General features: G+C 68.4%; 39 protein-coding genes and 1 tRNA gene (2 of these 40 running past the window's edge). 21 read left to right on the plus strand and 19 right to left on the minus strand.

All coding sequences use genetic code 11. The annotated features are described in order from the left end of the window. From IP91_RS20630 to IP91_RS20655, 6 genes are all read left to right on the plus strand, one after another. Nucleotides 1-8: the 3' portion of a sigma-54 dependent transcriptional regulator gene (locus IP91_RS20630; protein ID WP_145651469.1), read on the plus strand. 1,327 nt of this gene lie to the left of the window's left edge; 8 of the gene's 1,335 nt are visible here — the last part of the coding sequence; its start codon lies beyond the left edge, outside the window; its stop codon occupies nt 6-8. 402 nt (nt 9-410) lie between these two features. Next, nucleotides 411-2,438, plus strand: a complete 2,028-nt coding sequence (locus IP91_RS20635; RefSeq protein ID WP_229474752.1) for a hypothetical protein — start codon at nt 411-413, stop codon at nt 2,436-2,438. Between the two features lie 85 nt (nt 2,439-2,523). Continuing rightward, a complete protein-coding gene (locus tag IP91_RS26280) occupies nt 2,524-2,985 on the plus strand; it encodes a hypothetical protein (RefSeq protein WP_199754675.1) in 462 nt (153 codons plus the stop codon). Nucleotides 2,986-3,008: 23 nt separating this feature from the next. Further along, complete coding sequence (locus IP91_RS20645) at nt 3,009-3,680, plus strand: C39 family peptidase (protein ID WP_145651473.1); 672 nt, start codon at nt 3,009-3,011, stop codon at nt 3,678-3,680. Nucleotides 3,681-3,696: 16 nt separating this feature from the next. Further along, nucleotides 3,697-4,164, plus strand: a complete 468-nt coding sequence (locus IP91_RS20650; RefSeq protein ID WP_145651475.1) for a hypothetical protein — start codon at nt 3,697-3,699, stop codon at nt 4,162-4,164. Nucleotides 4,165-4,187: 23 nt separating this feature from the next. Further along, complete coding sequence (locus IP91_RS20655; RefSeq protein ID WP_229474753.1) at nt 4,188-5,651, plus strand: acetate kinase; 1,464 nt, start codon at nt 4,188-4,190, stop codon at nt 5,649-5,651. Between the two features lie 54 nt (nt 5,652-5,705). Here IP91_RS20655 and budC read toward each other — a convergent pair whose 3' ends face one another. Next, entirely contained in the window at nt 5,706-6,467 is a 762-nt protein-coding gene (budC, locus tag IP91_RS20660) for a meso-2,3-butanediol dehydrogenase (RefSeq protein WP_145651476.1), read from the minus strand. Nucleotides 6,468-6,800: 333 nt separating this feature from the next. Between budC and IP91_RS20665 the strand changes: the two genes are divergently transcribed. Then, nucleotides 6,801-8,654, plus strand: coding sequence for an ABC transporter ATP-binding protein/permease (locus tag IP91_RS20665; RefSeq protein WP_145651478.1), 1,854 nt, complete (start codon nt 6,801-6,803; stop codon nt 8,652-8,654). Between the two features lie 115 nt (nt 8,655-8,769). After that, nucleotides 8,770-8,845: transfer RNA gene (locus tag IP91_RS20670), tRNA-Gly, on the plus strand. A gap of 115 nt (nt 8,846-8,960) precedes the next feature. Here the strand turns inward: IP91_RS20670 and IP91_RS20675 are convergent. Together IP91_RS20675 and IP91_RS20680 are read right to left on the minus strand one after the other, a co-directional pair. Continuing rightward, on the minus strand, nt 8,961-9,989 hold the full coding sequence (locus tag IP91_RS20675) for a glycoside hydrolase family 53 protein (protein ID WP_145651481.1): 1,029 nt from the start codon (nt 9,987-9,989) through the stop codon (nt 8,961-8,963). 101 nt (nt 9,990-10,090) lie between these two features. Beyond that, complete coding sequence (locus tag IP91_RS20680; protein ID WP_145651483.1) at nt 10,091-10,921, minus strand: SDR family oxidoreductase; 831 nt, start codon at nt 10,919-10,921, stop codon at nt 10,091-10,093. An 85-nt stretch (nt 10,922-11,006) separates the two neighbouring features. Here IP91_RS20680 and IP91_RS20685 point away from each other — a divergent pair, with 85 nt between their 5' ends. The 4 genes from IP91_RS20685 to IP91_RS20700 all read left to right on the plus strand — a co-directional run bounded on the left by IP91_RS20685 (nt 11,007) and on the right by IP91_RS20700 (nt 18,077). Next, nucleotides 11,007-11,951, plus strand: a complete 945-nt coding sequence (locus IP91_RS20685) for a LysR family transcriptional regulator (protein ID WP_145651485.1) — start codon at nt 11,007-11,009, stop codon at nt 11,949-11,951. A gap of 82 nt (nt 11,952-12,033) precedes the next feature. Continuing rightward, entirely contained in the window at nt 12,034-13,965 is a 1,932-nt protein-coding gene (locus tag IP91_RS20690; protein WP_145651590.1) for a cytochrome c/FTR1 family iron permease, read from the plus strand. A 162-nt stretch (nt 13,966-14,127) separates the two neighbouring features. Beyond that, a complete protein-coding gene (locus IP91_RS20695; protein WP_145651487.1) occupies nt 14,128-16,209 on the plus strand; it encodes a glycoside hydrolase family 36 protein in 2,082 nt (693 codons plus the stop codon). Nucleotides 16,210-16,235: 26 nt separating this feature from the next. Next, nucleotides 16,236-18,077, plus strand: a complete 1,842-nt coding sequence (locus tag IP91_RS20700; RefSeq protein WP_158643180.1) for an NPCBM/NEW2 domain-containing protein — start codon at nt 16,236-16,238, stop codon at nt 18,075-18,077. 31 nt (nt 18,078-18,108) lie between these two features. Here the strand turns inward: IP91_RS20700 and IP91_RS20705 are convergent, their stop codons facing one another. Further along, a complete protein-coding gene (locus tag IP91_RS20705) occupies nt 18,109-18,765 on the minus strand; it encodes a response regulator (protein WP_199754677.1) in 657 nt (218 codons plus the stop codon). Beyond that, on the minus strand, nt 18,762-20,063 hold the full coding sequence (locus IP91_RS20710; RefSeq protein ID WP_229474755.1) for a sensor histidine kinase: 1,302 nt from the start codon (nt 20,061-20,063) through the stop codon (nt 18,762-18,764). The genes IP91_RS20705 and IP91_RS20710 overlap by 4 nt, the downstream gene beginning before the upstream one ends. Nucleotides 20,064-20,208: 145 nt before the next feature. Between IP91_RS20710 and IP91_RS20715 the strand changes: the two genes are divergently transcribed. Then, nucleotides 20,209-22,689, plus strand: a complete 2,481-nt coding sequence (locus IP91_RS20715; protein ID WP_145651491.1) for a TonB-dependent receptor — start codon at nt 20,209-20,211, stop codon at nt 22,687-22,689. Here IP91_RS20715 and IP91_RS20720 read toward each other — a convergent pair. Beyond that, nucleotides 22,686-25,571 carry a hybrid sensor histidine kinase/response regulator gene (locus tag IP91_RS20720; RefSeq protein ID WP_145651493.1) on the minus strand — a complete coding sequence of 962 codons (2,886 nt, stop codon included), beginning with the start codon at nt 25,569-25,571 and terminating at the stop codon, nt 22,686-22,688. The genes IP91_RS20715 and IP91_RS20720 overlap by 4 nt on opposite strands. Before the next feature lie 172 nt (nt 25,572-25,743). Between IP91_RS20720 and IP91_RS20725 the strand changes: the two genes are divergently transcribed. Beyond that, nucleotides 25,744-26,895 (plus strand): branched-chain amino acid ABC transporter substrate-binding protein, encoded by a 1,152-nt coding sequence (locus IP91_RS20725; protein ID WP_145651495.1) that lies wholly within the window; start codon nt 25,744-25,746, stop codon nt 26,893-26,895. 1 nt (nt 26,896) lies between these two features. On the opposite strand, the gene IP91_RS20730 is transcribed toward IP91_RS20725, so the two are convergent. Beyond that, nucleotides 26,897-27,553: a GDSL-type esterase/lipase family protein gene (locus IP91_RS20730; protein ID WP_145651497.1), complete on the minus strand. Its 657-nt coding sequence runs from the start codon at nt 27,551-27,553 to the stop codon at nt 26,897-26,899. A gap of 180 nt (nt 27,554-27,733) precedes the next feature. On the opposite strand from IP91_RS20730, the gene IP91_RS20735 reads away from it, so the two are divergent. After that, a complete protein-coding gene (locus IP91_RS20735) occupies nt 27,734-29,023 on the plus strand; it encodes a DUF1593 domain-containing protein (protein ID WP_199754679.1) in 1,290 nt (429 codons plus the stop codon). Here IP91_RS20735 and mnhG read toward each other — a convergent pair. From mnhG to IP91_RS20770, 7 genes are all read right to left on the minus strand, one after another. After that, entirely contained in the window at nt 29,020-29,421 is a 402-nt protein-coding gene (gene mnhG, locus IP91_RS20740) for a monovalent cation/H(+) antiporter subunit G (RefSeq protein ID WP_145651499.1), read from the minus strand. The genes IP91_RS20735 and mnhG overlap by 4 nt on opposite strands. Nucleotides 29,422-29,431: 10 nt before the next feature. Further along, nucleotides 29,432-29,710 carry a K+/H+ antiporter subunit F gene (locus tag IP91_RS20745; protein WP_145651501.1) on the minus strand — a complete coding sequence of 93 codons (279 nt, stop codon included), beginning with the start codon at nt 29,708-29,710 and terminating at the stop codon, nt 29,432-29,434. Beyond that, nucleotides 29,694-30,233 carry a Na+/H+ antiporter subunit E gene (locus IP91_RS20750; RefSeq protein WP_229474757.1) on the minus strand — a complete coding sequence of 180 codons (540 nt, stop codon included), beginning with the start codon at nt 30,231-30,233 and terminating at the stop codon, nt 29,694-29,696. Before IP91_RS20750 ends, IP91_RS20745 begins: the two co-directional genes overlap by 17 nt. Further along, on the minus strand, nt 30,233-31,867 hold the full coding sequence (locus IP91_RS20755; RefSeq protein ID WP_229474759.1) for a monovalent cation/H+ antiporter subunit D: 1,635 nt from the start codon (nt 31,865-31,867) through the stop codon (nt 30,233-30,235). Before IP91_RS20755 ends, IP91_RS20750 begins: the two co-directional genes overlap by 1 nt. Continuing rightward, nucleotides 31,864-32,205, minus strand: coding sequence for a Na+/H+ antiporter subunit C (locus IP91_RS20760; protein ID WP_145651505.1), 342 nt, complete (start codon nt 32,203-32,205; stop codon nt 31,864-31,866). The genes IP91_RS20755 and IP91_RS20760 overlap by 4 nt, the downstream gene beginning before the upstream one ends. After that, the gene (locus IP91_RS20765) at nt 32,205-35,120 is read right to left on the minus strand and encodes a monovalent cation/H+ antiporter subunit A (RefSeq protein ID WP_145651507.1); all 2,916 of its coding nucleotides are present in this window, start codon (nt 35,118-35,120) and stop codon (nt 32,205-32,207) included. The genes IP91_RS20760 and IP91_RS20765 overlap by 1 nt, the downstream gene beginning before the upstream one ends. A 219-nt stretch (nt 35,121-35,339) precedes the next feature. Next, nucleotides 35,340-36,887, minus strand: coding sequence for a GGDEF domain-containing protein (locus IP91_RS20770; RefSeq protein WP_145651509.1), 1,548 nt, complete (start codon nt 36,885-36,887; stop codon nt 35,340-35,342). A gap of 348 nt (nt 36,888-37,235) precedes the next feature. On the opposite strand from IP91_RS20770, the gene IP91_RS20775 reads away from it, so the two are divergent. Both IP91_RS20775 and IP91_RS20780 read left to right on the plus strand, forming a co-directional pair. Next, a complete protein-coding gene (locus IP91_RS20775) occupies nt 37,236-39,563 on the plus strand; it encodes a TonB-dependent receptor (RefSeq protein ID WP_145651510.1) in 2,328 nt (775 codons plus the stop codon). 143 nt (nt 39,564-39,706) lie between these two features. Continuing rightward, entirely contained in the window at nt 39,707-40,693 is a 987-nt protein-coding gene (locus IP91_RS20780; RefSeq protein ID WP_145651512.1) for an MBL fold metallo-hydrolase, read from the plus strand. Between the two features lie 455 nt (nt 40,694-41,148). Here IP91_RS20780 and IP91_RS20785 read toward each other — a convergent pair whose 3' ends face one another. Beyond that, entirely contained in the window at nt 41,149-41,574 is a 426-nt protein-coding gene (locus tag IP91_RS20785; RefSeq protein ID WP_229474761.1) for an ester cyclase, read from the minus strand. Nucleotides 41,575-41,737: 163 nt separating this feature from the next. Here IP91_RS20785 and IP91_RS20790 point away from each other — a divergent pair, with 163 nt between their 5' ends. Further along, the gene (locus IP91_RS20790) at nt 41,738-42,646 is read left to right on the plus strand and encodes a LysR family transcriptional regulator (RefSeq protein WP_145651600.1); all 909 of its coding nucleotides are present in this window, start codon (nt 41,738-41,740) and stop codon (nt 42,644-42,646) included. Between the two features lie 21 nt (nt 42,647-42,667). Here the strand turns inward: IP91_RS20790 and IP91_RS20795 are convergent, their stop codons facing one another. The 4 genes from IP91_RS20795 to IP91_RS20810 are packed head-to-tail and all read right to left on the minus strand — an operon-like array spanning nt 42,668 to nt 51,616. Beyond that, the gene (locus IP91_RS20795; RefSeq protein WP_145651516.1) at nt 42,668-44,479 is read right to left on the minus strand and encodes a glycoside hydrolase family 28 protein; all 1,812 of its coding nucleotides are present in this window, start codon (nt 44,477-44,479) and stop codon (nt 42,668-42,670) included. Then, complete coding sequence (locus IP91_RS20800; protein ID WP_199754681.1) at nt 44,476-46,608, minus strand: glycoside hydrolase family 65 protein; 2,133 nt, start codon at nt 46,606-46,608, stop codon at nt 44,476-44,478. The genes IP91_RS20795 and IP91_RS20800 overlap by 4 nt, the downstream gene beginning before the upstream one ends. 23 nt (nt 46,609-46,631) lie before the next feature. Next, nucleotides 46,632-48,017 carry a glycoside hydrolase family 28 protein gene (locus tag IP91_RS20805; protein ID WP_145651518.1) on the minus strand — a complete coding sequence of 462 codons (1,386 nt, stop codon included), beginning with the start codon at nt 48,015-48,017 and terminating at the stop codon, nt 46,632-46,634. Between the two features lie 11 nt (nt 48,018-48,028). Next, complete coding sequence (locus tag IP91_RS20810; RefSeq protein WP_229474763.1) at nt 48,029-51,616, minus strand: TonB-dependent receptor plug domain-containing protein; 3,588 nt, start codon at nt 51,614-51,616, stop codon at nt 48,029-48,031. Nucleotides 51,617-52,171: 555 nt separating this feature from the next. Here IP91_RS20810 and IP91_RS20815 point away from each other — a divergent pair. The 3 genes from IP91_RS20815 to IP91_RS20825 all read left to right on the plus strand — a co-directional run. Further along, a complete protein-coding gene (locus IP91_RS20815; RefSeq protein ID WP_145651520.1) occupies nt 52,172-53,086 on the plus strand; it encodes a GntR family transcriptional regulator in 915 nt (304 codons plus the stop codon). A gap of 43 nt (nt 53,087-53,129) precedes the next feature. Then, nucleotides 53,130-56,489, plus strand: a complete 3,360-nt coding sequence (locus IP91_RS20820; RefSeq protein ID WP_145651522.1) for a DUF4450 domain-containing protein — start codon at nt 53,130-53,132, stop codon at nt 56,487-56,489. A gap of 223 nt (nt 56,490-56,712) precedes the next feature. Next, on the plus strand, nt 56,713-57,671 hold the 5' portion of the coding sequence (locus IP91_RS20825) for a TonB-dependent receptor (protein ID WP_158643181.1). 1,987 nt of this gene lie beyond the right edge of the window; the window shows 959 of its 2,946 coding nt (coding positions 1-959); its start codon is at nt 56,713-56,715; its stop codon lies off the right edge, out of view.

Here is a 57,671-nt window from a genome sequence, read left to right on the forward strand (position 1 = left end):
ATTGCTGAAGCATGTGTTCGCTCAGCGATACCGGCCCGGCTGCGCGGTCCGGTGGCGCCGTCATGGGGGCGAACCGGCATTTTCGTGGCCGCCGCCCACGCCTGTCGCGTCACATGTGTTCGGTGGCGCGGAAACTGTCACCCTGGCGTGACAGCCCTCCAACTACCCGTTTCCCTATGACGAGCTGAGCCGTTAGCAGTTCGGGCACCGCAGGCTCGTATCGTGCAAGTGACAAACGGGACCCGGTCGGGGCCGCCGCACAATCTTGCGACGCAAAATACTCCGCATTTTCAAGATGTTACGAGTGCAAATATCGATGGCATCAAGCTTGCACTGATGTGGTTGCTGGGAACGACGTTTTCCGGAGATGCCTTGGCCAACCAATCAGTGAGGATCAGATGAAACAAACCATGCTTGCCGCAGCAATCGCACTCGCCTTCAATCTTGGCGCCCATGCCCAAACCACCCCGACGCAAAGCGGCGCGGGAGCACACGCCAGCGACAGCGCCTCGGCCGTGCAAGACAGCAGCAGCAACCGGAACAACGACAGCAGCCAGGCCAACAACAATGACAACGACAGCAGTTCCAATCGCGACAACGACCAGCGCCAGGCCAATGCCAACAACAACAGCAGCGGTGCCGCGCACGCGGCGGCGGCCGGTGCCGCTGCGGCCAACAATGGCGCCAGCGCCACGTCCAGCGTCGCCAATGCATTCAACACCTCCACCGCCACCGCCATCAGCACGCTGACGGGCACCGTGACGGGCAACAACGTCCAGCACATCGGCAACATGGCCACCAACAGCGGCAGTGCCAGTGGCGGCAATGCCAGCGGCGGCACGGGCGGCGCGGCCGGTGGCGGTAACGCCTCGGCCACCGGTGGCACGGGCGCGAGCGGGCACGGCGGCAGCGGTGCCGCCGGCGCAACGGGCGGTGTCGCCAGCAACGGCAACGTGGCCGGCGGCGCCTCGCATGGCGGCGCGGCCGACGGCGGGTCGGCGACCAGCGGCGCCACGTATGCCGGCACCGGCGGCAGTGGCGGCGCGGCCCATGGCGGCATGTCCGGCAGCGGTGGCGCGGGCGGCAGCGGCGGCACCGGTGGCACGGGCGGCAGCAGCTCGGATGGCTATGGCGGCGCCGGCGGCAGCGGCGCGGCCGGTGGCCAGGGCACGGGCGGTTCGGGCGGACTGGCCGGCACCGCCACGGGCGGCAGCGGCGGCAACAGCGGTGGTGCGACCGGCGGTCAGGGCGGCAGCGGCGGCTACACGGGCGCCGCCACCGGTGGCATGGGTGGCACGGGCGGCAGCGGCGCGTCGGGCGGCAGTGGTGGCACGGGCGGCGCCGGCGGTGCCGGCGGCGGTTCGGGCACGGGCGACACGGGCGCCACCAGCACGGCGCACGCGGGAAGCGGCACCGGGGGCAGCGGTCCTGGCGGCATGGCCACGGGCGGTGCCGGCAGCGGCGGGACAGGCACCGGTGCGGGGGCAACGAGCGGCACCACGACGGCAGGCAATACAAGTGGCACGCCGGGTGGCACGCCGGGCGGCACGCCGGGCGACACGGGCGGCGGCACGCCGGGCAACCAGAGTGGCACCGGTACCAGCGGCCTGGCGACGGGCGGCAGCGGCACCGGCGCGTCCGGCAGCGGTGGCACGGCCACCGCCGGCACGGGAACGGGCGGCGCCGGCAGCGGTGGCGCCGGCACGACGGGGGCGAATACGGCCACGGCCGGTGCCAGCACGGCGGGCGCGGGTGGCGCGGGTGCGGCCGGCGGCGCGGGTGCCGCGGGTGGTTCCGGTGCGGCCGGCGGCTCGGGTGCTGCCGGTACCAACACGGCAGGTGCGGGTGCGGCAGGCGGCGACAACACCTCGGGTGCCGGCGGCGCCGGCGCCACGGCCAGCACGGCGGGTGGTGCCGGCGCGACCGGCACCGGTGGTGCGGGCGGCAGCGGTGCCACGGGCGGCGCGGGCTCGAGTACCGCCGGCAACGGTGCGGCGGGTGCGGCAGGCGGCACGGGCGGGACCAGCGGCACGGCCTCCAACACGGCCGGTACCGGTGCCGCGGGCGGTGCGGCAACGGGCGGTTCGGCAACGGCCGGCACGACCACGGGTGGTGCCGGTACGGGCGGCGCCGCGACCAATGGCAATGCCACGGCCGGCAATGGCGGCACGGGCGGCAGCGGCGGCAGCGGCATGGGTGGCGCCGGCGGTGCGACGGGGGCCACGACAGCGGCGGCCACCGGTGGCGCGGGTGCCAGCGGGACCGGCGGCATGGGCGGCACGAACAGCGTCAGCGCGGGCGTGTTCAATATGTCGAACACGATGAGCGGTGTCGCGCAGTCGGCGGCCGGCATCTCCATGATCAGCCAGAGCAGCGGTATCAGCTCGCTGGTCCAGCAGAGCATCAACGTGCAGGCCAACCTCGGCGTCGGCAAGTAAGTCCCTCCCTGGCCGGCCTTCGTGCCGGCCAGGCGACAGCCACGGTCCGTGCTGCGGGCCGTGGTGTTCACTCAAAGGAGGGCATATGCATGCAGAACGAGATACGCCACGGGCCATCGGCCCGCTGCGGCGACTGGTATGTGTGGCCGGCGTCGTGGTGCTGGCGGCCCATTGCCTGGCCGCGCAGGGACAGCCAAGCGGCGCACCCGCGACCCCGCGCACCGACTTGCCCGCTCCGTCGACCGGCGTGACGGTGCCGCCCGAACCGGCAGCATTGCCGGCAGCTTCGAGCCCGCAGCGCCAGGCCGCACCGGCCATCGCGGACGAACGGCTGGCCGAACTGCGCGGCGGCACGGACACGCCGTGGAGCGACATGAAACTCAATGGCACGGTGGGCGGCAACGCGGCGACCAATGTCGTCACCGGCGCCAATATCATTACCGATGGGGCGTTCAGCAACGCATCCGGCCTGCCGATGGTGATCCAGAATTCCGGCGCCAATGTGCTGATCCAGAACGCCACCATCGTCAACGTGCAATTCAAATGACGGCGCACTGGCGGGTGGTCTGCATGACGGCCTCCCTCATGGCCTCCATCATGGCCTGCATTGCGCCGGCCTGTGCGGCCGACCTGCCGCTGGCAGGGGGCGGGCCGGTACGCGTGCAGGTGAAAAGCATGAAGGAGGCGCGCTTTGCCTCGACGGTACGGCAGCAGTTCGATTTCAGCTGCGGCTCGGCCGCGCTGGCCACGCTGCTCACCTACCACTACGGTTACCAGGTCACCGAACAGCAGACCTTTGCCGAGATGTTCCAGCGCGGCGACCAGGCACGCATCCGCCGCGAAGGTTTTTCGCTGCTGGACATGAAGAATTACCTGGCCGCCCACGGCTTCCGGGCCGACGGCTTCCAGCAGCCGCTCGACGACCTGGCCAGGGCGGGTTTTCCGGCCATCGTGCTGGTCGCCGAGCGGGGCTACCACCACTTCGTCGTCGTCAAGGGCGTGCAGGACGGCCGGGTGCTGCTGGGCGATCCGGCCGGCGGCACCCGCGCCATGCCCCGCGCGACGTTCGAGGGTATCTGGCTCAACCAGCTGCTGTTCGTCATCCACGACCGGCCGGGCCAGGCCCGTTTCAACACGCGCGAGGACTGGTCCGCGGCACCCCGCCTGCAGCCCGCGCTGGCACTGGACCGCGACAGCCTGCAGCGCATCACGCTGCCCAAGTTCGACGCGGGCGATTACTGATGAAAGCGAGCCAACGATGAAAATCCTTCTGCCGATCCTGTGCGCGATGTGGTGCACGCCGCCCGCGCTCGCCCAGCAGGCGCCCGACGCCTGGCGCCAGGTCGATGACATCATCCTGGGCGCGGCGCGCGGCGGTTTCGATGCCGGCGACGGCCTGCTGGTGTCGTTGTCCGTGGGTCGCCTGCTGAGCCTGAACGGGAGCACGGTCGCCAGCAGCCAGCTGGTCGTCCCCGATGTCGCCCGGGCGGCCGCCAGCGGTGCCGGACTGGCCTCCTTCCAGGCCTTCCAGGCCGGCGCCGGCGATGCGCTGCAGAGGGCCGGCACGCCGATGGCCGGGCTGGTGCTGCAGAACGGCGCCAGCGACCAGCTGATCCGCGCCCAGACGACGATCGACGCCACGGTCAACAGCCTGGCCGTGCTGAAGAACCTCAACTTCGGCGACAGCCTGCGCCAGGCACTGGCGGTCCCGATCGTCCCGCGCTGACCGCATCCACCTGGAGGAAACGCATGCCCCTTGTCCCGACCCTGCGCGCCGGCACCGCCGGCCTGACCCTGTTGATGTCCCATGCGTTCGCGCAGGAGGTGGCGGCAGCGCCGGACCAGCCGCCTGCGGCGGCGGCGGCGACGCAACTGACGCCGCCACCGAGCACGCAACCGAGCACGCAACCGAGCACGCAACTGACGACGCAACTGACGACGCAGCTGAAAACCGAGCTGCGCGAGCTGCAGCGGGAACTGGCCGAACAGCGCGCGCTGCTGCAGCAGTTGCGCGGCGAACTCGGGGCGATTGCCGAGCAGCGGCAGGCGTCACCCGCAGTACCGGCGGACGGTGCCGGACCGGTCCGGCGTCCGCTGGCCAGCGCGGTCCTCGAATCGCTGCGCGGCGCCGGTGGCGCACCACAGGCGCAACCCCTGCCGCCGCTGCAGGCACCGGGGCAGGGACCGGCCGCACCCGCACCTGCCGCCCAGGCCAGCGCACCTGCGGTTGGCCAGGCGCCATCGGGCGACAGCCGGCCGCCCGCCGTGGCACCGCTGTTCGAGGCGCCCGGCGTGCTGACCGCGCGCGGCAGCTACGTGCTGGAGCCGTCGTTCCAGTTCGGCTACTCGTCCAGCAACCGCGTGGCGCTGGTGGGTTACACCATCATCCCGGCGCTGCTGGTCGGCCTGGTGGATGTCCGCGAGGTCAAGCGCAACAGCTTCACCGGCGCGCTGACGGGCCGCTACGGCCTGACCAACCGCACCGAACTCGAATTGCGCGTGCCGTATGTGTACCGCTCCGACTCCACCGTGAGCCGCGAGCTGTTTACCGGCACCGCCGTCGAACGGGTGTTCGCGACCAGCGGCCGCGCGCTGGGCGACGTGGAGCTGTCGCTGCGCCACCAGCTCAATGACGGCGGCATCGACCAGGCGTACTACATCGCCGGCCTGCGGGTCAAGACCCGCACGGGGCGCGATCCGTTCGAGGTCGTCACCGATTGCACGCAGCGCTGCGTGGGCCAGAACGCCACGGGCACGGGGCTGCCGCTCGACCTGCCGACCGGTTCCGGCTTCTATGGCGTGCAGCCCAGCCTGACCTGGCTGTTTCCGTCCGACCCGGCGATTTTCTTCGGCAGCGTCAGCTACCTGCACACCATCAAGCGCAAGGACGTGTCGCGCGAAGTGCTCAATGGCGAGATGGAGTGGCTGGGCGAGATCAAGCCGGGCGGCGTGTTCGGTTTCAACTTCGGCATGGGCCTGGCGCTGAACGAGAAGGCCTCGCTCAGCCTCGGCTACGACCACAGCTCGATGGCGCGCACCAGGCAGGATGGCGTGCCGGTGCCCGGTTCCGTGCGCACCCAGCTGGGGACCTTGCTGATGGGGTTTTCCTACCGGCTGACCAGCCAGCGCACGCTCAATGTCACGGTCGGGGCGGGGCTCACGCAGGACACGCCGGACGTGTCGCTGTCGGTGCGCCTGCCCGTCAACTTCTAGGCGCTTGCCGGGCGGCGCTGGCTCGTTGCGCAGCGCCGCCCGCACCGGACCTTCTTACTGCGGTGGCTGGCCGTTGGAAGCGCGCAGCCCCGCATCCACCGGCAGGTTCACGCCGGTGATCAGGCGCGCATCGTCGCTGGCCAGGAACGCCATCGCGGCGGCAATCCCCTCCGGATCCTCCGGCGCACCGAGCGGCATGCGTTCGTTGAACTTGGCGATCAGCTCGGGCTTCTTCATCATGTCCTCGGTCATGCCGGTCTTCGTGAAGCTCGGATTGACGGCATTCACGCGCACGCCATCCTTGGCCGCATCCATCGCCATGGCGCGCACCATGTTGCTGACGGCGCCTTTCGACGTGTTGTAGGCGAACATGTCCCAGTCGCCGCCCAGCCCGGACACGGAGGAGGTCATCACGATCGAGCCGCGTGTCTTCACCAGTTCCGGCATCGCCGCCTTCGCCATGTGGAAGTAGCCGCCCACGTTGACGGCCATGACGCGTTCGAAATCTTCCTCGCTCGTTTGCGTGATGTCGCCTTCGACGGCCATGCCGGCGTTGTTGATCAGGATGTGCAGCGCGCCGAAGCGGTCGACCGCGGCCCGGATGGCGGCGGTGGCGGTGGCCTTGTCGGCGACGTCGCCGACCTGCAGCAGCACGCGGTCCTGCGGCAGTGCGGCGACGGCCTTCTGCAGGCTCTCGCCGTCGATATCGAGCATCACCACGCGGGCGCCTTCAGCGAGGAACCGGCGGGCGGTGGCCAGGCCGATGCCCGATGCGGCGCCGGTGACGAGGACGGTCTTGTCGTTGAAACGGTTCATGTTTTCCTTTCGTGTGGGCCAGGGGCCGCCGGAGCAGCGGGCCACCGGGCCTGAAATCGTTGACGGGAATGTGGACAAAACCTTATCACGCGGATGCCGATGCGACCTTTTCAATGCTACTAGGCAATATTTTGTCTGATACTGTCGCATTGCAAGCCACATTCCGGCCTCCTCTGTCTGTTTCCGCACTGAACGAGTATGGATGAGCGCTTATGCTGGGCACGTGACTCGGCGGATTACGGCTTGCCGGGTCGGGAACCGCCGGCATGGGAAGGGCAGCAGACTGCCGAACCGGCGGATCCGCTCACAGCCGGCTCAACACAGAAGAACGCCATGCCCACATCAGCCCCCGACAGCACCTTGACGGATGAACCGCCAATCCCGTCCCGGAAAAAACGCCGCAAGGCGCTCCTGTCCGTCGGCGCGTGGAAGCAGTTCCTCAAAGTCGCGAAACCCTACTGGCAGGAAGAAGAAAAAAAGCGCGCATGGCTGTTGCTGACGCTGCTGATCGTGCTGATGCTGGTCGAGACCCAGCTGGCCGTCATGCTGAACAACCAGGCCGGCGAAATGACCTCGGCGCTGGCGGCCCGCAACGGCGACCGGTTCTGGACCTCGGTGCGCACCTGCCTGATCATCCTGGCGTTCGCGGTGCCCAGCTACGCCTTCTACTACTACATGCGCGACCTGTTCGCCAACCAGTGGCGGCAGTGGCTGACGGGCCGCTTCCTGGACGGCTACCTGAAAGGCCGCAAATATTACGAGCTCGACGCCAATGCCGAAATCGACAACCCGGACCAGCGCATCAGCGAGGACATCAACACGTTCACGGGCCGCTCGATCAATTTCCTGCTGATCTTCCTCGGTTCGGCGATGCAGCTGGTGGCCTTCAGCGCCGTGCTGTGGTCGATCTCCCACCTGCTGGTGGCCGTGCTGGCGGTCTACGCGCTGGCCGGCACGGCGATCGCGCTGTACCTGTTCGGCAAGCCGCTGATCCACCTGAACTTCTGGCAGCTGCGCCGCGAGGCGGACTTCCGCTACAGCCTGATGCGGGTGCGCGAGAACGCCGAATCGATTGCCTTCTACCGCGGCGAAACGCAGGAACGTGCGCACATCGACACGAAGTTCGGCAAGGTCATCCACAACTGGTCCCGCCTGATCAAGAAGCAGCGCACGCTGAACCTGTTCCAGCGCACCTTCAGCCAGCTCACGCTCGTGCTGCCGGCCATGCTGCTGGCCAGCAGCGTGCTGTCGGGCGAGCTGGAAGTGGGCCGCGCGATCCAGGCGGCCGGCGCGTTCACCGCCGTGCTGGGCGCCGTGGGTGTCATCGTCGACAACTTCGAAAGCCTGAGCCGCTTCGTGGCCGGCATCGACCGCCTGCAGGCGCTGTCGAACCTGGTGCTGCCGAAGACGGAACCGGCGGCCCCGGCCGAGGACCCGCATCCCCGCATCGCCACGCGTACCGGCGCCGACGTGCGGCTCGAAGCGGTCACGCTGCACACGCCGCAGGCCGAGCGGATGCTGGTCAAGGAACTGTCCCTGGCCCTGCAGCCGGGCGACGCCCTGCTCATCACCGGCGAGAGCGGCTGCGGCAAGAGCTCGCTGCTGCGCGCCATCGCCGGCCTGTGGAACACGGGCAGCGGCGTCATCCAGCGGCCCGCGCTGGACGATTTCTTCTTCCTGCCGCAGCAGCCCTACCTGCAGTCCGGCACGCTGCGCAGCCAGCTGATCTACCCGAGCACGCATTCCGACCTGAGCGACGAGGAGATGCTGGCCATCCTGAAAGAGGTCCACCTGCCGCAGCTGGCCGAACGGGCCGGTGGCCTGGATGGCGTGCGCGACTGGGGCAAGGTGCTGTCGGTCGGCGAGCAGCAGCGCCTGGCCTTCGGCCGCGTGCTCGTGCACCGGCCCGGCATCGTGATCCTGGACGAGGCCACCAGCGCGCTCGACAGCGCCAACGAGGCCTCGCTGTACGAACGCCTGCGCGAAAGCGGCACGACGCTGATCAGCATCGCCCACCGCGATGCGGTGCTGCGGCACCACACCCACGTGCTGCGCCTGAAGGGCGAGGGCGAGTGGGAAGTGCACGACGCCGCCGGCTACCGGTTCGACCAGCCGGCTGTGGCATCGCGCAAGGGGGCCACCACGGCGCAGGTGATGCCGCTGGCGCCGAAGGTGGCGGCGGGGTGACAGGCCCACGGCGAGAAAACATTGGCACACCTGCCGTCGAGCTGTTATACTTTTGCCTCTTCGCGACGAGGCAGCTTCATCACCCTGTCGGCGAACGGCGCAGTACACACTCCAAGCGGGAGTAGCTCAGTTGGTAGAGCGCAACCTTGCCAAGGTTGAGGTCGAGAGTTCGAGACTCTTCTCCCGCTCCAGAATTTCAAAGGGCAGCCCGGGTGGCTGCCCTTTTTGCATCCGGCGTGTGCGCTGTGCGAAACGCCGCGTGGAGCGGCGCGCCGCCAGTCGGGCGCGCCGCTCCACGCGGATGGCTCACTCCACCAGGAACGCTTCCAGCGCCTTCGACGGCTTGCCGTCCTCGCCCCACGCGCTCAGCTTGTACTTGCTCCAGCTGCGCGCGCCCTGCGGTTCCCAGTAGATCACGCCGAGGCCCTTGTGGTCGGGCACGGCCTTCACCTTGCGCTGCACGGCCACCAGCATGTCGTGGGTGTTCTGCACCTTGTCGTCCTCGCCGCCCACCTCGACCACCATCACTTCCTTGCCGTAGCGCGCCACCATGTCGTTCAGGTTGCGGCCCAGGTCGTCGATGGAGGCCGTGTAGTCCGGGCTGCCGTCCAGCCAGTAGGGGTAGTAGGACAGGCCGATCACGTCGTACTTCGCGCCGTGCCGCTGCGCGTTGTCGAACCAGGTGCGGAAGCGCATGTTGTCGTTGCCGCGGTCGACGTGCAGGATCACCTTCGAGGTCGGGCTGACGGCCTTGATGGCGTCGTAACCCTTGTTGATCAGCTGCGCCAGCTGCGGCCAGTTGTCCGTATGGCCCTCCGGGTAGATCATGCCGGTCGCCGTCTCGTTGCCGACCTGGACCCACTCGGGCGTGACGCCGGCCCTCTTCAGTGCGCTCATCACGTCATGCGTATAGCCGTAGACGTCGTCGAGCAGCTGCGGGAACGGATGGCCCTCCCAGGCCGCGGGTTTTTTCTGCTGCTGCGGATCGGCCCAGCTGTCGCTGTAGTGGAAGTCGATCATGATGCGCATGCCGGCCTGCTGCGCGCGCACGGCCATCGCCACCGTTTCGTCGCGGCTGTTGTGGCCACTGGCGCGGTCGTCGGACGGATTGACCCAGGTGCGCAGGCGGATCGTGTCGATGCCATGGTCCTTCAGGATCGCGATGGCATCCTGCTCCTGGCCCTGCCGGTTGTAGAACTTGTAGCCGGTGGCTTCCATCTGCGGCAGCCAGCCGACATCGGCGCCTTTGGCAAAGCCTCCCTTGACCGGGACGGGCGCTTGTGCGGCGCAGGCGGACAGCGCGACGGCCGCCAGCATCACGAACAGCTTCTTCATTTTTTTCTCTCTCCTGTGGGTTGTGGGCGCCGTATTCTAAGCGCCGGCACGACAAAATGGCAGCTCGCCGGCTGCCATCGTTGCATCCCGCGCGCGCCCGTTCAGCCGTCGACATCCGCCGACAGGGTGACCGCCTTGTGCCGCTCCAGCGTGTCGAGCCGTCCGGCCAGCGCGTGGCGGATGCTCTCGTAGGCCGTGCTGCCCAGTGCCAGGCGCAATGGCGGCGCCGCACTGTCGGCCATCGCGATCATCGCATCCACCGACTTCGCCGCGTCCCCCCTGATCTCGAACGCGCCCGAGGCGATGGCCCGGCGCACCTCGCCGGCCGGCGTGTTCTCGTAGGCGGCCAGCGGCGCCGCGTGATCGAGGCCGTCGGCAAAACCGGTGCCGGTCGGTCCCGGTTCGACGAGCAGGAAGTCGATGCCGAACGGCGCCACTTCCTGGGCCACGGATTCGACGAAGCCCTCGATGCCCCATTTCGTGGCGTGGTACAGGCTGAAGTTCGGATAGGCGATCTGGCCGCCTTCGGAAGACACCTGCACGATGCGCCCGCCACCCTGCGCGCGCAGGTGGGGCAGCACGGCGCGGATCAGGTGGATCGAGCCCAGCAGGTTCGTGGCGACCTGCCGTTCGATCTGCGCATCCGTCACTTCCTCCGTTGCGCCGAACAGGCCGTAGCCGGCGTTGCTGACGACGACGTCGATCCGGCCTGCCTGCGCGAAGGCCCGCGCCACTGCCGCGCGGATGGCCTCGGGCTGCGTGACGTCCAGCGTCAGCACGATCAGCCGGGGCCCATGCTGCGCCGCCAGGTCGTCCAGGGCGGCGGCATTGCGCGCCGTGGCCACCACCGTGTCGCCACGGGCCAGCAGGCGTTCCGTCAGGCCGCGACCGAGGCCGCTCGAGGTGCCGGTAACCAGCCAGGTCTTGTTCATTGCGCTCTCCTTGAAAGATGATGGAGCCATGCTAGCGCGGTATCATTGATGCGGGAATAACCGATAAATAGCCTGGGTCAGTGAAATGTTTTCAGCAATCTTCTCGTCCTCGAAAAAGCCGGCGCTTGCGGACCTGCATGCCTTCGCGCTGATCGCCGAGCTGCGCAGTTTCCGCCAGGCCGCCGACCGGCTGGGCGTCACGCCGTCCTCGCTCAGCCATGCGATGCGGGGCCTGGAGCAGGCCCTCGACATCCGGCTGCTGCACCGCACGACCCGCAGTGTCGCCCTGACGGAGGCGGGCCAGCGCCTGCTGGCCGATCTGCTGCCCGTGCTGCAGCGGCTCGACACGGTGCTGGGCGACGCGGCCGGTCTCCATGGCCAGGCGATCGGCACGCTGCGGATCAACGGCAGCGAAGGGGCGATCCGCCTGCTGCTGCAACGCGTCGTCCCGGCCTTTAGCGCGCAGTATCCGCAGGTGGAGCTCGACCTGGTGGCGGACGGCAGATTCGTCGACATCGTGGCCGGTGGCTTCGATGCCGGCATCCGCTTCGGCGAGGCGATCCCGCAGGACATGGTCGCCGTGCGCCTCAGTCCGGATTTCCGGTTCCTGGCCGTCGCCGCGCCTGCCTATCTGCAGGCACGCACGGCCCCGGACACGCCTGACCAGCTGACCCAGCACCAGTGCATCCGCCAGCGCCTGCCCAGCGGCAAGCGCTATCGCTGGGAGTTCAGCAAGCATGGCCAGGACATGGCGATCGACGTCCCCGGCACGCTCACGCTCGACAACGTGCAGCTGATGCTGGAAGCGGCACTGGCCGGCCTGGGCATCGCCTACCTGCCGGAACTGTATGCGGCGGCACCGCTGCGGGAAGGGCGCCTGCGCGCCGTGCTGGAAGACTGGTGCCCCGCGATCGCGGGCCTGCACCTGTACTTCCCGCAAGGCCGGCACCAGTCCGCCACGCTGCGCGCGTTCATCGAGGTCATGCGCAGGACGGTGCCGGCCGACCTGGCTCCGCACGGCCAGCGGTAACGCGCATTGCGTGAAGGCGCCGGCACACGGTTACAATCGAGAATTATTCTCATTGGGGAAACGTGTGAACACATCGTGGCGCATGCTGGTGCTGGTCTGGACGCTGTTGCTCAATGCTGCGCTGGCCATGGCCGCCGAACCGGCGCAGTCACCGGCCGATGCGCGCCAGGTGTGGCAGCTGCTCGATTACTTGGCGGTCGATTACGGCGGCGCGGTGGCCGATGGTGCGGTCGTCAGCGCGTCCGAGTATGCCGAGATGCTGGACTTCGCGGACAGCGCCGCGGCGCAGGTGAAACGGCTGCCGCCCCATGCCGGCAAGGCGGCGATCGAGGTCGCGGTGGCACAACTGCGCAGCGCCATCGAACGCAAGACCGACAGCGCCGAAGTGGGGCGCCTCGCCCACGCCGCGAACGCGCTGCTGGTCGCTGCGTATCCGATACCCGTGGCGCCCCGCAAGGTGCCGGACCTGGCGCGCGGCGCGGCCGTGTACGCGGCGCAGTGCGCCAGCTGCCACGGTGCCGGCGGCGCGGGCGACGGTCCCCTGGCGGCGCGCCTGGAACCGAGGCCCATCGCCTTCACGGATGCCGCCCGCGCCGCCTCGCGCAGCCTGATGGCACTGCACCAGGTCATCACGCAGGGCGTGCCCGGCACGTCGATGCCGGCGTTTGCGGCGCTGTCCGACGACGACCGCTGGGCCGCCGCGTTCTATATCGGCACCTTGTCCCATGATGCGGCCGCGCGCGCCCGCGGCGAGAAGGCCTGGCAGCAGGATGCATCGCTCAAGGCGCGTTTCCCCGACCTGGCCGCGCTCACCACGATGACGGAACGGGCCGCGTCGCAGACGGTGCCGGCAGCGACGGCGCGCGACGTGATCGCCTATCTGCGCAGCCATCCCGCCGCCGTCGAAGGGGGCAAGCCCGCCGGCCTGGCGCTGGCGCGGCAGCGGTTGCAGGACAGCCTGGCTGCCCTGCACGCCGGCCGGCGCGCCGAGGCCACCCGGCTTGCGCTGTCGTCCTACCTGGATGGCTTCGAGCCCATCGAGCCGGTGGTCGGCGCGCGCGATCCGGCGCTGCTGGCGGCGGTGGAAAGCGCCATGCTGGCCTACCGCTCGGCCCTGTCCACCGGCACGCCCGCGCAGGCGGAGGCTGCCGCTGCACACATCGACACGCTGTTCGCCCGGGTCGATGCGGCGCTGGGCGATGCCAACGCCGATCCGGCCACCACCTATATCGGCGCGCTCACGATCCTGCTGCGCGAGGGCCTGGAAGCACTGCTGATCGTCATCGGCATGATCGCCGTGCTGCGCAAGGGCGGCAGGCAGGACGTGCTCCGTTACGTGCACGCCGGCTGGGCAAGCGCGCTCGCCGCCGGCGCCGTCACCTGGGCCGCCGCGACCTGGCTGGTGGCCATCAGTGGCGCCAGCCGCGAGGTCACGGAAGGCGTCGGCGCCGTGTTTGCCGCGCTCGTGCTGCTCAGTGTCGGCATGTGGATGCACCAGAAGAGCAGTGCCGGCCGGTGGCAGTCCTATCTCGAAGAAAAGCTGTCCGCCGCCATGACGCGCCGTTCGGCGTGGGCCCTGTTCGCGCTGGCGTTCATCGCCGTCTACCGCGAGGTATTCGAGACCGTGCTGTTCTACTCGGCGCTGGCGGCGGACGGCAACGGCGGCGCGCTGCTGGGCGGCTTTGCCACGGCTGTCGTGCTGCTGGCCATCGTCGCCTGGGTCATGCTGCGCACCAGCGCCCGCATGCCGATCGGGAAGTTCTTCTCGGCCACGTCGGTGTTCGTCGCCGTACTGGCCGTGATCCTGATCGGCAAGGGCACGGCTGCGCTGCAGGAGGCGGGCTGGATCGGCGTCACGCCCATTCCGGCACCGCGCATCGACCTGCTGGGCATGTATCCCACGGTGCAGACCTTGACCGCACAGGCGGTGGTGCTGGCCATTGCGCTGTCCGGGTATGGCCTGAACCTCTTCAACGCCAGGTCGCGCGCCGGCACCAGCCGCAGGCCGACCTGACTGCGCCGATCCTGACAGCGTAAAAACGAAAGAAAAGGAAAATAAATACGCAAGAAAGAAAGAAATCGAAAGTCGTTTGCCTTTTCGTTTTCATTTCATTACTATTTCGTGACCGCGCCGGCCCGACACGATCAGGCGCCCACAGGACACGACAGGAGACGTATGAACCAGCACGACGAACGCCGCCGCACCCTGCTGCAATGGCTGGCCGGCACGGCCGTGGCAACGAGCACCGGCCTCGCCGCTGGCGCACCGGCCGGCAAGGGGAAGGACGTGGCGCGCATCGGCGATGCCGCCATGGCGCTGGAGTTCGACGGCGAGCTGCAATGCCGCGTGATCTCGAAGCGCGGCCCGCGCGCCGGTGCGGTGACGGCGTTCGCACCGAGCGAGCGCCTGCGCCTGCCGAACGGGCGCTGGATCGGCCGCTTCGCGCTGGCGTCCCAGGCGGCCGACCGCGTCGAAGGACCGCATGGCCCCGGCGTGCGGCACCGCTTCACGGGCATGGCGAAAGAGGGCATCGAAAAGACCGTCGCCATCACGTTCTACGAGCGGCATGCCGGCTTCGCGGTGCTGCGCGTTACCTACCGCAATGCCGGCAGCAAGCCGCTGCTGGTCTCGGCCTGGGCGAACAGCGCGCACACGCTGCGCCCCGCCGCCGGCCGCAAGCCGGAATTCCGGACCTATTCCGGCGCCACGCATCCGGACCGCCGCGACTGGGTGCAGTCCGTCGAACACGGCTTCGACCAGCGCAACTTCATGGGCATGAACGGCTCCGACTACGGCGGCGGCACGCCGGTGGCGGACGTGTGGCAGCGCGACTGCGGCCTGGCCGTCGGCCACCTCGACACGGTGCCGCGCCTCGTGGCACTGCCCGTCAAGGCGGTGGATGCCGGCACGTCGCTGGCCGTCGAATTCGAGAAGGACGTCACGCTCGAACCGGGCGCAACCCTCGACACGCTGGACACCTTCCTGGCGCTGCACACGGGCGACTACTTCGCTGCGCTCGACAGCTTCCGCCAGGTGATGGCCGAGAAGGGCCTGCGCGCACCGGACTGCCCGGAAGACTGCTACGAGCCCATCTGGTGCGCGTGGGGCTACGAGCGCGACTTCACCATCCCGCTGATGGTGGGCACGCTGCAGAAGGCTAGGGAACTGGGCCTGGAATGGGCCGTGCTGGACGACGGCTGGCAGAACAACGAGGGCGACTGGCACCTCGACAGGAAGAAGTTCCCGAACGGCGACGCGGACATGAAGGGCCTCGTCACCACCATCAAGGATGCCGGCCTGAAGGCGCGCCTGTGGATCACGCCGCTGGCGGTGGACCCCGGTTCGGACCTGCTGCACGACCACGCGGACATGCTGCTTCTGGACGCCGCCGGCGCGCCGCAGCTGATCAGCTGGTGGAACAGTTTTTATCTGTGCCCCGCCTACGAACCGACGATCGAGATGACGCGCACGTGGATCCGCAAGATCTTCGGCGAATGGGGCTACCAGGGCATCAAGATCGACGGCCAGCACCTGAACGGCGTGGCGCCCTGCCACAACCCGGCGCACAAGCACGCCCGCCCGGAAGAGTCGTTCGAGAAGCTGCAGGACTTCTGGAAGATGGTGTACGACACGGCGCGTGAAGTGAACCCGAACGCCGTCGTGGAACTGTGCCCCTGCGGCACCTCGTACGCCTTCCACAACTTCCCGTACATGAACCAGGCGCCGGCCTCGGACCCGCTGTCGTCCTGGCAGGTGCGCCACAAGGGCAAGACGATCAAGGCCCTGATGGGACCCTCGGCACCGTACGCCGGAGATCACGTGGAACTGAGCGACGGCGGCCAGGATTTCGCCTCCACCGTCGGCATCGGCGCCGTGCTGTCGACCAAGTTCACCTGGCCGGTCGACCCGAAGCCGAAGGACAGCTTCCTGCTCACGCCCGAGCGCGAAGTCAAGTGGCGCAAGTGGATCGGCGCCTACCGCGCCAAGATGCTGCCGAAAGGCGTGTACCGCGGCGAGCTGTACGACATCGGCTTCGACAAGCCGGAGGGGCATGCGATCGAGAAGGATGGCCGCATGTACTTCGCCTTCTATGCGCCCCGCTGGGACGGGCCGGTGGAACTGCGCGGCCTGGGCAAGGGCCGCTGGCGCCTGCGCGACTACGTGGAGGGCCGCGACCTGGGCGAGCTCGATGTGGCGAGCCCGACATTGACCCTGCAGTTCGACCACGCCCTGCTGATCGAGGCGGTGCCGGCATGAAACCAGAGGCAATGGAAATGCATGCCATGAAGACGCGTTCGGCAGCGACGCAGTCTCCAACGAAGTCCGGACCGATGAAGAAGCCGATGAAGAAGCCGATGAAGAAACCAACGATGAAGCAAGTAATGAAAGCGGCCGTGCTGGCTGCGCTGGCCGGCGCGTACGGCATGGCCGCCGCGCAGGCCCTCACGCCGCCGATGGGCTGGAACCCGTGGAACGCCTTCCACACGGAAGTGGACGAGGCGAAGATCATGGCCAACGCGGCGGCGCTGAAGAACACCGGCCTGGCCGATGCCGGCTACCGCTATGTGAACATGGACGACGGCTGGTGGCGCACGCGCCGCGCCGACGGCCGCATCGAAGTGCGCACCAGCATGTTCCCCAGCGGTGCGCTGCCCGATGGCAGCACCAGCATGCGCCCGTTCGTGGACAACCTGCACGCGCTGGGCTTCAAGGCCGGCATCTATTCGGAGATCGGCCGCAACGCCTGCTCGCAGGCCTGGGACCGCCATTCGCCCAACCTGCCCGAAGGCAGCCAGGTCGAGCGCGAGATCGGCACCTTCGGCCACCAGGCGCAGGACATCAAGCTGCTGGTTGGCGAATACGGTTTCGATTATGTGAAAGTGGATGCCTGCGGCCTGGCCGACTACACGCCGGACAAGGCCTGGGTGCGCGACGGCACGCACCGCGCCTTCGGGCCGTGGATCGTGCGCGGCAAGCCCGATGCGGCCAGCTCGGCGCGCGTGGAAGAGCTGTATGCGGACCTGCGCAAGGAGATCGACACGGTGCGCCCGAACGGCGACGTGGTGCTGTCCATCTGCGCGTGGGGCGAGGCGCGCGTGAACAACTGGGGCGGCAAATATGGCCAGTCGTGGCGCACCAGCCCGGACATCACGCCGGACTGGAAATCGATGCTGCTCAATTTCGACAGCGCCATCGGGCGCCCGCTGTTCGCCGGTCCCGGTCGCTGGAACGATCCGGACATGCTGGAGCTGGGCCACGGCGAATTCGACGAGCGGCACCTGGTCGAGGCGCGCGCCCACCTGTCGCTGTGGGCCATCGCCGCGGCACCGCTGATGATCGGCGCGGACCTGACGAAGATGCCGCAGTCGCTGATCGACATCGCCGGCAACCGCGCCGTGATCGCCATCGACCAGGATCCGGCCGGCCACCAGGGCGTGACGATTGCGCGCACCGGCGACACGCAGGTGGTCGTGCGCACGTTGGCAGCGTCGGGCCAGAAGGCCGTGGCGCTGATCAACCGCGGCGGCCAGAAGCGCCGCGTGTCGGTGCCGCTGGCGACGCTGCAGCTGGCGACGAATGCCACCACGCGCGACGCCTGGACCGGCAAGGAAAGCACGGTCGACAGGATGATCACGGTCGACCTGGCACCGCGCGAAACGGCGCTGCTGACGGTGCGTGGCGCGGCCTTGCGGCCGGGCCGCGTGTACGTGAGCGAAGTGCCGGCCCGCGTGCGGGTGCTGGAAGACGGCAGCGCCGTGCTGACCACGGCGCAGGCGGCCAAGTGGGTGCCGGTGCAGGCCAATGCGGCGCCGTCCGGCAAGCCGCTGACGCTGGAGGGCAGGGCGGTCGCCGAGGGCCTCGGCGTGCTGGCCGGCTCGCGCGTGGCACTGCGGCTCGATGGTGAATTCAGGCGCTTCCAGAGCCGTACCGGCGCGCTGGCCAGGGGCGGCGCGCTGACCTACAAGCTGGTGGCAGACGGCAAGGTGCTGTTCGAGCAGACCAGCGCCAAGCCGGTCGCCATCGATGTCGACGTGGCGGGCGTGAAGACGCTGGAGCTGGTCACGCAGGGCCCGGCGGGCAAGCTGGCCGAAGTGGCCTGGGCCGGTGCGGAACTGGTGCAGTAAAGGCTTACCGGAGGTTCACGGAGGCGCGGCATCATGCCGGCACGGCCGCGCCGAATTCCACCAGCCCGGAGCGCGCCGCCAGGTGCATCAGTTTAAAATCGTTGTCGGCGTTGAGCTTCTGGCGGATCAAGGTCAGGTAGTTCAGCACCGTCTTCGGACTGAGATGCATCACGGTGGCAATCGCCTGCACGGACTCGCCCTGCACCAGCATGCGCAGCAGCTCGAATTCGCGCGGCTTCAGGTCGCGCAGCGCGGTGTCGCCGGCCGCGGCGCCCTCATCGGCATGCCTGTCCAGCCCGCGCAGGTCCTGCGACAGCACGCGCTGCCCGCGCATCACCCCGCGGATCGCCTCGATCACTTCCTCGGGTTCGCTGCGCTTGGTGAGATAGCCGTGCGCGCCGGCCTTCAGGGCCTGCAGCAGGTGGCCGGCGTCGTCGTGCATCGACAGCACCAGCACCCGCAGCGCGGGCTGCCTCGCCAGCATGCCGGCGATCGCTTCCAGGCCGCTGCTGCCTTTCAGGCTCAGGTCCACGATGGCGACATCGGGTGCCGCGCGGCCCACCAGCGCATTGGCTTCCTGGACGGTCGCCGCCTCGCCCACCACTTCGAAATCCGGCTCCGCCGACAGCAGTCGCCGGTAGCCGCTGCGGACGATGGCATGGTCGTCGACCAGCACGATGCGCGTCATGCCGGCACCTCGGCAGGCTCGGTGGCCGGCGCGACGCCGCACGCCAGCGGGAAGGTGGCGCGCAGCAGCAGCCCACCGCCGGGATTCGGCAGGGCCTGCAGCTGCCCGTCGAGCATCGCCACCCGTTCGCGCATGCCCAGCAGGCCGCCATGCCAGCGGGGACCGGCCGGCAGCCCGCGGCCATCGTCGCGCACTTCCAGCACCAGCGTTCCGGCGCCGCCGGACAGCCGCACCGTGCAGTGCCGCGCGCCGCTGTGGCGCACCGCGTTCGTCAGCGCTTCCTGCACCACCCGGTAGAGCGTCAGCGCCATCGCGTCGCCCATGTCCGGCAGCTCCCGCGGCAGGTCCAGGGCAAACGCGATGGCCGTCTGGCGGCCGCGCCAGCCCTGCACCAGTTCATGCAGCGTCTGCGCCAGCCCGCTGGCATGCAGGCCGTGGGGCCGCAGCGCCCTGAGCATCGTGCGCAGCTGCTCGCCACAGGTGCGCAGGTCGCGGCGCAGGTCCAGGGCGCATTCGGCCACCGCGGCCGGTGCCAGCCCCTCGGCATTGCGGGCCAGATGCGTGGCGGTGACGTTCAGCGCGGTCAGCGTCTGCCCCATTTCGTCGTGCAGCTCGCGGGCCAGCGCGCGGCGCTCGTCTTCCTGCACCGCGATCAGCTGGCGTGCCAGTTCGTGCTGGCCCGCGCGCGCCTCGGCCAGCGCACGGGCCAGGTGGTCGATGGCGCGTGCCACGCGGCCGAATTCGCGCAGCGCGAACGCCGGCAGCCGCGGTACCGGTTCGCTGCGCGCCAGCCGGTGCAGGCTGTCCTCCAGTTGGCGCACCGGCGCCAGCGCACGGTCGGTGCACCACCACGTGACGAGGAAGGCTGTTCCGGAAATGAACAGCAGGGTGCTCCAGATCCGCACAGTGGCCGCCAGCCGCTCGTCGATTTCGGAGCGGGGGTTCGGCGTGATGTACAGCGTTTGCCCGCCAATATGGATGGCCCGTTCGCCCTGTGCCGGCGGCGCCAGCCCGAGCCACGCCAGCACGGGATGGGGCGTGGCGTTGGCCGCCGGCTGGTCCGCCGTGCGGACGCTCAGGTGGCGCAGCCGTGCCTCGGCCAGGCGCTGCGCCAGTGGCGGCCCGGCCAGCGGCGGCGGTGCGCCGGCGGCCGCCAGCACGTTCACCAGCCGTACCGACGCGGCGACTTCCGCTTCGATATCGGCACGCAGCGAATACAGCTGGATGATGGCGGTCAGCGCGAACAGGCTGCCCAGCAGCAGGGCAAGCATGCCGGCCAGGCGGCGGCGCAGGTCCATGGTGTCCTCGATCCGGTTTTGACATGGGCACCTCTGCAAACGCCGTGCCACGGCCTGGCGCAGGTCGGGAATTTTTCCCTAGCAGCGCCATGGCTTCCATGGGAATAATCGTTCCGCCACAGGCCCACGACCACAGGAGATCGCCATGCCGTCACCTTCCACGCTGCACATCGGGACCGTTCTTGCAGGGGGACTGCTGGTCGCCTGGCCGGCGGTGCGGGCCGTGGCGCAGGAGACCCCCGCGCTGCCGGTGGTGGAAGTGGTCGGCACCACGCCGCTGCCCGGCCTGGGCCTGCCGCCCGGGCAGATCCCCGCCAATGTGCAGACGCTGGACGGCGTCGCCGTCACGGCCACCACGGGTGCCAGCCTGCCGGATGCGCTGAACCGCCGCGTGGGCAGCGTGTTCGTCAACGAGGTGCAGGGCAATCCGTTCCAGCCGGACCTGAACTTCCGCGGTTTCACCGCCTCGCCGCTGCTCGGCACGCCGCAGGGCCTGTCCGTCTACGTCGATGGCGTGCGGTTCAACCAGCCGTTCGGCGACGTGGTCAGCTGGGACCTGATCCCGCGGGCCGCCATCGCCTCGCTGGCGCTGATGCCCGGCTCGAATCCCCTGTTCGGCCTGAACACGCTGGGCGGCGCCTTCTCGATCCGCACCAGGGACGGCATGCGCGATCCCGGCACCTCCGCGCAGTTGCTGGCCGGGCGCCACGACCGGCAGGAACTCGTGTTCGAGCATGGCGGGAACGGCGCCGCGGCCGGGCGCAGGGCAGGCTGGCACTGGTATGTCACGGGCAACGGCTTTCGCGAGGATGGCTGGCGCGCCGCGTCGCCCACCCGCCTGGGCCAGCTGTTCGGCAAGGTGGGCTGGCTGGACGGCCGCACCGACGTGGCACTCAGCGCGGCGCTGGCCCGCACGCGGCTGACCGGCAACGGCCTGCAGGAAGGGCGCCTGCTGGAACGCGACCGCGCCAGCGTCTACACCACCCCGGACCAGACCCGCAACCGCTCGCTGCTGCTCAACCTCGTCGCCAGCCACGCGGTCAGCGACGCGGTACAGTTCTCCGGCAATGCCTACTACCGGCGCATCCGCACCGCCACGCTCAATGGCGACATGAACGACGATGCGCTCGACCAGTCGGTGTACCAGCCCGGCGCGGCGGAACGCGCGGCACTCGCGGCCGCCGGCTACACGGGCTTTCCGGCCAGCGGTGCGACGGCGGCCAACACGCCGTTCCCGTTCTGGCGCTGCCTCGGCAACGTGCTGCTGGGCGATGAGCCGGCCGAGAAGTGCAACGGCCTGCTCAACCGCACGCACAGCCGCCAGGCCAGCTACGGCATCAGCGGGCAGGTCACGCTGGCCGGCCAGGGCAACCAGTTCACGGCCGGTGCCGCCTTCGACAGGAGCCGCGTCGACTTCACCCAGTCCGCGCAGTTCGGCTACCTGAATCCCGACCACAGCGTGACTCCGGTGGACTTCTTTGCGGACGGTTCGGAGATCGACGACGACGGCACGCCCGTCGATGCGCGCGTGGACCTGCTGGGCCGCACCCGCACGGCCAGCGTGTATGCGACGGACACGCTGACCCTCGGCACGGCGCTGCATGTCACGCTGTCCGGCCGCTACAACCGCACCACGGTGCACAACCGGGACCGCATCACGCCCGGCGGCGGTGCCGGTTCGCTCGATGGCGACCACCGCTTCAACCGCTTCAACCCGGCCATCGGCGCCACCTGGGATGCCGGCAGTGGGCTGAACGTGTACGCCGGCTACAACGAAGGCACGCGCGCGCCGACCGCCGTGGAACTGGGCTGTGCGGACCCGGAAAACCCCTGCAAGCTGCCCAACGCGATGGCAGGCGATCCGCCGCTGCGGCAGGTCGTCACGAAGACCTGGGAGGCGGGGCTGCGCGGCCGGCTCGCCGGCAGGACCGACTGGAGCGCCGGCGTGTTCAGGGCGGACAATGTCGACGACATCCTGTTCGTGGCGGACAATGCGGCCGGCTTCGGCTACTTCCGCAATGTCGGCAGGACGCGGCGGCAGGGCATCGAGCTGGGCATCGAAGGCAAGACCGGCGACATCGAGCTGTCGGCCCACTACACCTGGCTGGACGCCACCTTCCGCAGCGCCGAGGTGCTCAATGCGCAAGCCAACAGCAGCGCCGACGAGGACGGCAATATCGAGGTGGAACCGGGCGACCGCCTGCCGCTGATCCCGCGCCACCTGTTCAAGGCCCGTGCCGAATGGCGCATTGCGCCCGCATGGTCGGTGGAAGCGGGCCTGCGCGCCTCGTCGGGGGCGCTCGCGCGGGGCAACGAGAACGGCGGGCACGCGCCGGACGGCACGTACTTCGTCGGCAGCGGCCGCACGGCCGGCTATGCCGTGGCCGACCTGGGCACCACGTTCACGCCCACGCCGCGGCTGCGGTTCTTCGTCCAGGTGGGCAACCTGTTCGACCGCCGCTATGCCACGTCGTCGCAGCTGAACGCGACGGGGCTGACGCCGGACGGCCACTTCATCGCGCGGCCGTTCGCGGCACTGGGCGACAACAGCAGCCTGGTGTCCTCCACGTTCTACGCACCCGGCGCACCGCGCACCGTCTGGGCCGGTGCGCGCTACAGCTTCTAGGGCGGCGGGGGCGGCCGGCGTTCGCCGGCCAGCGTACCGAGCAGCCTGGCCAGGCCGGCGGCATCGACCGGCTTGAGGAAGTGGTAGGAGAAGCCGGCACTCTGGCTGGAGCGGCGGTCCGCTTCCTGGCCATAGCCGGTGATGGCGATGAAGGTGGCCGTGGCGCCGTTGGGCTGCTGGCGCAGGCGCTGCGCCAGTTCGTAGCCATCCATCTGCGGCAGCCCGATGTCGAGCAGGAACACGTCGATCGCGCCGTCCTGCAGGCGCCGCAGGGCCGCGTACGGGCTGTGCTCGACGGTTACGCGGTGCCCCGTACTCTCCAGCAGCAGTGCCAGCATCTGCGCCGCATCGACGTTGTCGTCCACCACCATGATGCGCAGCCCGTGCGGCGCCGGGGCTGCCGCGCCCGGGGCGGGTGCGAATGTCTGCTCGTCGAAGGCGGCGCGGGGCAGGGCCACCGTGAATTCGCTGCCCAGTCCCGCGCCGTCGCTGCGCACGGAGACGGTGCCGCGGTGCAGCTCCACCAGGCTTTTCACCAGCGCCAGCCCGATGCCGAGTCCGCCCTGCGAACGGTCGGACGAACGCTCCGCCTGCATGAACAGCTCGAACACCTTGCCCATCAGGTCCGCGTCCATGCCGATGCCGTTGTCGCGCACCGTGCAGCGCACCACGGCCGCCGTCACGCCCACGTCCAGCCCGATCGTGCCGCCTTCCGGCGTGTACTTGGCTGCGTTGTTCAGCAGGTTGGTCAGCACCTGCACCAGCCGCTTCTGGTCGCCGTGCACCCCCGCCGCTTCGTCCGGCAGGCTGACCGCCAGCGCATGGCGGCGCGCCTCGATCAGGGGGCGGGTCTGCTCCACCGCATCCGTCACGATCTGCCGGACGTCGAGCAGCCGCTGTTCCAGCGTGACGAGGCCCCGTGTCACGCGCGACACGTCCATCAGGTCGTCCACCAGGCTGGTCATGTGCTTCACCTGGCGCGAGATGATGCCGCTGGTCTGCCGCAGGCGCGGCGCGTCGATGCCGGGCAGGCGCAGCAGGTCGGCCGCGGCGCTGATCGGCGCCAGCGGATTGCGCAGCTCGTGTGCCAGCATGGCCAGGAACTCGTCCTTGCGAAGGTCGGCATCGCGCAGCTGCTGCTGGGCGCTCTTGCGTTCCGTGATGTCGCGGAAGAAGAACGCCAGCCCGCCTTCCAGGGACGGATAGGCGCGGATCTCCAGCCACACCTGCTGGCCGTCCGGCCAGGCGATGCGGAAGTCCTTTGTCTCCGTCGCGTTGGTCTCCAGTACGCGGCGGAACAGCGCCACCGCTTCCGTGCCGTGCAGCCCGGGCCAGACTTCCCAGTAATGATGGCCCAGCACGTCCTCGCGGCCCCGCCGCGCCAGGCGCAGGCCTTCCTCGTTCACCTGGCGCACCGTCCACGTGTTGTCGATGACGGCAAAGCCTTCCTTCATGCTGGACAGGATGTGCCGGGTGCGGTCCCGCTCGCGCACCAGCTCCGCCTGCGCGCGGTACTGGCTGGTGACATCGCTGCCCTCGACCAGGATGCCGGAGATGCGCCCCTCGGCATCGGTGACGGGCTGGTAGATGAAGTCCAGCATCAGCTCTTCCAGCGGGCCGCCGGGCGCGCGCTGCAGCCGCACCGGCATGCCGTGCGCGATGTAGGGCACGCCGGTGGTGTAGACATGGTCGAGCAGCTCGAAGAAGCCCTGTCCCGCCAGTTCGGGCAGGGCATCGCGGATCGGCTTGTCGAGGATGTCGCGGTGGCCGATCGCCAGCAGGTAGGCGGCGTTGGCCAATTCGTACACGTGCTGCGGGCCACGCGTGACGGCGATGAAGCTGGGCGCCTGGTCGAACAGGCGGCGCAGGCGCTCGACCTCCGAGCCCAGCTGCTTGCGCACCAGCTGCTCGGCGCGCAGCCGGCTGACGGCGCCTTCCAGCTGGTCGAGGCTTTCCTGGGCCGTCTGCACTTGCGCATCGGTCCAGCGGTGCGCCGCGCGCTTGCCCACCACCAGCGCGGCGGCCGCACCGCCATCGCGGCGCAGCGGCAGGACCAGCAGCGCGCCGAGATCGGGCACGGCAAGTGCAAGGTCGCCCCCGCCGCCCTCTGCATCGTCGATACGTAGCGGCTGGCCCGCTTCCAGGGCGGCGCCCAGTGCGGCCAGCGCCGGGCCATGCAGCGCGGCGCTGGCCACGGTGCCGCCAATGTCGCGCAGCACGGCGCGCTGGCAGGCCGGATCCGGTTCGGCATAGCCGATGTAGTGCGCGTCCAGGTGCGCGCTCAGCGCGTCCCCCGCGGCCCGCAGCGCGGCGTCGGCGTCCGCCACCTGCCGCAAGGCTTCGGCCAGCGCCAGCCGGAACGCCTGGCGCTGTTCGAGCGCCACCCGCGCCGTGGTCTCGACGGCGGCCGTAAACATGCCGACCACGGCGCCGGTCTCGTCCCGGATGGGACTGTAGGAGAACGTGAAGTGGGCCAGGCCCAGCGCGCCATCGCGGTGGATGTGGAGCGGCAGGTCCTCGCCCCTGACGGCGCGGCCCTGGTGCATGACCTGGTCGACCATCGGCCCGATCGTGGGCCAGATCTCGCGCCACGAGTCGATCGCGGCGCCGCCGAAGGCCGTGACATCCTTCTCGTCGCCAAGGATCGGCTGGTAGGCATCGTTGTAGAACTGGATCAGCCGCGGACCCCACCAGACGGCGATGGGAAAGTGCGAATCGAGGCAGATGTTCAGGGCCAGGTTCAGGCTGTGCGGCCAGGCCGGCCGGTCGCCGAGTTCGGAGCGCGCCCAGTCATGGCCGCGCAGGCGCGCCGCCATCCTGCCTTCCTGCGCAAAAGGCGGCAGGACCGAGGGCGGCAGCACCGCAGTATCCAAGGGGTTCATGTGCAGCGATCTTTGTGAGGCAACGGCCGGCACGCGGCCCGGTAGGAGCGGATTCTACGCGAACCCGTCGGTGGCGGTGCGCCACGCAGGCACGTTGGCGTGCGCAGCGGTGCCGGGCGCGCCATCGGCGGGCCGGGCATTACAATCGGGGCATCCAACCACGAAAGCCGTCATGTCCCGCCGCCTTGCCGCCCTCGCCACCATCGCCACCAGCGTGCTTGCTTCCACCAGTGCCATCGCCCAGACCATCGTGAAGATCGGTACCGCCTCGCCGCTGTCCGGTCCCGGCGCGCACCAGGGCAAGGATATCGAGAACGGCGCCCGCATGGCCATCGACGAGCTGAACGCGGCCGGCATCGCCATCGGCGGCAGGAAGATCCAGTGGGTGCTGCAGCCGGAGGACGATGCGGCCGACCCGAAGGCCGGCACCGCCGTCGCGCAGAAGCTGGTCGACGCCCACGTGGCCGCCGTCGTGGGCCACCTGAACTCGGGCACCACGGTGCCTGCCTCGAAGATCTACGCCACCGCCGGCATCCCGCAGATCTCGCCGGCCGCCACCACGCCCGTCTACACGCAGCAGGGTTTCAGGACGGCCTTCCGGGTGGTCGCCAACGACAACCTGATCGGCCGCACGCTGGCCACTTATACGCTGGGCACGCTGAAGGCGAAACGCATCGCCATCATCGACGACCGCACGGCCTTCGGCCAGGGCCTGGCGGACGAATTCGCCAAAGGCGTGCGGGCCGCGGGCGGCGCCGCCACCCTCGTCAGCCGCCAGTTCACCAGCGACAAGGCCGTCGACTTCAACGCCATCCTCACGCAGATCCGCGCCAAGAAGCCGGACGTGATCTTCTACGGCGGCATGGACGCGGTGGCCGGGCCGATGCTCAAGCAGATGAAGACGCTGGGCCTGCCGGCCATGCTGGTGTCGGGCGACGGCATCTGCTCCGAACGCATGCCGGTGCTGGCCGGCGACGCGCTGGGCGAAGGCAAGGTGGTGTGCGTGGTGGCCGGCGGCGTGGAGGGCCCGCGGGAAGCCGGTGCGGCCGCCTTCACGCAGCGCTACCAGGCGCGCTACAAGCTGCAGATCCAGTCCTACGCACCGTATGCCTACGACGCCGTGATGGTGCTGGCCAAGGCGATGCAGGCGGCCGGCTCCACGGTGCCCGCCACGTTCCTGCCGGCGCTGGCGAAGGTGCGCCACGAAGGCGTGACGGGCACGATCGCCTTCGATGCCAAGGGCGACCTGCGCAACGCGGCGATGACGCTGTTCACCTACCGGAACGGCAGGAAGGTGAAGCTGCAGGTGGTGCGGGGCGGGTAACTCAGTTCTTCAGCAGGTGCGGGCCGACCTGCTCTTCCCAGAGACGGTAGCCGTCGCGATTGAGATGCAGCATGTCGTCGACGAACAGCTCGCGCCGCGCCTTGCCGTTGTCGAGCATCGGCGCAAACACGTCCACGAAGCTGGCCTGCGGTTCCTTCGCCAGCGCGTCGGCGATCAGCCGGTTCGCCTCGACATATTTGTCACGGTACTTGTCGCGCGAGGGACTGGGCTTCATCGATATATACAGCAGCGGCACGCCGGGCAGGCGGGCGCGGATCGCGCGCACCAGGTCGACCGTCTTGCCGGCCACCGACGTTGCGGACTCCTTTTCGTCGGGGATGTTGTTGTCGCCCACGTAGAGCACCACCTGGCGCGGTTGGTAGCTCACGACCAGGTCATCGAGATGCACTGCAATGTCCTCGATGGTGCTGCCGCCGATGCCGCGGTTGATCACGTTGTACGACCCGAACGCCACCTGCAGCGTCTCCCACTTGCGGATCGACGAGCTGCCGACGAACACGATCGGATGGGGCGGCGTCTGGTACATCCTGTCGTAGCGCTTGATGGCCGCGACGGCGTCGGCATAGCGGGGCGGCGCCGTCTCGGCGACGGCGAACTGCGACAGCAGGAGCAGGGCAATGGAAAGGATACTCTTCATCGTATTCTCGCGGGATGGCGCCTGCGGGAGGCGCATTCGGTTGGTGGTAGCGGGCTCGCAGTATCGGACTCGCAGTATCGGACTCGCAGTAAGGGACTCGCAGTACCGGACTCGCAGTATAGGGCTCGTGGCATCGGTATCATCGTACACTACGCACATTGCGCATCCCTGAAGGCACCCATGCTCCAGTCGCTCCGTCCCGCTCTGTACAAGACATTGGCGCCGGCCGCCTGCGCGGCCGCCATGCTGGCCGTCCCGCCGGGTGCCGCCGCCGAAGGGCCGCGCCACCGCATCGTCGTGTCCACCGATATCGGCGGCACCGATCCGGATGACGACCAGTCGATGGTGCACCTGCTGGCCTACGCGGACACGTTCGATATCGAGGGCCTGATCTCGTCGCCGTTCGAATCCGATGCGGGCCGCGCGCGCAACATCCTCGCGGTCATCGACGAATACGAGAAGGATTACCCGAAGCTGAAGCGGCATTCGCCCGGGTATCCGGCACCGGAGGCGCTGCGCGCGGTGACGAAGCAGGGCGAGACCGGTTCCACCGGCCTGCGCGGCTGGGGCGTGCCCACGGAGGGATCGAACGCCATCATCGCCGCCGCGAAGCGCGACGATCCGCGGCCGCTGTGGGTGCTCGCCTGGGGCAACCTGAGCGACGTGGCGCAGGCGCTGCACGACGATCCGTCCATCAAGCCGAAGCTGCGGGTGTACTGGATCGGCGGGCCGAACAAGAAGTGGGGGCCGGCCGCGTTCGACTACATCGAGCGCGAGCATCCGGACCTGTGGATGATCGAATCGAATTCCACCTACCGTGGCTGGTTCGTGGGCGGCGACCAGCGGGGCGACCTGGGCAACACGGCCTTCGTGCAGCACAGGTTGCAGGGCCACGGCGCGCTGGGAAACTACTTCGCCGGCCACCTGAAGGGCACGATCAAGATGGGCGACACGCCGTCCGTCACGTACCTGCTGGGCGCCACGCCGCTCGATCCCACCCGCGATTCCTGGGGCGGGCACTACGTGCGCGCATGGGAGCGCCAGCGCACCACGTTCGACCGTCCCGCCACGGCGGCCGACCGCGTCGAGGCCTTTTCCATCGTCGAATTCAGGCTGGCCAGCGACGCGCTGCCGGTGGCGGCGACCAGGCTGTTCGTGGATGGCCAGTCGTTCCCCGGCTACCGCCACGCGGACGGCAGCTGGCGCTTCCTGTTTTCGCCGAAGGAAGCGAAGACGTTCAGCTACGAGATCCGCAGCGACAAGCCGGGCGTCGCGCCATTGAAGGGGGCGTTCACCGCCGTGATGCCCGCCGCGGGCAGCAAGCCGTCGGCAAGATATGCGAACTGGTGGACCGACGATCCGGACCCCCGCGTGGCCGAAGGCGAGCACCAGGGCGCGCAAACCGTCAGCCGCTGGCGCGCCGCGTATCTCGCCGATTTCGCGGCACGCATCGCGCGGGCGGACCGCTAGGCGGGCGGCGTCTCCGGGGGCGCCGTGCGCGCATCCGTGAGGGCGTAGACATCGCCCGCCGTCACGCCGCCCCCGTCCTTGCGGGCCCGCAGGTCGCGGTACACGGCGGCGCGCATGATCGTCATCGCCACTACGGGCGCGGTCAGCAGGATGAACACGGTGATGATGATCTCATGGAAGACCGGGCGCGCCTGCGTCACGGTAAAGTAGATCATCGAGGCCAGCAGCAGGCAGCCGGCGCCCAGCGTGATGGTGATGGCGGGGCCGTGGATGCGCTGGTAGAAGGTGCGCAGCCGCAGCAGGCCGAGCGCACCGGCCAGGATGACCGTGCCGCCCAGGACCAGCAGCAGCGCCACCGGCAGCGCGGCCCAGGCGGGGATCGTCTCGATGGTGCTCATTGGGGCTTCCTCATTCGATGATCTCGCCGCGCATCAGGAACTTGGCCATCGCGATGGTCGACACGAAGCCGACCAGCGCGACCAGGATGGCGATCTCGAAATAGATCTGCGTGCCGTAGCGGATGCCCAGCACGATGGCCGCCAGCATGCCGCACATCCACAGCGTGTCGAGCGCCAGCACGCGGTCGTGCGCGGCCGGGCCGGCGAGCAGCCGGATGGCGCAGAACACCATCGCCAGCAGCACGCACACCAGCGCGTAGGCGATGGCCACTTCAAGCAGGGTTGCCATGGTCGTTCTCCTTCTTTTGGGACGGGATATCCCCGGATTCGAAGATCTGCATCAGCGGCGCCTCGTAGCGGGTCCTGATGGTGTCCACCCACCAGTCGCGGTCGTGCAGGTCGAACACGTGCAGCGCCAGTTCGTGACCCTCCGGCAGGATCTCGATCCACACCGTGCCGGGCGTCATGTTGATCAGGCAGGACAGCATCGCCAGGCCGTACGGATCGCGCATCGTCAGCGGCACGCGGATGAACTGCGAGTTCACCTTGCCATAATCCTTGAACAGGATGATGCGGCACACGGCGAAGCAGGAGCGGACGATCTCCACGGCGGCCATGCCGATCAGGCGCACGAACACCAGCGGCTTGCGCAGGCGCGGGTAGCCGAGCGGCTGCAGCCGGCGCGTCAGCAGCGGCACGGCGATGCCGAGCGCGGCGCCGAACAGGATATTCGCCGGATCGAGCGTCTGGTTCAGCACCAGCCACAGGGCGCACAGCGCCAGCGACACGATGGGGAAGGGCAGCCACCGCATCACGGCGCCCTCGTGACCGGCGCGGGCACGGGCTTCGCGCCCAGCACCCGGTCGATGTACAGCGCCGGCCGGTGGATCGCCGCACCGGCGCGCGCGAGGTAGTCGAATACCGGCGCAGCCTGCACCGTCATCAGCACGGACACCAGCAGCAGCGCGAACACCGGCGCCAGTTCCGCCGCATGCAGGCGCGGCGGGGCCGCATCGCTGATCCAGAACGTGCGCACGCCGAAGCGCATCAGCGAGATGATGCTGATCAGGCCGGACACGAACACCAGCGCCATCAGGGTCCAGCCGGCCGTTGCAATGCCCGGCGCATGCGGGCCCGGATCGAGCAGCGCGTGGAACATGCCGAACTTGGCCACGAAGCCGGACAGCGGCGGCAGGCCGGCGATCGTCAGCGCGCAGGCCGCGAACGCGAGCGACAGCAGCGCCATCGCCGCCGGCACGCCCTGGCCCTTCGGTTCGGCCGGCATGTCCTCCACGGCATAGGCCTCGGCCGTCAGCGCCAGGATCGCCGCACCCGGCGTACGGATGCGGTCCACCAGCTCGATCAGCAGCACGAAGGCGCCGATCGCCAGCGTGGAGGCCAGGAAGTAGTACAGGCCGGCCGTCACGAGCGAGGGCTGGCCATAGCCGACCACGGCCAGCAGCGTGCCGGACGAGACGATCGCCGCGTAGCCGGCCAGCCGTCCGGCCGTGTCGGTGGCCAGCATGCCGGCCGCGCCGAACACGATGGTGGCCATGCCGCCCCACAGCAGCGCCTCGTAGCCGAAGCGGGCCACGTCGCCGGCCGTGCCGCTGAACGTGAGCAGCCAGAGGCGCAGGATCACGTAGGCGCCCACCTTGGTCATCAGCACCAGCATTACGGCCACCGGCGGCGAGGCGGCCGCATACGTGGTGGGCAGCCAGAAGCCCAGTGGCCACATGGCGCTCTTGGTGAGGAAAGCCAGCGCCAGCACGGCGATGCCGGTCTTGAACAGGCTGGCGTCGCCACCGGCCAGTACGGCGGCGCGCGCGGCGATGTCGGCCATGTTCAGCGTGCCGGTGGTGGCATAGATCAGCGCCGTGCCGACCAGGAAGAACAGCGCCGCCACCAGGTTCACGGCGATGTACTGCAGGCTGGCGCGCAGCCGCTCCACGTTGTAGCCGTGCAGGACCAGGCCATACGACGCGGCCAGCATCACCTCGAAGAACACGAACAGGTTGAACAGGTCGTGCGTGAGGAAGGCGCCGTTGATGCCCATCAGCAGGAACTGGAACAGCGGGTGGAAGTGCACGCCGATGCGGCTCCAGCGCGGTTGCGCGTAATGCAGGGCCGCCAGTGCCAGCAGGGAGGTGAGCAGCAGCATCGCGGCGGCCAGCCGGTCGGCCACCAGCGCGATGCCGAACGGCGCGGCCCAGTTGGCGGCCAGGTAGATGCCGATGCCGTTCTTCCACTCGCTGTCGGCGAAGTGCATCAGCGCCACCGCATTGGCCAGCAGGGCCAGCACGGCGCCGTAGGCCAGGGCGAATTTCAGCCGGTGCCAGCCCTGCGTGAGGGTCGCCAGCACGGCGCCGCACAGCAGCGGCAGCACGATGGGCAGCATGACGAGGTGGCGGCTCCATTCCACGCCGGTGGTCATGGCCACGCTCATGCTTCCGGCTCCTCGCCATCGACATGGTCGGTGCCGGCCAGGCCGCGCGCGCCGATCATGACGACGAGGTACAGGGCGGTGGTGGCGAAGCCGATCACGATCGCGGTGAGCACCAGGGCCTGCGGCACCGGATCGGCCAGCGACGCGTCCGGCACGGTGCCGGCCGGCGTCAGCGGCGCGCTGTCCACCGTCAGGCGGCCCATCGCGAAGATGAACAGGTTGACGGCATACGACATGAGCATCAGGCCGGTCAGCACCTGGAAGCTGCGCGGGCGCAGGATCAGCCAGATGCCGGCGCCGAAGACGATGCCGATGGCCAGGGCGAGAACGATTTCCATCAGCGGATCTCCTTGGCGGGCGGGATGTTGGCCACGGCGGCCGCGCGGCTCAGGCCCGGCGGCACGCGGCGGGAGCGCAGCGACTGGTGCGCCAGCGCGACGAGGATCAGCATCGTGGTGCCGACCACGACGAGGAACACGCCCATGTCGAACACGAAGGCGGACGGCACGTGCAGCGCGCCCAGCAGCGGCAGCGTGACGTGCGCCGTGTGGCTGGTCAGGAACGGGTAATTGAACAGCCAGGCACCCAGGCCGGTGGCGCAGGCGCACAGCAGGCCGCCGCCGATCCAGCGGTGCGGGCGCAGGCGCAGGTGCGATTCCACCCAGTCGGTGCCGGCCACCATGTACTGCACGATCAGCGTGGTGGCGAAGATCAGCCCGGCCACGAAGCCGCCGCCCGGCAGGTTGTGGCCGCGCATGAAGAAGTACACGGCGATCACGCCCATCACGGGCAGCAGGAAGCGCAGATATACGGCCTGGATCATCAGGTAGCCGCTGGTCGCCTGCTGCGCGGGCTTCTGCGTGATGGCGGGATCCACGTCGTTGGCCTGCTGCATGGGGATGCGGATGCTTTCCGGCGCGGGGCGGAAGCGGCGCAGCAGCGCATACACGGTGAGTGCCACGGCCGACAGCACGGTGATCTCGCCCATCGTGTCGAAGCCGCGGAAATCGACCAGCAGCACGTTGACGACATTGGCGCCGCCGCCTTCCCTGAGCGCTCGCTCGACGAAGAAGCCGCTGATGCTGGGCACGCTGGGGCGCGACAGCACGGCATAGCTGAAGGCCGCCAGCGCCAGGCCGCCCGTGACGGCGATCGCCACGTCCCGCGTGCGCCGCAGCTGGGTACTGGCCGGCGCGCGGGTGAACAGGTGGGCGGGCCGGAAGCGGGGCGGCAGCCAGCGCAGGCCGAGCAGGATCAGCACCGTCGTCACCGTCTCCACCATCAGCTGGGTCAGCGCCAGGTCCGGCGCGGACAGCCATAGGAAGGTGACGCAGGTGGCCAGGCCGGTGCCGCCCACCAGGGCCAGCGCCGCCAGCCGGTGGTATTTCGCCTGGTAGGCGGCAGCCACCGCGCAGCCGGCACCCACCAGCCAGAGGAGGGCGAACAGCGGGTCGAAACCTTCCGGCGGCGGCAGCAGCCAGGGCACCAGCGGGCCGGCCAGCAGCAGCGGCACGACGACGAAGGCAGCCATGAGGATCTGCAGCTGCGGCTGCAGGCGGCGCGTGCCGGCCAGCCGGACCAGCCAGGCGGCACCCAGCGACAGGCCCAGCATGGTGGTCTCGTAGAGCTGGGCGCCCTTGATGTGGTGCAGGATCGGTACGCGGTCCCGCTGCGCCAGCCCGAAGCGCTTTTTCAACAGCAGGTAGCAGGCCACGCCGCCGGCCAGCGCGAAGACGCTCATCAGCAGCGGCAGGTTGACGCCGTGCCAGATGGCCAGGTCGAACGCGGGCGCATCGCGGCCCAGCACGGCGCGCGTCGCCATCGCGAGAATGTCGCCGACGACGCGTTCCGGCAGCACGCCCACCAGGATACACAGCAGCACCAGGCATTCGATCGGCGCGCGCATCCAGCGTGGCGGCTCGTGGGGCGCTTCCGGCAGGTCGTGCGCCAGCGGGCCGAAGAACACGCTGATGAAGCGCAGCGAGTAGATCACGCTGAACAGGCCCATCACGAAGGCAGCCACCGACATCCACCAGTTATCGGACCCGCCCACCACCATCGTCTCGGCAAAGAACATCTCCTTCGACAGGAAGCCGTTCATGAAGGGCACGCCGGCCATGGCGGCGCTGGCCACCACGGCCAGCGCCGCCGTATGCGGCATGGCCCGGCGCAGGCCGCGCAGCACCCGCATGTCGCGCGTGCCCGTCTCGTGGTCGACGATGCCCACGGCCATGAACAGCGAGGCCTTGAAGATGGCGTGGTTCACCGTGTGGAAGATGGCGGCCACCACGGACGAAGGCGTGCCGATGCTGATCAGGACCGTGATCAGGCCCAGGTGGCTGATCGTCGAATAGGCCAGCAGGCCCTTCATGTCGTACTGGAAGATGGCGAACCAGGAGCCCAGCAGCAGCGTGCAGACGCCCGCCGTGCCGAGGATCCAGCTCCACTCCGGCGTGCCGGCCAGTGCGGGCCACAGCCGGATCAGCAGGAAGATGCCGGCCTTGACCATCGTGGCCGAGTGCAGGTAGCTGGAGACGGGCGTGGGCGCCGCCATCGCATGCGGCAGCCAGAAATGGAAGGGGAACTGGGCGCTCTTGGTCAGGGCGCCCAGCGCCACCAGGATCAGGGTGGGCAGGTACCAGTCATGCGCGCGGATCAGCTTGCCGGAAGCAAGCACCTGTTCCAGCTCGTAGCTGCCGGCGATATGCCCCAGCAGCAGCATGCCGGCCAGCAGGCACAGGCCGCCGACCGTCGTGACGGTAAAGGCCATGCGGGCACCGCGGCGCGCGTCATTGCGCTGCTGCCAGTAGCCGATCAGCAGGAAGGAGGTGGCACTGGTCAGCTCCCAGAACACCACGAGCTGGATCAGGTTGCCGGACAGGACGACGCCCAGCATCGCCCCCATGAAAGCCATCACGTATGCATAGAAGCGGTGCACCGGATCGCGCCGCGACATGTAGTAGCGCGCATACAGCAGCACCAGCAGGCCGATGCCGAGCACGAGGACGGTGAAGACCCAGGCCAGGCCGTCCATGCGCAGGATGATGTCGAGGCCGAAGGCGGGCAGCCAGGCGTAGCGCACCTGCGGCACGATGCCGGCATTGATGGCGCCGAACTGGGTGATGGTGAGCAGCAGGGCGGCCAGCGTGGCGATGCCGGCCACGGCGGCGGGACGGTCGCGCGAGCCGCCGGGCAGGAAGGCGGACACGGTGGCTGCGGCAAAGGGCAGCAGTAGGATGACGAGCAGGAGCATCCGTCAGCTCCCTGGCGGGCGGCGGCCCGGTCGCGCGGAGACGTCAGCCATCATCGCAGTTTTCCGTCGCGCGGGCGGGCATGGCGGCATAGGCCTGGCGGTCGCAGCGTGCGGGCAGCAGGGGCAGGGAGCGGAAACGGTCGGCAGGGTCGCGCATGGCAAGTCCGTTACAGTCAAATGACGACACTGTAGCGTTTCCTGGCCGCCGATGACCACGCGTTAGGCCGGGCGGGCCACCGTGCGGTTGCGGCCCGTGGCCTTGGCCTCGTACAGCAGGGCGTCCGCCGCCCGCACCCAATCGAGCGCGGCGCTGCCATCGAGTGCGGGGCGGGCCGCATGCGCGCCCAGGCTCACCGTCACGTGGCCGGCCGGGTGGTCCGCGTGGGGAATGCCAAGCGCGGCGACGGCGGCGCGGATCGTTTCGGCCACGGCGCGCGCGCCGTCCGCGTTCGTGTCCGGCAGGATCACGGCGAATTCCTCGCCGCCGTAGCGGGCCGCCAGGTCGGTGGGCCGGCGCGTGCCGGCGGCGATCGCACCGGCCACCCGGCGCAGGCAGTCGTCGCCGGCCACGTGGCCGTAGCGGTCGTTGAATTTCTTGAAGTGGTCCACATCGACCAGCAGCAGCGCGCAGGGCAGGCCGTTGCGGCGCGCCCGTTCGTGCTCGCGCGCCAGCGTGCTCTCGAAGCAGCGGCGGTTCGCCAGGCCGGTCAGCCCGTCGCTGTCGGCCAGCGCCTGCAGCGACAGGTTGTGCGCCTGCAGTGCCGCGCGGGCGCGCTGCAGTTCGACCGACAGCGCTTCCCGGGCACGCAGCTGGCGCACCATGCGCACGCCGATCCAGGCCAGCATCGATACGGCGATCAGCACGGCGGCGCTGGTGTTGACGACGGTGCCGCGCCAGCCGTCCAGGATTTCCGCCTGCGAGCGGGCGATCGCCACCAGCAGGGGCATGCCGTCCAGGTGCCGGTAGCTGTACAGGCGCTCGATCCCGTCGATGTTCGAGACCAGCATCGCCGTGCCCACCGGCCCGGCTTTCCGGTACAGCTGCACGACCGGGCCGTTGGCGATGCTGGTGCCGACCATCGACGCGTGGAACGGCCGCCGGTACAGCAAGGTGCCATCGTCGATCGCCAGCAGGATCGTGCCGCTGCGGCCGACGTCGAAACTGTCGTAGAACGCGCCGAAGAATTCGAGCTTCAGCGACGCCATCACCACGCCGCCGAAACTGCCGTCCGGCCGGTTCACGCGGCGCGACAGGGGAATCGTCAGCACGCCCGTCGAGCGGCTGCGGATCGGCTTGCCCACGTGCGTGGTGCGTTCCGTATGCGACTGGTGATAGCGGAAGAACTCGCGGTCCGCGTTGGTGCCGGGCAGGGTGCTGGGCAGGGAAGTGGCCAGGCGGCTGCCGTCCGCCCCGTAGATGAACAGTTCCTGCAGCTCCGGCGTGGCTGACGTGATGGCCTGCAGCCGCTCGTGGATGCGCAGCAGCGCGGCGCCGTCGCCGCCATGCTCCGCGCGTTCCACCATCTCGCCCAGCACGGCATCGCCGATCTTGATGGAACGCTCGGCGTGCGAGGCAAGCGCACGCGCCATGTTGGCCGTACTGACCGCCGTGTCGTTCAGGACCGCCTGGCGCGACGTCCACAGGTTCCACACATGCAGTGCCAGCAGCATGGCGGCAAAGCCGGCGACCAGGCCGATGGTGCGCCGCACCAGTGGCGTGCGCTGCAGCAGCAGCTGGTCGATGGCAGGAAGGCTCGGCGTCGGCATCGGTGATGGGCGGCTCGTCGGGAAAGGGGGGCCTCCAGCGATCATACCCGACCATGCGGCCGCGGCCGCGCGCCGGTGTGGCCGGGCGAAGCATCTTTAATAATCTAGTCGCAAAAGCTATTAATTTACTTATAAAGTGATATTTGCCTGCCGGCGGGGCGCCATGCCATAGTCGCCGGAGACACTTCCAAAATGCAATTGTCAATGGCCGGTGCCAGGGCTGACCCGGCTCTCCGCACCGGCCGAACAATGCCGCTCCGGCGCTGCTGGTCATCGACCTCATTTAGCCACCTCGTTCATCCACCTCGTTCATCCACCCTTATCCGTCCTATGAGCTCGAGAACACCCATGCATGACAAAACCCGCAACCGGCCTGCCCTGCGCCTGACCTTGATGGCACTGGCCTGCCTGGGCGCCCAGGCGCACGCCCAGTCCAACCACGAAACCATCGTCGATGGCGACAAGACGGTCGTCGTCACGGCAAAGAAGGTCGGCATGGGGCTGATGGTGACGGAAGACGCGCCGAAGGCGAGAAGCACCATCACCGCGGAAGAACTGGAAAAGCAGCGCGCTACCGGCAACGCCTTCCAGGCCCTCGAGATGCTGCCCTCGGTGAACAGCTACAACTACGACGCCACGGGCCTGTTCGGCGGCGGCCTGTCGATGCGGGGCTTCAACAGCGACCAGATCGGCGCCACCATCAACGGCGTGCCCGTCAACGATGCCGGCACCTACGCCGTCTATCCGCAGGAGTACGTGGACCAGGAAAACACCTGCTCGGAATTCGTCACGCAGGGCTCCACCGACGTGGACTCGCCGCAGATCGGCGCCACCGGCGGCAACTTCGGCATCACCAGCTGCAATCCGGAAGACGTGCAGCGCCACCGCTTCACGCAGACGCTCGGCCAGCTCAATCTGACCAAGACCTTCTACCGCTATGACACCGGGCTGTTCGCCGACCAGCGCTCGAAAGCCTTCATCTCGTTCTCGCACTCGGAAGCGGACAAGTGGAAGGGCAAGGGGGGCGCCAAGCGCGAGCACATCGACTCCGGCTTCAGCTACGACTGGGACAAGTTCAACTACATCCACGCCACGCTGCTGTGGAACAAGGCGACGAACCACAACGTCAACAGCGTCAGCCTCGCGCAGCTCAATGCCAACGGCTATGACTACGACTATTCGACGACGGTGCCGCCCGCCGTCATCTCGGCCACGGCCGCCACGCCCGCCACCTACTACGGCCTGTCGCTCAATCCGTTCGAGAACCTGATCGCCTCGGCCATCATGCAGTTCCGCCTGAACGACAACACGGACCTGAAGATCGTGCCGTATTACTGGTACGGCTTCGGCACGGGCGGCGTGCAGCAGAAGTACCTGAGCGAGACGGGCGCCTTCCTGAACGGCACCTCGACGGACATCAATGGCGACGGCATCATCAGCACCAACCGCTACCTGCTGGCCGGATCGACGCTGTCGAACACGGGCCGGCCGGGCGTGACCGCGTCGCTGACGCACGTGATCGGCAACCACACGATCCTGGGCGGCTTCTGGTACGAACGCTCGCACAAGGGCGAGAGCGGCCCGGCCGTGCAGGTCAACGCGGACGGCACGCCGGCCGACGACTACCTGCAGGCACCGCCCGTGCTGCGCGCCGATGGCACCCAGTACAACTCGCGCGACTGGTTGACGGTGTCCACTTCCTACCAGGCCTTCCTGCAGGACACCGTCGCCCTGCTGGACGACCGCCTGCAGATCAATGCCGGCGTGCGCACGCCGTACGTGAAGCGCGACTTCACCAACTTCCCCAACGAGGGCAGCAAGTCGGCCACCGCCTACCGCATCAAGCAGAGCTACAGCGACGTGCTGCCGCAGGTCGGCGTGCGCTACCGCGTGACCAACGACGACCAGCTGTTCGCCAGCGTGGCGAAGAACATGAAGGCGCCGCCGAACACGATCCTGTCCAGCGCGAACAACGTCCAGATCGTCAACGGCCAGCCGGTGCTGTCGGACATCAAGGAAGAAACCTCGTACAACCTGGACATCGGCTACCGCCACCAGGGCAGCATGCTGATCAGCTCCCTGACGTTCTACCAGGTGAACTTCCACGACCGCCTGGCCGCGGCCTACAACCCGAACAACCTGCTCAGCGTGCTGACCAATGTGGGCGATGTGAAGAACCGCGGCGTGGAGCTGGAAGTCAGCAACACGCCGATCAACGGCTGGGCGTTCTATGGCTCGCTGGGCTATGCCAACAGCGAGATCAAGGACAACCTGCGGGCCTCGTCGACGGTGGTGCTGAACACGGCCGGCAACGAGTTTCCCCTGACGCCGAAATGGAAGGCCGGCCTGTCCGCCGAGTACTCGAACGGCCCCGGCTTCGCGCGCCTGACGGCCAAGGCCACCAGCAAGCAGCAGGCCACGCTGATGAACGACGAGGAGGTGCCGGGCTACACGACGATGGGCTTCGATGCCGGCTACACCTTCGCCAACTTCATGAAGCTCAAGCGCCCGCGCATCATGATCAACGTGAGCAACCTGACGGACAAGCAGTACCGCAATCCGTCGTCGCAGAGCGTGACCAATGCGAAGGCGTATGGCAGCTATGCGGCCGGCACGGTGTTTTATTATCTCGGTGCGCCGCGGTTCACGTCGGTGTCGTTCTCGGCCGACTTCTGACGCGTGCATGACGCTGCCGGCCCGGCTGGCAGTTTGTGATGAAGGTGTCTGGCACCATCCGCCCTGGCCCATGTTTCTATGCACGGCCTGCGTCGGGAATGGTGTCGGGCACCTTGCCCTAGACATTTTTTCTCTGACCAAAAATGATCCGATCGCTGCTGGCGCTGGCCTGCGCATGCCTGGTCTGTCCGCTCGCCGGGGCAGGCGGCTTCCACCTTGTCGCGCTGGGCGTGGGTGGCGGCCTCTCGACCGACAACCTGACGTCGTATGCCCTTCGCGCGGAGGGCGAGAGCCGCTACCTGGTGCTCGATGCGGGATCGACGCTGCCGGGCATCGACCGGGCGCTGGGCCAGGGCAGCTTCGGCCCCATCGATGCGGCAGTGCTGCGGGGCGATACGCCGCAGGGTCACGTTTTCAAGCACCTGCTGGACAGCTACTTCATCAGCCACGGCCACCTGGACCACTTCGCCGGCCTCGTCATCGGTTCGCCGGACGACACGAAGAAGACGGTCTACGGCTTGCCGGCCACGCTGGAGATGCTGAGCAAGTACGCCTTCAACTGGAGCACATGGCCGAACCTGACGGATGCCGGCGTGGCGCCCAAGGTCGGGACCTACCACCTTCAGCCGGAGCCCGCGGGGGAGTCGTTTGCGCTGGGCGCCACCGGCATGGCGGGCCGGATCTTCCCGCTCAGCCATGGCGGCACGCCATCCTCGATGCTGCTTGTCACCTATCAGCAACAGAGCTTCGCGTATTTCGGCGACACGGGGCCGGACGCCGTCGAACAATCTTCTTTCATGGCGGCCGCATGGCGGGCCCTGGCCGGCGAGGTCCGCGCCGGCCGGCTGCGCGGGCTGGTCATCGAAACCTCGTATCCGAACGAGGTGCCGGACAAGCGGCTATACGGCCACCTGACACCGGCCTGGCTGCTGAAGGAACTGCGCACGTTGGAGCAGTACAGCGGCGGTGTCGGCGCGCTGCGCGGGCTGCCCGTCGTCGTCAGCCACATCAAGCCCGTCTTCAAGTCGAACTACGATGTGCGCGCGGTGATTCGCCAGCAGCTCGCCGACGGGAACGATGTGGGCGTGCGGTTCCTGCTGATGGAGCAGGGCGAGCGGGCCGGGTTCTGAAGGCACGAACGGTTCGACAAAGCCGCGCAGGCCGGCTTCGCGTATGGGAACCGGGAGCGGCTGACGGGCGGTCCTGATGCCTGATCGCTCGATGGGATGCTGGCTGCAACGCGATCCTGGCCGGTGCCCGACAAGGTGGATCGAGACAGTGGTGTTCCCGAAATCGGGGTTTTACTAAACGCTTCCAGACTTCGCTAGCCACTTGTATAGCAGCCTACTATTCACTAAACCTGCCGTGTCGTATGGTGAATATTTCGAACGTACAGTCGTCCCTTTCGTTCGCGCTGATGAGCGCTTTTTCTATTGGGCGCGCTTGCAATTTCGGGCGAAATATCGCGTTCCAGCGGCGTGTAGAGGCGTGTAGAGGCGTGTAGAAGCGGGTAGAAGCATATAGAGCGTTTTAGTAAAACCACGAAATCGGACAAGGTCCCCTGTGTCCGGCGCCAGACGCAGCGTCAACCCGCTTGCGGGAACTGGCCGAGTTGCTGGAACAGGCCGAACCAGTCTTCCATATGCCAGGTGGTGGTGACCAGGCCATCGGCGACGGTGTGGAACTCGTGCAGCCGGAAGCTCACCTTCCTGCCGGTCGGCGCGATGCCGAACAGCGCGCCCAGGTGGGTGCCGCTGATCTCGGCGCGCACGCCGATCTTGCCCGGCGCCTGGACCATGTCGTGGATGGTGATGCGCACATCGGGAAAGGCGGCAGCCACCATGCGGATGATCGGCTTGATGCCGGCCGGGCCGGGTCCCTGGTCGGGGGCGAGCGGAATGTCTTCCCATGTCGGTGCCAGGACCGTATCCACCAGGTCGGGATTCTGTTCGCTGAATGCGCGATACAGGGTTTCGACGGCGTTGCGCTCGGCGAGCAGTTGGTGCGCCATATCGTTCGTGGGTGTCTTCATGTCAGTAGTCGCTTGAGTTGGTTGAAATGACCGGCGGATGTTGCCCAGTGCGAGATCGGCGCCAGAGGCATCCACTATGCCTTCCAGGTCTTTTGCTATAAAGTATGCCAATCAAAACTCATTGTTATCTTCATTAATGACAATGCAAAATCTCGAGGCATTGGCGATCTTTGTACGCATTGCGGAAATGGGCAGCTTCACGCGCGCGGCGGAGAGCCTGGGCATCCAGAAGGGCCGGGCATCGAACGTGGTTCGTGAACTGGAGGCGCAGATGGGCGCACGCCTGCTGCACCGCTCGACCCGATCCGTGCAACTAACCGAGGATGGTCGCGGCTTCCACGCGCGGGCACAGGCGCTGCTTGCCGATGCCGAGGCATTGAGCACCATGTTCGCCGGCAGCGAAGCGCCGGTCAGCGGGCGCCTGCGCATCGACCTGCCGACCGAATTCGCCCGCTCGACGATCGTGCCGGCGCTGCCGTCGTTCCTGGCCCGCTATCCGGGCATCGAGCTCGAACTGTCCAGCACCGACCGGCGCGTCGACCTGATCGGGGAAGGGATGGATTGCGTGCTGCGCATTGGCGGCATCGTGGACGAGACGCTCGTGGCGCGCCATCTGGGCGCCCTGCGGATGGTGAATGCGGCGAGTCCTGCGTACTTGTCGCAGTTTGGCGTACCGCGCACGCTGGACGACCTGCTGGCGCAGGGGCATCGCATGGTGCACTACACGCCGACCCTGGGCAGCCGGCCGTTTGGCTGGGAATATCCGACAGGCGACACCCATGCGATGCTGGCGCTGCCCGGATCGGTCAGCGTCAACAATGTGCAGACCTACCATGGCGCCGGCCTGGCCGGGCTGGGCCTCATCCAGGCCAGGTTGTCGAGCCTGCAGCCGTTCCTGGCGAGCGGCGAGCTGGTCGAAATCCTGCCGGACCTGCCGCCGCGATCGATGCCGGTCTCGATCGTGGTCGCGCACCGGCAGAACCTGTCGCGACGCGTGCGCATCTTCGTCGAGTGGCTCGAAACCATCCTGGCGCCGTACCTGGAACGTTAGGGCAGGGCGGCAGGACACAGCTCAGGTCGAAAACGTCCGGTTGACGACCTTGCCGGCGATGGTCACGTTCTTCAGCACCACATCCTTCGCGTTGTGCACATAGACGGGCTCCTGCCGGTTGCGCGGCGTGCCGAAATCGCAGTCGGTGATCGTCACGTTCGTCACCGGCAGGATCGGCGTGCCGGCGGGCCCGTTGAAGCTGGCCGCGACGGGGCCGAGGATGACCACCGCCTGCCAGCCGGAGAACGCGCCATCGGCCATCTTCACGTTCTGCGCGCGCAGGTTCGCGATGTGGATGTCCGACACGGCCGTCGGCCGGGTGCGCACGGCATCGTCGGTGGCCGCGTAGTTGCAGTCGATCGTGACGATCGCGCCGCCACCGGTAGCGACACCCTTGAACGGGTTGGCGGGATCGGGCGCCGGCACCTTGCGGGCCCGCGCATCGACGCCGTTCGGCACTGTGACGTCCCGCACGTACAGGTGGCGCAGGAAGCCGCCGCGGTTCATATTGGCCTTCAGCCGGATCGCCGTGCCCAGCGAATCCGTGGCCCAGTGCGCGTTGCGGAACTCGATGCGCTGCGCGTACACGTGTTCGATGCCGCCCGCCATCTCGCTGCCCAAGGTCACGCCACCATGGCCGCTGTTCATCACGCAGTCCTGGATCACGATATTGCGCGTGGGGCCGTACTGCGTGTCCAGGTTCTTGCCGGACTTGATGGCGATGCAGTCGTCGCCCGTGTTGAACGTGCAGTGCTCCACCAGCACCGTGTCGCAGGATTCCGGATCGAAGCCGTCGTTGTTGGGTCCCAGGCTTTCCATATTGACCCGGCTGATGCGCAGATTGCGGCAGTTGACGGGATGATGCTGCCAGAACGGCGCGTCGACCACCTGGTAGCCCTCCAGCAGCACGTCGCTGCAGCCGATCAGTTCGATCATGGGGGGCCGCAGGAAGTGACCGATGCCGAAGATGCGCCGCGCGACCGGCACGCCCGCTTCGGAGAGCGCCGGCAGGTAGCGCGTGTCGCCGTTCCAGCGCGGATGCGTGCCCTGGATGAGCGTCCGCTGTGCCGCGGACAGCGTCGGCGCCACCGTTTCCAGCGGCGCATTCAGCGGATTGATGGAGGCTGCATTCACGACGCCTTCCTTCCGGTCGATCCAGTTCCACCAGGGTCCGGCACTTTTACCGGCACCGGCGGCGACATCCACGCCGGCCTGGCCATTGAGCACGCTGGTCCAGTCCTCGCCCGTCAGCGCGATGTTCGACTGGTTGAACGCATACACCAGCGGCGAGTAGTTGAGGAGGTCGTTGCCCTGCCAGCGCGACAGCACCAGCCTGCCGGCCTCCCCGCAATCGATGTCGCCGTATTTCGCGTAGTCGGCCGGATCGGCGCTGAAGTACACCTGCGCGTTGGCGGCCAGGTGCACGTGCACGTTCGAACGCAGCACGATCGGTCCCTTGCAGTACCAGCTGCCGGCCGGGATCAGTATGCGACCACCGCCGGCCCGGCTCGCGGCCGCGATGGCGGCGGCGATCGCCGGATAGCAGTCGGTGGCACCGGGCGCCGGCGTCTGCACGTCGCGCACCTCCTTGCGCCAGACCGATTTCGCCGGCACCAGCGCGCAGCTCTTCGCGCCGAAGGCGGTGATGACGAAATCCTCGTTGCGGAAAGACAGGGGCCGCGAGCACCGCTCGACGATCGCCTGCGCGCGTGCCCAGGGATCGTCCGGCACCCTGGCCAGCGAAGTACAGCCCGTGGCAAGCAGTGCACCTGCCGCCGTGGTGGTGCGCAGGAAACCGCGCCGCTGCGGATCGGGAATCTCGTCGACGCTCATGGCAGCTTCCTGAACCCTTCGGCACGCACCGTCCAGCTGCCATCGGCCGGGAAGCCCGGCGTGGGCCGGTCGGGCCCGCCATCCCAGCCGCCTGCCATCATGCCCACCGCGGCCAGCAGCGCGCCATTGCCCGGCAGGTAGACGGGCAGCTTCGTGTTCGGGTTGTGGCCCGCCTGCGTGTAGCTATTGTTCGGACCATCGGACTTGAGCAGCACGCCCACGGCCAGGTCCGGCGCATCCAGCCGCGCCGCCGTCATGGCGATCATCGGATAGTCCCAGCCCCAGATCTTCGTCGCCCAGTCCCACTTCGCCAGCACGGCATCGAGCGTGTTGCGCATGATCCTGCGGTCCACGCCGTCGCCCGGCAGCTGGCCCAGCGCCATCAGGAACGACGGGTGGTCGTGGCGGCTGTCCACGTTGTCCCAGGTATCCGGCGTCGATTCCAGGGCCACGTACTTGCCGTCCTTCTGCGGCAGCGCGGACAGGTGGGTGCGGCGCTTGTCCCAGTCCGCATCGCGCGGCATGCCGAGGCGTTCGCGCCACTGCTGGGCGATCTCCAGGCCACGGGCCCAGTAGCTCAGCTCATACGTGGGATTCATGCTGGTGCCCTGGTCGTAGATCTCCTGGGCGATCCACAGCGGCGGGCCCAGCACGTAACGGTTGTTCTTTTCGTCCCAGTTCAGCATCGAGGCCATGCACTGCGCCGTGTCGAACACCAGCTCGCGGTAGCGCTCCAGCGTCTCGCGGGTGGGATTGGCGCGGTACAGCAGCTCGGCCAGGTGGATCGGGTGCGGCTGGTTCCAGACGATCATCGGATTGCCGCCGGGGCTTTCGCGCCCGCCCGGTCCCGTCATCTTCATCCAGCGCGCGCCCTGCAGGCCCCGTTCCGCCGCCACGGCGCGGGCCACCGGCAGGGTCTTCTGGAACCAGGTCAGCGTGCGTGCCGTGTACTCCGGCCGGCCCCACAGCGCGAAGTGCGCCGTGTGCCACCACACCATTTCCGTGTGGTGCTTGCCGTACCAGGTCGACGTCGTCAGGCCGCTTTCCGATGCGGGCAGCGTGTCGCCCAGCTGCAGGGCCGTCAGGTACTGCGACAGCACCACGCGGCGTTCCAGTTCGGCCGCGCGGGGATCCCTGCTGCCGCTGAAGTCGATCGCGGCGCCGCTGCGCCAGAAGGCATCCCAGTGCTTTTCGCTCGCCGCGAACACTGTTTTCGACCGGGTGATGGCAGGCGTGCCGTCCTGCGCGAAGGAGATGGTCAGCTCCAGCGTTTCGCCGGCTTTTGGCGTGACTTCGAACACGTGGGATTCCGGGTGCCGGATGGTGATGGCAGCGGCGCTGGCCAGCGTCATCGCATAGCGGGAGGCGTCCCGGGCATGTTCCAGAACCAGCTGTGTGCCCGTCTGCTTGAGCACCTTCGTTCGATGCGCGGTCGCATTGGAAAAATCCAGCGGCGGGTTGTGGTGGTCGCTGCCCCGGTAGCCGTAGGGCAGGGCGATGCGCACGGCGAGGCGGCCGCTGGCGAACAGGGGCGAGCGGATGCGCAGTGCCAGCGTGTCGCTGGCCGGATCGACGGCGCTGCTGACGGTGACGGGCCGGCCCAGCACCTGCACGCGGCTGTCCAGCCGGCCCTGCCACATGTCCAGCCGCTGGTCGATACCTGTCACATCCGCGGCGGTCAGGGCACGTGCATCCCTGCCGGTCAAGACGAAACCGATCTGCGGCAGCGGCTGCACGTGCGGGTTCTCGCGCAGCCACTGGCCGGCCGGGACCTTCGTGTTCATCGGATAGCCCACCGTGCGGCCCCACGAGGTGTAGTCGCGGTTCACGTCCGACAGCTTGAAATGGTTCGGATTCGCATCCTCGTGCCAGGACCAGCGCGCCTGCGTCTCCAGCGGCGTGCCCTGGTCGTGGTACAGGGCGGGCAGCGACTGCAGGCCCGTCACGTCCGCCGTGAAGGCGAAGCGGCCGTTGCCCACGCTGAGGGGCGCCATCGGATCGATGGCCCGCAGGTGCGGATTATGGCGCTGGACGAGCGCCGGGCGGTCGATGGGCGGGGCGGCGTGCGCACCGGCCACCGCGAACAGCAGGGTAATACCGAGAAAGGGCGTGCTGGCAAGATGCTTCATGGGTCTCCGTGTCATCCTTTTTTCTACAGGGGGCGAACGACGAATGTACCAGACGGCAGTCCGGTCACGCTGCTGTCTTCGCCCACTGCCACCGGTGCCGCCGAAGGCACCCGCAGCGTCGTATTGGTAAAGCGCCAGTCCCGCGCATCGCGCAGGTAGCCGCCGCTCTGCGCCTCGATGTCGATGCCGTCGAACGTGAAGCGCTGCAGCGGCGCCTCGGCGAAGCCGGCCACTTCGAACGCGCTCTTCGCGCCGGTCGCCTTGATGTTCCAGAGCTTCACGTCGTGGAAGTGCGCGATGCCTTTCTCGCGCGGCACCGGCGTGGTCATCACGCGCCAGTAGTCCGGCACGTCCTTCACATCGGCCGGGATGGTGGTGGCGTTGTAGTTCGGGTTCCAGTTCATGTTGATGCGCAGGACGACCGGGGTGCCGTCCATCGTGATGTCGTGCAGCCGCAGGTTCTCGCCCCAGCCGCCGCGCGTGCGCGTGGACTTGAACAGGATGCCGACCGGCGTCTTCGCGTCGAAGTGCAGGTTGTAGGCCTCGATATTGCGGAAGCCGCCGGACGTCTCGCTGCCGAACACGATGCCGCCCTTGGAGAAGCGCACCCTGATGTCGCGGATCACCACGTCCTCGGTGGGACGGTTCACGCGCAGGCCATCGGCATCGCGGCCCGCCTTCAGCACGATGGCATCGTCGTTGACGGCGATGTCGGCATTGGCCACCAGCACCCGGCGCGACGAGTCGATGTCGATGCCGTCGGTGGACGGGCCGTGGCCTTCCTCGTTGTTGTCGATCGTGACGCCATCGACCGCCACGTCGCTGGCATAGCAGAGGTGGACGGTCCAGAAGCCGGAACGGCGCAGCAGCAGGCCGCCGCCCACCTTCACGTCCGACGAGTCGAACACCTGCACCAGCCGCGGGCGCCGCGCATCGTAGTCGGAGGCCCAGCGCAGCCCGCGCGGCGTGTATGCCTTGCGCAGCGCCCAGTAAGCATCCCAGAACACCTTGCCGTCGCCGTCGATGGTGCCGGCGCCCGTGATGGCGGCGTGCTTCTGGCGGTAGACGTTCACCAGTGCCGCGGGCCACGTCATCTCGATGCCGGCGATCCGCGTGGGCAGCAGCGGATAGTCGGCGATGTCGCGCGAGCCCAGCAGGGTCACGCCCTTGTCGATGCGCAGCGTGACGCCGGATTTGACGAACACCGCACCGGTCAGGTAGGTCCCGGCCGGGAACACCACCGTGCCGGGTTCCTTCGCCGCGGCGGCGGCATCGATGGCCCGCTGGATTGCGGCCGTGTTCTTCGTCGTGCCGTCGCCTTTGCCGCCGTAGTCGCGCACGTTGAAGTCGGCCGCGAAGCCTTGCGCGGCGGCCAGCAGGAGGGACGAACAGACAATGGCATGCTTCATTGGATCCCCGGTCACAGCGTGCGGAACGTCACGCCCAGCATGATGCGCCGGCCCGTGTACGAGTAGTCGAGCAGGTTCGGCGTGCCGTCCGCAAACGCGGCGTAGGGGCCCTGGCTGTGCGAATTGGTGTTGTTGCCGAGGTTGCGGCCTTCCACGAACAGCTCCACCTGCGGCGTGACCTTGTACGAGATCTTGCCGTCGATGAAGCGGGTGCTGTCGGTGAAGTTCGGCGAACCCGGGTTGTACGTCGTGCTGGTACGGCCGCCGCCCACGTTCGGGTAGTTGTACATGCTGGTCGTCTTGCCGCAGGCGGCGATGCAGTTGAAGTAGGAGCCCACCACCTGCAGCGACACGCGGGCCGACAGCTTGCCGTCGTCATACCAGAGCGCCGCATTCCAGGTGTTGTTGGACTCGTTCTGCGGCGGCAGCGGGGTGCCCGTCAGCAGGTCGACGATGCTGGCCGTCTGGGTGGCCGAATGCATGCGCGAGTAGTTGCCGTCGAAGCCCGTGTTGCGCAGCAGCCAGGGCAGGAAAGTAAACGCCGTCTTGGTGCTGAACTCCACGCCCTTGCGGCCCGTCGTGGCGCCGTTCATCCAGGTCGAATAGTCGAACAGCAGCTCGGCCAGCGAGGCGCCGGTGGCCGGGTTGACCATGCTGGAATTGGCGAACAGCGGCGAGCGCGAGACGCCCTGCGGCGTGGCGCCGCCCACCTTGCCGTCCTGGCGGAAGCCGGCCACCGTGAACATGGTGTCCTTGTTCGGATACCACTCCAGCGACAGGTTCTGGTTGTTGTTCTTCTGCGCCTGCAGTTCCGGATTGCCCACCGTGCCGGAGCACGACTGCGCCTCTTCGCCCAGGTCGGCCTGCACCTCGCTGTAGGTGCACGAGCCGGACGCGAGCAGCCGCGACACCGGCGGCCGCGCCACCGTCTTCGCCGCGCTGTAGCGCAGCACCAGCTTGTCCGGCACCAGCCAGGTGGCCAGGTTCAGGCTGGGCAGGATGTCCGTCGTCTTCGCCTCGGTGGCCGTGGCCTGCTGCACCTTCAGCGTTTGCGTGCCGCCCACCGCATCGGGGAAGTTCGGGTCGTAGCTGGCCGTCTTGGTGATGGCCGTGAAGGTCATCATGCCGGTGCCGGACACGCGGGTGCGCACGTAGCGCACCCCCACATTGCCTTCCAGTTCCAGGCCGAAGGGCAGCGCGCGGTCCGTGAACGGCAGGTGGTCGAGGCCGAAGTCGCCCATCAGGTAGAACGCGTCGGTGCGCTCCTTCAGGTGCTGGGCCGGCTGGTCGTAGACCTTGCCGTCATTGGCCGTGCATTGCTTCACGCAGCTGAAGTCCGTGTTGGCGACATTCGACAGCGCAAACAGCTTTTCCACGTCGACCTGCGTCCAGTTGTTGATCAGGCCTGCGGGCCGGTCCTTGGCGCCGTTGAAGAACTGCGTGGGCGTAGCCTGCAGCGTCATCGTCTGGCGCAGCATGTCCACGAACTGGTCCATCGTGTACACCATCGAGCCGTCCAGCGCCTGCTGGATATTGCCTTTCGGGATCCAGCCGTACACGCACTTGTTGCCGCCCGGGCCCAGCGAGCCGGGCGTGTCGGCGCAGCCGTACATGGTGCTGCGCAGCGTCGGCGAAGGCATCACCAGCGGCGCCACGTAATTGGCGGAGCCGAAGGTGCCTTGCGGGTCACGCAGGTTGTAGCCGCCGTTGTTGATGTTCCAGTTGTCGTTGCGCGTGTCACGCATGTTGTAGCCGCCCTTGAAGCGCTTGAAGAAGGGGATGCTGTCCGGCGTGTTCCAGGTGGCGTCCGCCTTCGCGGTGCGTTCGCGGCTGTAGAACTGCGTGGGCACCCACGTCAGGTTGGGCGACGAGGTGCCGGCGTTCTGCTGGGCCGCCGTGTAGGCCGGCGCGGACGCGCTGGTGTAGATGCCCGGCACCACGGCAGCGGTGGCGCCGCGCGGGAACAGGGCGGCAAAGCGCGACGCGTCCGCGCTGGTGACCGGATTCACGTTCGGGAAGCTGTAGCCCCACAGGCCGTTCGGCAGCACTTCCAGCGTGCCGGTGCCGTAGTAGTCGTTCAGCGTCAGTTCCTTGATGCCCTTCTTGAAGTCGGACTGCGCATCGCCCACGAAGAAGTCGGCGCTGAAGCTGCCGCGCCTGAAGCTGCCGCCCAACTGCAGGTAGCGCGCGCTCGTCTCGCCGATGCCGTGGCTCTGGTTGGTCTTGGCCACGCCATTGCTGTTGGTGTTGTTGAAGGTGTACTTCAGCAGGTGGTGGTTCGCATCCACCACCGCGGACCCCGGCTGCACGTTGGTCGTGCCGTTCTGTACGGAGAAATTGCCCAGCGAGTAGGTCAGCGTGTTGATGTCGTCGTGGCGCTTGTTGTAGCTGCCCTTGGCATACACGGTCAGCTCGTTGTTCACCTTGAAGTCGGCGCGCAGGTCCAGGTTCTGGCGGCGGTCGATCTCGCGGCGCACCACGTAGCGGGGGCCGGACGGCGAGTAGTCGTTCCACTGGTTCAGGCAGGTGGTCAGCTCGTTGTTGCGCTGGTTCTTTGCGGCCGTCTGGGATGCCGCGGACATCTTCGCCAGGATGTCGCCGCTGATTGCACCGAAGGTGGCCCGGCAGTCGTCCTTGCTCTGCGCCGCGGCCGAGCGGGTGACCAGTTCCAGCGGCGTGGCGGCATTGAAGAAGCCGCCGCCGATCAGCGGCGTCTGCGCCAGCGGCGTGCGGCTGGCCACGTCCGCCGTGTTCACCGTGCCGGGCTGGAAGGTGAAGGTCTTCTCGGGCGAGTTGTCGAAGTCGTAGAAGCGGTTGTAGCCCTGCCAGCCGTTGTTGCCGCCGGCCGAGACTTCCGCCTTGTGGCCTTCGTTGTCCAGCGTGGTGGTCGAGGCGTTGAGCAGCAGGCCGAGACGCCCGTCCAGGTACTTGTTTGCCAGGATCAGGTTGGCGTCCGGCGCCCACTTCTTGTTCAGGTTGTTCTGGCTGCCGGCCAGGCGCAGCGAGGCGAACGGCTTGGCGAAATCGAGGCCGGTACGGGTCTTGATCTGGATGCCGCCGCCCAGCGAGCCTTCCGTCATCTCGGCGGTCGAGCCCTTCACCACGTCCACACTCTTGATCAGGTCCGCCGACAGCTGGCGGAATTCGACGGCGCGGCCATCGCCACCGCCGCCCATGTCGCTGCCGCCGGCGGCCTGCACGGCCTGGCCGTCCAGTTCCACGCGGGTCAGTTCCGGACCGTTGCCGCGCACCGAGACCGTCACGCCTTCGCCGAAGTCGCCCCGGTCCAGCGCGATGCCGGCGATGCGCGAGATCGCTTCGCCCACGTTCCGGTCGGGCAGGGAGCCCACGTCCTCGGCCACGATCGAATCGATCGCCGTGGCGGCGTTCTTCTTGCGGTCGATGCTGGACTGCTGCGAGGCGCGCGTGCCCACCACCGTGATTTTCGTGACCGTGGCCTGTTCCGCGGCGCCCGTCGTATCGGTCGCCTGGCTATCCTGCGCCAGGGCCAGGTTGCCCGTGACCAGTGCCGCCATGGCCAGCGATACCGCGCGGCTCACACGGGTGCGCCGGATCCGTTGCGATCCCTTGTTCTTCATGTCTCTCTCCGTCTCGTTATATGTGCCTCGGTACTGCCGGTGTCCGCTCCCGGGCTGGAGCGCGGCATTGTCTTGTGATGTACTAAATAAATTAAGAACCCAAGTGTAGTCAGGTTTTTTCCAGGCCGGGCGGAGGACCCGGCAATCGATCACCATCGTGAGCATTGCCGATGCGCGGCCGCGACAGGTGCTGCAGCAAATTGCGCGCGCTGGACGCGTGTCCTGGTGCCAGGCACCAGGACACGGACTCGGCAAGCTAGCCATGTCTCGGTGCCTGGCACCAGGACACGGGCCGGCGGCCTGAAATCGTCACGGAATTGAGCGTTTGGCGGTGCCGGGCCGGCGGGGCAGTGCAGGTTGGAATTTATAGAATACACTCGGGCCGTATCGATACTTCGTGGTCCCGCGTGATTGAAGATGCCTCTCTGCCAGCCCCTCGTTTGCCGGTCCGTCGTTGCAGGATGGGCAGCCATGCCACACGGCTGGCGCCGCGCCGGATTAGAATGAGGGATTCAATGCTTCTCCCGCCGGCCGCACCGGCAGGCTCCCGACCTCATGGCCCGACCACCGCTCGTCTTCAAACGCAGTACCAACCTGCTGCTGGCTCACATCAAGGCGCATGTGGCGATCGGCGAGCCCCTGCCCACGGAGCAGCAGATGGCGGCGCTGGGCGAGGGCAGCCGCACGGCGATCCGCAGCGTGCTCGCGCACTTCCATGCGCAGGGACTGATCGGCGACCTGAAGGAGCGGCGCCTGCTGCGCAAGCCGCAGCGCAAGGATTATTTCGACATCGCCGAACTGCAGCCCGGCTCCGACCGCATCCGCGAGGTGCTGATGGAGCGCATCTACCAGAGCGACCTGCCGCCCGGCGCGGAGTTCTCGGAAGCGGAACTGGCACGTGCCTCCGGCACCAGCACCATCAGCGTGCGCGAGTTCCTCATCGAGTTCTCGCGCTTCGGCCTGATCGAGAAGAAGCCCCGTGGCGGCTGGCGCCTGCAGGCCTTCGACCGGGCCTTCGCGATGGAGCTGGCGGACGTGCGGCAGATGTTCGAATTCGCCGCCCTCGAGCAGTTCGGCCAGCTGCCGCCGAACGACCCGGCCTGCGCCACGCTGGACGCCCTGATTGCGCGGCACGAGCAGCTGGGCTCCGTGATGCCGGCCCGGCACAAGGATTTTCCGGCGCTGGACCGCGACTTCCACACTTTCCTGATCGGCCTGCTGCACAACCGCTTCGCGCAAGGCCTGTACGACATCGTCTCGCTGGTGTTCCACTACCACTACCAGTGGGACAAGGACGAAGAGCTGGCGCGCAACCAGTACGCGGTGCACGAACACCTGGACATCCTGCGGGCGCTGGCGCGGCGCGACATCGCCGGTGCGCGCGAGGCGATGCGCATCCACCTCGATTCCTCGCGCAGCACGCTGCTGCACGGGATCCGCACCCGAGAACAGAAAACCCACCCGGGCTGAGGCCGCGCTGGCCGGCCCGCCGCAACGGACCACCAGCCCAGCCATGACACACGCCTTTGCCCGCCTTGCCATCCTCCCCGCTGCAGCCCTGCTGCTGATCGCGGCCTCGCCCGTCCACGCCGCCGATCCGAAGCTCGGTGTGGTCCCCACGCCCAATCTCACCGCCGGGATCGACCGGCCACTGCGCTACCGGCCGGAAGGCGCCGACTTCGTCATCGACAATGGCACGGAGTTCTTCAACCGTCCCCTGTATGGCGGCAACAGCGCCTTCCGCGTCGATGGCGGCGACCGGCCGCAGTTCTCCCTGTACCTGCCGGGCCGCGGCGGCAACCTGCGCCTGGGCGTGCGCACGTCAACTGGCACGCTCTGGCTGGACGCAGCGGGCAGCATCACCGCGCGCTACCGGCCCGGCGAGCTGCTGTACGAGATCGGCGATCCTGCCCTGGGCCCGCGCGGCCGCCTCCACCTGGCTGCCATTGCCTATGCGGCCACCGAGGGACTGGGCCTGCAGGTACGGGGCGAGCACCTGGCGAAGGGCGCCGAACTGGTGTTCGCCTTCGGTGCCGGCAACGGCCAGCGGGGCCAGCGCGGCGGCGACATCGGCACCGAGAAGGTGCCGATCGGCGAGTACTTCCAGTTCGCGCCGGAATACGCGCGCGATACCCGTATCGAACTGGTGAAGGATGGCTTCATCGCCACCGGCATGGTGGCCACCATCGGCGCGACCGCCAGCGCGCCCGTGCGCATGGTGCGCGCCGATGCCCGCCAATGGAACGACCTGGCGGCGCTGCTGCAAGCGGGCGAGGGCGGCGACAGTAACGTGGCGCTCGGCCGCATCGCGCTGTCCAGCGAGCCCGTGTACCTGTCGCTGCAGGTAACGGAAGCGGCGAAGGCCGGCGTGCAGGCGGACTACCGCGAGGCGGGCGCCGCCAACGCGAGCGAGAACGGCGCCGCGCAGGGACGGCTGGCCCGCTTCGCACCTGCCGTTCTGGCACAACGCTTTCTCGATGCACGCCGCCATTTCGACGCGCTGCGCAACCGCGTACGGATCGACACGCCCGATCCCTACCTGAACGCGGCGATGGGCGCGCTGAACGTGGCGGCCGATGCCGTGTGGGACGGCGACCAGGCGGCCATCATGCACGGCGCGATCGCCTGGCGCACCAAGCTGCTGGGCTGGCGCGGCCCGTATGCGCTCGATGCGCTGGGCTGGCACGAACGGGCGCGCCAGAACTTCGCCGCCTGGACCGGACGGCAGAACACGGATGCGATTCCCGACCGTGCGCCGCGGGCCGACCCCACCGCCAACCTGGCGCGCAACGAGCCGGGCCTGCATTCGAACGGTGACCTGAGCAAGTCGCATTACGACATGAACCTGGTGTTCGTCGATGCGCTGCTGCGCCACCTGCTGTGGACCGGCGACGCGGCTTTCGCGAAGGCGGCATGGCCCGTGCTGGAGCGCCACCTGGCGTGGGAACGGCGCCTGTTCCGCCGCGAGTTCGGCCCCGCGAAGCTGCCGCTGTACGACGCGTATGCCGCCATCTGGGCCAGCGACGAGCTGTATTACAACGGCGGCGGCGTGACCCACACGTCCGCCTACAACGCCTGGCACAACGAGATGGCCGCACGCATCGCACCGCTGGCGGGCAAGGACCCGGCGCCGTATCTGGCCGAGGCGGCCGCGATCCGCCGCGGCATGCGCGAGCAGTTGTGGATGCCGGACCGCGGCGCCTTCGGCGAATACCGCGACCTGCTGGGTGCGCAGCAGCTGCATCCCAGCTACGGCCTGTGGACCTTCTATCACACGCTCGATTCGCACGTGCCGACGCCGTTCGAGGCGGCGCGCATGGCGGCGGACCTGGACCGGCAGGCGCACCCGATCCCCGTGCGCGGCCCCGGCGTGCCGGCGGACCGGCCATACCGCATGCTGCCGAGCAGCGACTGGATGCCGTACATGTGGTCGATCAATAACGTGGTGATGGGCGAGAACCTGCACACCGCCCTGGCGTACTGGCAGGCGGGACGGCCCGACACGGCGTTCGAGCTGTCGAAAGGGGCGCTGCTGGCCAGCATGTACATGGGGATCAGTCCCGGCAACGTGGGCACACTGAACTACCTGGACGTGTACCGCCGCGAGTCGCAGCGCGACTTCGCCGATGGTTCCGGCGTCACGTCGCGCACGCTGGTGGAAGGCCTGTTCGGCGTGCGGCCCGATGCGCTGGCCGGCGTGCTGACGCTGCGTCCCGGCTTCCCGCGCGACTGGCATCACGCCAGCCTGCGCCATCCCGACCTGGCGATGCGGTGGCGCCGCGAGGGCATGGTGGACCACTGGACCGTGACGCAGAACGGCTCGCGCTTCCGCCAGCTGGCGCTGGAGGTGCCGGCCTGGCGCACGCACGTTGCGCGGGTGACGGTCAACGGCAAGCCGGCCGCATGGCAGGCGGACGACAACGCGGTCGGCGCGCCGCGTCTGCGCATCGCCGTGCCGTTGGCGCAGGAAGCCAGCGTGGCGATCACCTGGCGTGGCGCCGCACCCGCCGCGGATACGCCACCGATCGCATCCCGCGAGGGCTTCCGCCAGCAGCGGCAGGGGGACTTCACCTGGTGGACCGCTTTGCCAGCGTTGGCGCCGGAAGGGGAGGCGGGTGCGGCCGCCTGCGCTTCCGCCTCCGCCGACTGGACGAAGGGCGCCGCGATCCGCTCCCGCCCGGTCGATCTGGGGCCGCTGTTCAACGACCGCCTCACGGCGATCTTCGCGAAGGGCAAATACCAGTCGCCGCGCGCACCGCACGTGACGCTGGCGCTGCCGGCGCAGGGCATCGGTGCCTGGGCGGGCCACCTCAACGCCAGCGCGAACATCGACGATGCCGGCCTGCGCGCGCTGGGTGGAACGCTGCGGCTGCCGAACGGCCTGACCTTTTCCACGCCCTCCGGCAGCGTGCCCAACGTGGCCTTCACCTCGCGCTGGGACAACTATCCGCGCGACGTCACCGTGCCGCTCACCGGCAAGGCCGCGCGCGCCTTCCTGCTGCTGGCCGGCTCGACGAACCACATGCAGAGCCGCATCGACAACGGCGAACTTGTGGCGACCTACGCGGACGGCACGCAGGCGCGCCTGGCGCTGCGCAATCCGGACAACTGGTGGCCGATCGAGCAGGACTACTTCATCGACGATTACCAGTTCCCGTCCTGCGCCGCCGTGCCGCTGCGCGTGGACCTGAAATCCGGCCTGGCCCGCATGCCCGAAGCGAAGGGCAGCCGCGGCACCATCGACGGCGGCGCGGCCACGGTGCTGGCCATGCCGCTCGATCCCTCGCGCACGCTGCAGAGCCTCACGCTGCGCACGCTGGCCAACGACGTGGTCATGGGCCTGATGGGCGTCACGCTGGACGCGACACCGTAGTGATGCGATCTGTTGCGAAATGCGCAACGGCGTGCGCGCGACCGGGGGCAAAGCGGTCAACTGCGTGATCGTTTGCCTCGTCCCCTCTCTTTTTGCAAGGTAATGCTTTTAATATATAAAAGCCGTGGAGACCCGGTGCATTTCAAAACAAGACAGAGAGGGAAGTATGGCAACAGCAATGCAGGCAGGGCCGCATCACGGGCCGAACTCGCGGCTGCGAATCGTGACGCTGGGCGTCCTGGCGCTGGTGGGCACGATCCACGCACAGGTCCAGGCGCAGGCGCAGGCACAATCGGGCGCCGCGGCGACGCCCGAGAACACCGTCGTGGTGACGGGCTTCCGTGAAAGCCTGAACAACGCACTGAACATCAAGAAGAATTCCGACGGCATCATCGACATCATCAAGGCCGAGGACATCTCGAAATTCCCGGATGCGAACCTGGCCGAATCGATGCAGCGCGTGCCGGGCGTATCGGTAGCGCAGGGCGACGGCGGCGAGGGCAAGCAGATCACCGTCCGCGGCCTGAACGCCGGCTTCACGCGCGTGCGCATCAACGGCATCGAAGGCACCACCGCCACCGGCGCCTCCGACATCAACGGCAGCACCAACCGCGGCCGCGCCTTCGACTTCAGCGTGTTCGCCGCGGAGCTGTTCAACAGCCTGGCCGTGCGTAAAACGTCCGAAGCGGGCGTGGAAGAAGGCTCGCTGGGCGCCACCGTCGACCTGCGCACTGCGCGCCCGTTCGACTTCAAGGGCCAGACCGCCAGCATCGGCGCGCAGGGCCTGTACAACACCGTCTCGAAGAAAACCCAGCCCCGCCTGACGGCGCTGTACTCGAACCGCTGGGATACCGGCATCGGCAAGGTCGGCGCACTCGTCTCGCTGGCCTACGCCAAGCGCAGTGCCATCGAGGAGGGCTACGAGTCCGTGGACATCGTGGCCGGTTCCGTCAACGGCGGCTTCTGCTCGCCGATCGGCGCGGCCACGCAGTACCCGGCCACCAATGCCGTCAAGGGCATCGATGCGCAGAACTGCGGCTTCGGCGTGCCCCGTTCCGGCAGCCTGGCCGTGTACAACGACATCATCAACCGCAAGGACGATTTCGGCGGCACCGTGGCCAGCCCGGCGGGCAGCTCGGGCGCCTTCCATCCGCGCATTCCCCGGTACCGCCGCTCGCAGAC

This window comes from Pseudoduganella lurida, assembly GCF_007830455.1.
GTDB classification, from domain to species: domain Bacteria; phylum Pseudomonadota; class Gammaproteobacteria; order Burkholderiales; family Burkholderiaceae_D; genus Rugamonas; species Rugamonas lurida.

Excerpts from the sequence above, each read along its gene's own strand:
- IP91_RS20730 (WP_145651497.1), bottom strand. The coding sequence starts at position 27,553 with ATGAAGAGTATCCTTTCCATTGCCCTGCTCCTGCTGTCGCAGTTCGCC.
- IP91_RS20790 (WP_145651600.1), top strand. The coding sequence starts at position 41,738 with ATGCAAAATCTCGAGGCATTGGCGATCTTTGTACGCATTGCGGAAATG.
- IP91_RS20690 (WP_145651590.1), top strand. The coding sequence starts at position 12,034 with ATGCTGGTGCTGGTCTGGACGCTGTTGCTCAATGCTGCGCTGGCCATG.
- IP91_RS20755 (WP_229474759.1), bottom strand. The coding sequence starts at position 31,867 with ATGAGCGTGGCCATGACCACCGGCGTGGAATGGAGCCGCCACCTCGTC.
- IP91_RS20650 (WP_145651475.1), top strand. The coding sequence starts at position 3,697 with ATGAAAATCCTTCTGCCGATCCTGTGCGCGATGTGGTGCACGCCGCCC.
- IP91_RS20820 (WP_145651522.1), top strand. The coding sequence starts at position 53,130 with ATGACACACGCCTTTGCCCGCCTTGCCATCCTCCCCGCTGCAGCCCTG.
- IP91_RS20780 (WP_145651512.1), top strand. The coding sequence starts at position 39,707 with ATGATCCGATCGCTGCTGGCGCTGGCCTGCGCATGCCTGGTCTGTCCG.
- IP91_RS20710 (WP_229474755.1), bottom strand. The coding sequence starts at position 20,063 with ATGGACCTGCGCCGCCGCCTGGCCGGCATGCTTGCCCTGCTGCTGGGC.
- IP91_RS20700 (WP_158643180.1), top strand. The coding sequence starts at position 16,236 with ATGAAGACGCGTTCGGCAGCGACGCAGTCTCCAACGAAGTCCGGACCG.
- IP91_RS20680 (WP_145651483.1), bottom strand. The coding sequence starts at position 10,921 with ATGAACAAGACCTGGCTGGTTACCGGCACCTCGAGCGGCCTCGGTCGC.
- IP91_RS20695 (WP_145651487.1), top strand. The coding sequence starts at position 14,128 with ATGAACCAGCACGACGAACGCCGCCGCACCCTGCTGCAATGGCTGGCC.
- IP91_RS20760 (WP_145651505.1), bottom strand. The coding sequence starts at position 32,205 with ATGGAAATCGTTCTCGCCCTGGCCATCGGCATCGTCTTCGGCGCCGGC.
- IP91_RS20685 (WP_145651485.1), top strand. The coding sequence starts at position 11,007 with ATGTTTTCAGCAATCTTCTCGTCCTCGAAAAAGCCGGCGCTTGCGGAC.
- IP91_RS20655 (WP_229474753.1), top strand. The coding sequence starts at position 4,188 with ATGCCCCTTGTCCCGACCCTGCGCGCCGGCACCGCCGGCCTGACCCTG.
- IP91_RS26280 (WP_199754675.1), top strand. The coding sequence starts at position 2,524 with ATGCATGCAGAACGAGATACGCCACGGGCCATCGGCCCGCTGCGGCGA.
- IP91_RS20745 (WP_145651501.1), bottom strand. The coding sequence starts at position 29,710 with ATGGCAACCCTGCTTGAAGTGGCCATCGCCTACGCGCTGGTGTGCGTG.
- IP91_RS20735 (WP_199754679.1), top strand. The coding sequence starts at position 27,734 with ATGCTCCAGTCGCTCCGTCCCGCTCTGTACAAGACATTGGCGCCGGCC.
- IP91_RS20805 (WP_145651518.1), bottom strand. The coding sequence starts at position 48,017 with ATGAAGCATGCCATTGTCTGTTCGTCCCTCCTGCTGGCCGCCGCGCAA.
- IP91_RS20750 (WP_229474757.1), bottom strand. The coding sequence starts at position 30,233 with ATGCGGTGGCTGCCCTTCCCCATCGTGTCGCTGGCGCTGTGCGCCCTG.
- IP91_RS20800 (WP_199754681.1), bottom strand. The coding sequence starts at position 46,608 with ATGAAGCATCTTGCCAGCACGCCCTTTCTCGGTATTACCCTGCTGTTC.
- IP91_RS20775 (WP_145651510.1), top strand. The coding sequence starts at position 37,236 with ATGCATGACAAAACCCGCAACCGGCCTGCCCTGCGCCTGACCTTGATG.
- IP91_RS20785 (WP_229474761.1), bottom strand. The coding sequence starts at position 41,574 with ATGGCGCACCAACTGCTCGCCGAGCGCAACGCCGTCGAAACCCTGTAT.
- IP91_RS20765 (WP_145651507.1), bottom strand. The coding sequence starts at position 35,120 with ATGCTCCTGCTCGTCATCCTACTGCTGCCCTTTGCCGCAGCCACCGTG.
- mnhG (WP_145651499.1), bottom strand. The coding sequence starts at position 29,421 with ATGAGCACCATCGAGACGATCCCCGCCTGGGCCGCGCTGCCGGTGGCG.
- IP91_RS20720 (WP_145651493.1), bottom strand. The coding sequence starts at position 25,571 with ATGAACCCCTTGGATACTGCGGTGCTGCCGCCCTCGGTCCTGCCGCCT.
- IP91_RS20725 (WP_145651495.1), top strand. The coding sequence starts at position 25,744 with ATGTCCCGCCGCCTTGCCGCCCTCGCCACCATCGCCACCAGCGTGCTT.
- IP91_RS20715 (WP_145651491.1), top strand. The coding sequence starts at position 20,209 with ATGCCGTCACCTTCCACGCTGCACATCGGGACCGTTCTTGCAGGGGGA.
- IP91_RS20810 (WP_229474763.1), bottom strand. The coding sequence starts at position 51,616 with ATGAAGAACAAGGGATCGCAACGGATCCGGCGCACCCGTGTGAGCCGC.
- IP91_RS20705 (WP_199754677.1), bottom strand. The coding sequence starts at position 18,765 with ATGACGCGCATCGTGCTGGTCGACGACCATGCCATCGTCCGCAGCGGC.
- budC (WP_145651476.1), bottom strand. The coding sequence starts at position 6,467 with ATGAACCGTTTCAACGACAAGACCGTCCTCGTCACCGGCGCCGCATCG.
- IP91_RS20815 (WP_145651520.1), top strand. The coding sequence starts at position 52,172 with ATGGCCCGACCACCGCTCGTCTTCAAACGCAGTACCAACCTGCTGCTG.
- IP91_RS20770 (WP_145651509.1), bottom strand. The coding sequence starts at position 36,887 with ATGCCGACGCCGAGCCTTCCTGCCATCGACCAGCTGCTGCTGCAGCGC.
- IP91_RS20795 (WP_145651516.1), bottom strand. The coding sequence starts at position 44,479 with ATGAGCGTCGACGAGATTCCCGATCCGCAGCGGCGCGGTTTCCTGCGC.
- IP91_RS20645 (WP_145651473.1), top strand. The coding sequence starts at position 3,009 with ATGACGGCCTCCCTCATGGCCTCCATCATGGCCTGCATTGCGCCGGCC.
- IP91_RS20635 (WP_229474752.1), top strand. The coding sequence starts at position 411 with ATGCTTGCCGCAGCAATCGCACTCGCCTTCAATCTTGGCGCCCATGCC.
- IP91_RS20665 (WP_145651478.1), top strand. The coding sequence starts at position 6,801 with ATGCCCACATCAGCCCCCGACAGCACCTTGACGGATGAACCGCCAATC.
- IP91_RS20675 (WP_145651481.1), bottom strand. The coding sequence starts at position 9,989 with ATGAAGAAGCTGTTCGTGATGCTGGCGGCCGTCGCGCTGTCCGCCTGC.